Source organism: Methylobacterium sp. 391_Methyba4 (genome assembly GCF_029691625.1).
GTDB classification, from domain to species: domain Bacteria; phylum Pseudomonadota; class Alphaproteobacteria; order Rhizobiales; family Beijerinckiaceae; genus Methylobacterium; species Methylobacterium fujisawaense.
The window spans coordinates 1-54,399 of the sequence record NZ_CP121475.1 but is presented as its reverse complement, the minus strand read 5'-3'; the positions used below and the strand labels follow the sequence as shown (position 1 = coordinate 54,399).

Below are 54,399 nucleotides of genomic sequence, written 5' to 3'. Positions count from 1 at the left end.
CTTCGCCAGCTCGCGCTCGACCTCGGCCGGCAGATCAGTGACGACCAATCGATTGAAGGTCGCTGCCGTCTGACCGCTGACAAGCTCGTAAGGGATGAACATGCCGGTCTTCTCGACCCGGATGTGCCCGCGCCAGCGCTTGCCGTCCGTGTTGACGTAGACCTGCCTGTTCAGCTTCGCGACCATCACCCGGCGCCCGCGCGGGCCGGAGCGTCGGAACCCGCCCTCGACGAAATCGGCCTTGCCTCGGATCGTCGCCGCAACGCCGCCGGGCACCTCGTGCGCCCCGAAGAAGCGGAACGAGATCTGACCGCCTCGCGTGACGATCATGGCGTGCAGGTTCTGCGGAGAGGCACGATAGGGGCGCACCGCCTTATCGATGATCCGCCGCGTCAAGCCGGTCTGCTTCACGAGCGCCGGCACAACGGCGCTGCGGGTCTTGGTCAGCATCCGGTTGAGGACGTTGGCCTGAGCATTGGGCAGCCGCTTCCCGAAGGCGGTGAGCGGCTCCATCCCCTGCTTCAGGCCCGGGGTCTGGGCGGTGATGTTCAGCGACATGCCGCCCTCCCTCAGGTCCAGTCGCTCAGGTCTTCCTTGGCGCCGGGCTCGGAGATGCCGAGGTCCGCCGTCATGCCGCCGCGGCCGCGCACCTTGAGCGCGGTGGCCCGGACCTGCTGGCGACCGCTGCCGGTCACCGCGAGGCTGATCTGGCCGTGAAAGCCCATGCCCTCCATCCGGTCGACGGCCTGGTTCATCCGCTCGGCCGCCGCGCGCATGTCGCCACGCCCGCCGCCGCCACCGAGGCCGCCCGCGGGCGGGTCCGGGATCTCCAGCCCGCTGCGGGTGATCGAGCGGATCGACCCGTCCGGCATCTTCATGGTGCCGTCGCCGAGATCGAGCCCTTCCTTGCCATCGAGGCCCTTCACGAGGCGGGGCTCGCCATCCCCCGCGCCCTTGTAGGCGCCGAGCCGACGCGCATTGCCCAATTCGCCCCGGTGGACCTTGAAACCTTCCCATGCGCCGAAGCCCTGCCGGCGCCGGATTACATCGGCCAGCTTCCGCTGGTTCTCGGGGGAGAACTTGTCGTCCCATCCGAGCCCGGCCTCGCCCATGAAGGTCTTCATGGTCTGGCCGACGATCTGGAAAGCCCCGAGCGCCGAGGAGGAGCCGTGCCGCGCGCGCACCGACCGGCCGAACTTGTAGGCCTCCGCCAGAGACATGTCGGTGAGCGGCTTGTTCGGCAGCCCGTAGCGACCGTTCCCCAGAACGACGTTGTAGGGATCCTTGCCGGCGGTGCCCTCGGCCCGCATCACGGCCTCGAACCAGCTGTCACCAGCTCCAGTGCCGGGGCCGAAAGCGCCGCGCGGAACCGTCCGGCCGACGCCTGAGCCGCCGCCAAGGGAAAGCCCTCCTCCGCCGCCTCCGCCCGAGCCGATTCCAGTGCCTACGCCAGCACCGAAGCCGCCACCCGGACTGAAGCTCGCGCGCTGAATCAGACCGCCGCCACCGCCTCCGCCCATGCCCGCGCCAGGGGCGAAGTTGATCGGGACGAAGATGCCCTCGCGGAACTGCTCGTTCAGCTTCTGGAGCAGCGACCGCCCTTGCTCAATCACCTCGCCGGCCTTCGCCTTGATCCCGTCCGCAACCCCGGTTCCGACCTTCTCGCCGGCCTCCTTGCCGGCGGCCTCCGGGTTGACCGGGCCCGACAACCCGAAGCCACCGATGCCGGTGCCCTGGATCGTGAGCGGCATAGCGCCGGGCGCCAGCGTCATGCTCGGCGCCTTGCGTGCTACCCAGGAGGGCGCATCACTAGAACCGGAGAGGCCCGGCAGCTCGTCGCCCGGGTTCATCTGGACGCCGGGATCCGGCTTGCCGCCGGCGGCGACGGCCTTCGAGGCATCGCCGTACTCCGAAAGGACGTAGCCGATGCCGGCGGCCGCCCCTCCGACGACGCCGGCCCCCGCGATCAGAGGCAGGAGTTTGCCGCCCTTCTTGGCCACCTCTGGCAGCGCGCCAGCGGCGCCCTTCGCGCCCTGAAGCACTGCGGCTTCGGTCAGCGCTGCAGCGGCCGCGTTGAGCGCTACCGCTGAGCCGTTCAGAGCCGCGGCCCCGCCGCCGAACCCGAGCAACTTTCCCCCGATCTTCGCCGCCCCGTATACGCCGCCGCCGACCGCCGCCGCACCACCGACGAGCGAGATGACTTGCTGCGAGGTCCGCGACAGGTTTGAGAACATGTCGGTGCCGCTGGAGAGGCCTTCGGCCGCGAACTTGATGAGGCCGGAGTTGGCCTCACCGATGTTGAGGACCAACGTTTCCCAAGAACCTTTCAGGTTATCGATCGTGCCGCCGAGCCCTTCCGACATGTACTTGGCTGCATTTGCAGCGAAGTTCGGGTCGTGCGCCTGAAGATTCTTCAGCTCCTCGCGATCCTTAGAAAATTGCTCATACTGGCTGGAGAGGACCGAAGCCTTGCCACCGTGCTTGTCGGTGAAGAAAGCGTTGCGCAGCGCCTGCGTCATCTTCGGGCTGGAGAGAATGGTGTCGAGCAGACCTTCTGCGTTCACGCTTTCAACAGACAGCTTGTGGAAATCGCCCAGCATCTTTGCGATGTTCCTGGCGTCCTGCGCACTGGTCTTGCCCTTTTTATTCTTGGCGAAACCTTCCTGAACGACTTCCGAGACCTTTTTGGTGAACTCGGTGCGATCCCCGATAACGTCGCCGTCTTCCAGCAAGTCCTCAAGGCGTGCCCGCTGGCTGGCCGAAAAGCCCTTGCCGAAACGATTCTTGGAGAAGGCCTCCAAGTTGTTCACGCTGAGCCCGTCGGGCATCTTGGTGAAATCGTTGTAGTTGATCCCTGCCGCACGCAGCGCATCAAGACCGCCACGAGTCGGCGCGACCAGCTTCGAGGCGGCAGCGCGGATGAACACGCCTGTTTCCGAACCGCCCAGGCCGGAACGCTTACCCGCGGCGCCAAGAGCCGCCAGCGTGGTATCAGACAGCCCGGCCGAAGTACCGGTGGGCACGCCGTAGGTGATGTAGTCCTGGACGTCGTTGTCCTTCATGCCGCCGAGCTTGGCCATCTTGACCAACAGGTTCGAAGCCCGCTTCGCCTCGAAAACGGCCTTCTCCTCCGTCGAAATGTCCTTCTGGCTGGTCTGCAGGAAGGCACGGATGCCCTGCGCTGACGCCTCCATGGGCGCGCGCATCATCACCGCGTAGTTCTTCACGTTCTCGACGATCGCCGCCGCGACCGCAGCCTTCGCATCCCCCTTCATGGGCAGGCCCTGCAGGGTCGCGGTCTGCGCCTCGACGATGTCCTCGTTGGTGAACTTCGTCTCCTGACCGATGCGTAGCGCCTGCGGCAGCAACTTCGTGCGCTGCGCCTGCTCGCTGACACCGCCGGCGACGACCTGGTAGCGCTTGGCGTAGTCGAAGGAGGCGGCCTGATCGACCGCCTCGATCCCGATCTGCCGGCCCTTGTGCGCGGCGATCACGCCCGCTCCGCCGACGACCGTGCCGATAGCGTCCCTCCGAGCGGCTGTGCGCTGGGCCCGGGCTGAAGCGGCTCGAGCGCCCGCCTCCTCTGCGGCCATCTGCGCACGAAGCGCGCGAGTCGCCAGATCGGTCTGCCGAGCGAGACCGGCTTGGTGCCTCTCCAGGCTCGACAGGTCTACGCCCAGGCGCGAGGCCGCACTCTCGGCCGAACGGAGTGTGGAAGTCTGCGACGCGAAAGCGGCGTTGAGCTGCTTCACGTCCTTCTCGGCCGCGCGATATGCCGTGCCCAGACGTTTGACCTCGGCGCTCAGCGCCGCGGCCTGCTGGACACTGTCGGCGGTCTTGGCGACCTTCTGTGCCGCGGCGAAATCCGTCACGGCCTTGCGGGCAGTGTCGTACTCCTTGGCAAGGCGGGTGGTCTCCCGCTCGACCGCAGCCAAGTTCTTGACCGTCGCCTCGAGGGGGCCTCGGGCGGACATGACCGCTGTCGCCGCACGCATCTGGCGCTCGACGCTGGTGTAGGCCTTCCCGAGGCGCTCGACCTTGTCGGAGAACGCCGAGGCCTTCTCGGCCTCCTTCATCGCCTTGACGACCTTGGCGATCTCGGAGGAGGCCCGGTCTTCGCCGCTGATGACCAGCTTGGCTTCGATCGTCTTCGATGCCACCGCCTACCTCCTACGCGCGGCCTGCTGAGCAGCCTTCGCCTTCCTCTCGGCGTCCTCGACGGCGCTCCGCCACCACCAGACCAGCCGGGAGAGCGCCATCTCGTCTACGCGGTCGGCGTCGAATCCTGCGTCGAAGACGAGTTCTCGGGCGAGGTGCTCGATGCCGCGGTCGCCGCGGCGGGCTGGAAAAAATCGACGATGGCCTCCCGAACCTTCCGTGTGTCAGCGACGCCGAGCTGGTCCAAGATGAGCGGGTCGCCCGCCTTGCCATCCTCGACGAGGAGGCGCTCGGCGTACTTCGCGATGATCTGGGTGTCGTCCAGACGGCGGCTGTAATCGTTGCCGGCCGGCACCCAGATGTAGGGGTCGCCGAGTTCCATCAGATCACGGAACTTGGGCTCGCGAAACTCAAGCTGCCGATAGGGCCGATGCCCCAAGATCGGCTTTTCGAGGGTGACGACCTTGTTGGACATCGTGGCTCCTGGCTCGGCATGCCATAAGTTGTGGCAGGCAGGCGGAACTCGCCGTGCCGCAACCGGTGATCAGTTCGAGGATCTGGGATGAGGCGTCGCATGAAGCTGACGAAGGCCGCGGCAATCTCGCTTGCGCTGTTAGCGCCAAGCGTCGCGGTCGCGCAGCCGCTGATGGAGAACATCGCCGCGCTGGCCGTCGCCTCGCGGTGGTGCAAAGACTACACCGTCGACGTCGAGAGTGGACTGAAACTGGCGCTGTCCGAGGGGATGAACCCTCTCAAGTCGCCCTACAAGCAGGCCTTCGAGGAAGCGAAGGAGAAGCTCGAAGGGGTCTTGGCCAAGGTCGGCGTCAACCGGTTCTGCTCTGTGACCTACGAGCGCTACAAGCCGGGCGGGCCGGTGCCCGGCTTCATGGTCAAGAACTGAGGCCCGCGCTCTCAGACCGCCCGGTACTGATCGGACGCCACCGACATGCCGGTGACCTCGCCGGTGTCGGTGTCGATCGACGGCTTGCCGACCCAGGACCCCGCCGTGAAGTAGTGGGTCCGGCCGGCATCGTCCTCGATGAAAGTCACGTCGACGTCGGCCAGCAGCATGTTGGCGGTCCAGGTGATCGCCTGGGACTTGCTGCCGCGGTCGAAGCTGAGCGCGATCATCGGGAGCTGCGGCTCGACCGTCCGGTAGGCGGTCCCATCGCGGTTCGGGTCCGCCTTCGGAGTCGCCTCGGCCGGATCGATCGTCGCCTTGCCGCGGCCGGAGAACCGCTGGCCATTGATCCGCACGCTGTATCGTCCGCCCTTGGTGTCCATGGCCGGCCTTCCTCAAGATGGTGAGATGTCAGGGAGCGGCCGGGCCGCGGTGGTGTGGGGCGAGGCCGTAGCCTCAGATCCCCTGGTCGGACTGGTCGAGGTAGCTGGTCTGGTTGACCGCGTTGATGCGCAGCTGCGCCGCCGCCGTGATCGGCAGGAAGTAGTTCACCCGGTCGTTGGCGTAGTCGGCGAAGATCCGGATGTTCGCCACGAACAGGTCGAGCTGCCGGATGAGGCCGGCCCGGTGCAGATCGGTCGCGGCGTGGACCGAGGTCTGCTCCAGGTCAATCGGCGTGACGACGCCCTGCAGGTTGGCCGGGTTGTCCTCCATGAGCGCTGACCGGGGGTAGGTGCCCTGGATCTTGGTCCGGAAGTACCGCGCGCAGTAGGCCGCGATCGCGATGTCCTCGATGTCGAGCCACGTGCGGTCGGACAGGCCCGAGGCGTTCACCCGGTAGGTCGTCACGACGCGGTCGCAGGCGATCTGGCCGTCGGCGGTCACGGTGAAGCCCGAGATGCCGTTGCGGTAGAGGCTGTCGCGATCCGCCATGCCGAACTGGGCGTTCGGGTCCTTCGGCGGGCGCAGGCCGCGCAGGACGCGGGTCTGCATCGGCCGGGCGATCTCGATGGCGTTGGCCAGCGGGCGGCCGAGATTCTTCAGGAACGCGATCTCGCCGCCGAGCGAGGCCGAAATGCACCAGGAGGCCTGCGGCCACTGGTAGACGCCCGCCACCGTCACGTGGCGGTCGTTCCGGGTCTGGCCGAAGGCCGTCAGCGCCGAGAGATTGCCCTCCTTGTGGGTGGTGTAGTGCCCGAGCAAGCCGACGAGCGGGGCCGAGCGGCCGGAGCCGCTGTCCGACAGGAAGTCGCGCACGACGTTCAGCTGCGCGGTCGACGAGTACGGCCCGCAGATCCAGTCGGCGTTCTGGGACCCGAGCTTGGCAAGCGTCGCGGCCATGTCGACGTCGCCCGTGCCGCCCGCCATCGGGGTGATCGTCACCGTGATGCCGGGCACCTCGAGCTCGTCACCATCGAGGCCCTCCTCGATGCGCCAGCCATTCGTCTCGGTGCCGGCATGCCGCGCCGTCAGCGTGACCTCGGTCGAGGCGGACGAGCCGCCGGTCTTCACCGTCGCCGTGACCGGGGCCAGCATGCGGGTGTTGAACTTGGTGTAGCCCTGGGCAAACCGGGCGACAAAGGCGGCGGCCACCACGTCGGCGGTGTCGCCGATCGCCACGTTCACATCGTAGCGCTCGCCGCCGAGGTAGCGAGTGATCGTTCCGGCCGAGGTCGCGGCACCGGCGAAGACGAGCGCGCCGGCGGCCGCCGTCGGGCTCGCACCGAGCGCCGAGGTGGCGTCCACGAACAGCATCTCGCCGAGCTGGTTCTGCTGCCGCGCGTACAGGATCTGCTCGGCGCCCATGGAGCCGAGGCCGCACAGGGCGTTCGGGTTCTGAGCGCCGACGTTGATCGGCGCGCCGCGCAGGGCCGCCGGCGACGCCGGCAGCGCCCGGCCGATGATGACCTGGCGCGAGGTGCCGGAGTAGTTCGGCGGACCGGCGTTGAACTCGACCATGAAGGCCGGCACCAGCACATCGGCCGGCGTGTTCTCGAAGGCGACAGGACCTTGCATCGGCGGGGTCTCCAGCGTGTAGGGGCGCCGCAGGGCGGTCCCGAGAGGGGATTACGGGTTGGTGGTGCGGCCGCTCGGCGCGCCGCTCGTGGCGGCCTTCGGCGCCTCGGCCTGGGGATTGGCGCCGGCGCCCGCGTCGGCCGCGGCCTTCGGTTTCTCGACCTTGGTGTCAGCCGAGTCCCCATCGGGGACGTCCTTGGCTTTGATGTCGCCGCGGGCCTCCAGGCGGGCCCAGTGCGCGGACCACTCGACCACGCGCCCCTCGGGCGGCAGGTCGGTCTTGCGGGCCGGGTCCGGGATGGAGGCGGCCTTGTCGGCGGGCTTCACATGCTTGCGCATCAGTGCACCTGCGAGAGAGGGATGGAGACTTCGGTCGGCAGCGTGCCGGGCTCCGGGTCGGGCACGACGACGGGCTGGGACGGCGGGACGAGCGCGGGCGTGATCGCCCTGTCGAGGTCCTGCGCGATCTTCAGGCAGGTCCGGTATCCGGTGGAGCCCTCGGCCATCGCCTCGGCCACGGTGCGGAGCGGATCGGGCAGCGACCCGAATGGGCCCGAGGGGACCGCGTAGGTCTCGACCTCCTCGCCCTGGAGCTCGACGCGGAAGGTCATCATGTGGATGGCCAGCCGCTCGCCGCCGTCGTCCGGGGAGAAGCGCTGCGAATCCCGCCGGGACACGCGGCGGATGACGTTCTCGAACAGGATCTTGCCAGCCGGCGTCCGCTGCCTCGCCAGTGGGTGCGGCCGGCCCAGCGTCACGATCCACTCGGCGCACTGCTCCAGTAGGTCGAGCGCGGCTTCCAACTCGCTGTCCGTGCCGGGCTGGAAGTAGAAGTCGCCGCCGTTCTCGTCCTCGACGAACTGCGCCATGCCGATGTCGAGCACGAGGTTGCAGCTGTCGTTGAACGGGCCGCCGCCGTTCTGCGAGTTCCACGGCTCGCCGTTCAGGTCTTCGGTCGCCACCGTGATGACCGGGACCGGCTCCTTGTCGTCGAAGTTGCCGATGCGGGAATCGTAGATCCGGCCCTGGCACTGGCCGTCGATCACGGGATGCGAGTTCAGCGCCTCGATCACAGCGAGGCGCAGGGCAGTGCGTGCAAGGCTCATCGCGTGATCGGGATCAGCGGGACCTGAAGTCCGGCGCGGCCGCGGGCGAGCGGCACGCCCAGACGGAAGCGCTCGCCGGTCGCGCGCCGGGTGATCCGGTCGTTCTGCGCGAGATGCGGCGAGCCGTCTGCCCCTGGCGTGAGGCGGATGTGCGGGCCGTCCGCGGAGATCTTCCGGGTGGTGTTGTCGGCCATGGCGCGGCCCTTCGCGTACTGGGTCGAGCCGACGTCGCGGTAGGTCGCCCGGAAGGTGACGGCCGGGCGGGTCGCGTCCGGCACGGGCCGGGCGTTCACGTCGGGCCGGCCGTTCACCATGGGGACGGTGAGCGGCTCGAGGTCGAAGTCCTCCCCGAAGACCACGTCGAGACGCTGGAGAGCGTCCCTCCACTGGTCGTCGAAGACGGACATCGGATCAGCGCGGCGCCCGCAGGGCCGCGATGACGTCGTCCTTGGTCTTGGCCTTGGACACGTCCACGCCGCGCTCGGCCGCCAGGGCGTCGAGCTCGGCGCGGGTCATCGCGTCGAGGTCGGGCTCCGGCTGCTCCACGGGCTCGCTCATGGGCAGGGCGCGCGGGTCGCCCTGCACCGCGTGGCCCGAGGCGAGCGCCACCTTGCCGTGCTCGTCGGACAGGTCCCCGAGCCAGCCGCGCGGTGCCGTGACCTTCTCGCCCCGGTCGTTCCTGAACTCGAAGGCCTTGATGATGCGCACGTACATGCCGGCCTCCGTCAGGTGCGGGTGAGCTTCACGATCACGTCCGGGCGCAGACAGATCGGGAGCACGTTCGACTCGGTGTGGATCTCCTGGCCCTTGCCGTGCGGCAGGAGGTCGGTGGAGACGAACACCTTGGTGGAGGGGGCGATGTTCGCCTCCTGGATGCTGTCCGGCGGCGCGACGTAGCGCTTGAACAGCGGCGTCCCGAGCGGGAGCGCGATCGCCTCGTCGGCGCCCACCGCCTCACGCGTCACGAAGGTGCCGTCCGCCTGGCGGTAGCGGAAGTCCTCGTCGATGCGCTCGATGGTGATGCCGGCGAACACGAAGCTGTCCGCCACGTCGTCGCGTCCGGGGTTCGGGGTCGGGCCCGGGTAGGCCTTCAGCGCATCCTTGACGCTGGCGTGACCGACGTAGAGGTCGAAGAAGTCCGACCCGGCCAGCACCCGAACACCCGACGCCGGCTGGCCACGCAGGGCCTTCCGGATGATCGACTTCAGCGCGCGGTTCTTGGCCGCCACGTCCGTCCCGGCGTTGTCGAGGTCGAAGTCGACGACGCTCTGGGTGATGTCGAAGGTGGAGAACAGGTCGCACAGCACACGACCGGTCGCGTCGACCACGAGCCCGTTCAGGGCGCCCCAGTCGAGGTGATGGTGCGTGGCGTCGTGCTTGGCGCGGATGGCCTCCAGCTTGCCGTTGTAGACGTTGGCCAGCGTCTGCAGAACGTAGCCGCCGCCGTAGACCAGCAGGTTCTGGAGGTCCGACGGCGTGATCGCGTCGTCGAGCGGGAAGTGCGGGATCCGGACCAGCGTCTCCTGCCGATCGGTGCCCATGTTCTTGTTGCCCGGGCCGCCGCGCTCACGGGCCGGGATGATGGTGATCTCGCCCTCTTCGATGGCGATCTTGGCGTAGGTCGTGTTGATCGGCGTGTCGGTGAAGATCCCGAGCTGCGCCGGGCGCCCCGTGACGTAGGGCGGGATGTTGATGCTCTCCGTCAGCCGGTCGTCGGCGAACTCGGGAGCGTCGAGAAGATCGAGCGGCGTGGCCATTGGTCAGACCCCCATGCGGGCGACGACGCCCTTGGCTTTGAGCGCGGCCAGGGCAGCCGCCTGCTGGGTTGCGTTGATGCCGGCGGGCCACTCCAGGGCCTGGAGAACCACCTCGGCGTGGCGAGCGAGGATGACGACGCGCTGGTCGGCGCTCGTCGCGTCGACGTTCTCCAGCAGCACGCTGTCGGCGTTCTGGGAGCCGTCGGACGCGGCCGGCGCCAGCGGCACCAGCTTGTCGGACGCGGTGATCCGGCCGAGCACGCGGCCCGGACGCAGGACGCCGGAGCCGGTGGCGAGGATGGCCTCGTCACGGCTGATGCGACCCCGACCCTCGTTCTTCACGACGTCGGAATCGGTCTTGTAGGAGAGGGTCTTCAGGGCCATCGATCTGTCCTCCTCAGGCCTTGACGCCGTGGCGCCGCTTCATGTCGGCGACCAGATCGACGGGTTTCGGGGAGCCCCGGCCGGCGTCGGCGGGAGCGGGGACGTGCGACGAGATCGCGGTCTGCTCCTCCGCCGCCACGAGCTTGTCGAAGAGCGCCGCGCGCGCCTGCTCGACGGTCTTGCCCTCGGCGAGCATGGTCGCGTCGAGATCGGCGGGCAGCGTCGGATCCTTGCGGCGGGCCAGGGCCACCAGGTTGCGGACCTCGCCGGCTGCGCCGATCCGCTCCTTGGCCTGGGCGACGGTCACGCCCTCGGCGAGCAGGGTCGCGGCCATGGCCGGGACGCCACCATCGACGCAGAGCTTCGCGATCTCGGAGGCGTCCGAGCGCGACACGGTCGTGGCGCTGGTGGTCGGGCCGTCGACGACGGCCGCGAGGGCGGCAGTGGGGTTGGGCGGCGTGGCGGCCTGGTGTGCCGCCGGTTCGTTGGCCATGGGGGTCTCCACGTGGCGCTGGGAAACGGCCGGCGTGGCCGCGGTGGGACGCGCGCGGTTCGTCCACGCACGCCGGTCCGACAGAGCGACGAGGCGCTCCGGCGGGTGTTCGAAGAGGCGGTAGTCGAAGGCTGTCGGCTGCGGGTCAGCGCCCTGGGCAGGCGTGCGCGCCAAGACCCGGTCGGCGTAGCCGCCGGCGACGGCCTCCTCGGGAGTCATCCAGATCTCGGCCCGCATGTCGCTGCGGACAGCATCCACGGGCTTGCCGGTTTTCTCGGCGTAGATCCCGGCCATGGCGGTCGCGAGCGCCGTGAGGGCGGTGATCTGCTTCTCGTGATCGTCGACGGTGCCGAACGTGAATCCCGAGGGGTCGTGAACCATCATCAGGGCGCCGGGCGACATCACGACATCATCGCCCGCCATCGCGATGACGGAGGCCGCCGACGCGGCGATGCCTTCGACGATGATCGTCTTCCGGCCCTGGTGCGCGGCCACCGCCGCGTGGATCGCGGCGCCCTCGGTCGCGATGCCACCGCCGCTGTTCAGCCGGATCGTCACATCCTGACCGCGACCGACCTGCGCGAGCGCCAGGATGACGTCGGACGAAGTGAAGCACTCATCCCAATAGAGATCGCCGACCGTGCCCGAGAGCACGATCTCGTTCCCGCTGACCAGCACGGTCATGACGGCTCCTGTCGAGGCTAGGACTGCTCGGGGACCGAGGTGGCCGGCTCGGGCGCCGGATCGTCGGTGGGCGCGTCGAGCTTCGTCGCCCGCCGGCCGTCGCTGGTGTAGGAGAGACCGAGGCCATCGGCCCGGTCGTTGTCGGCCTTGTTCTCTGCGTCGATGGCCTCGGCGTCGTATCCGCCCTCGGCCACCTTCTGCGTCCGAGACGAGAAGCCCGCCTGGACCTCCATGGCTTTGCCCTGCACATCCTGCACGGGGTGGATGTACGGCCACGCCTGCGGGATCCACTTGACCGCCGCCGCCTGGGAGCGGGTCATTCCCGCCGGCAGCTTCAGCGAGCCGGCCAGGAGCGCCAGATCAAACCAGCGATTCCACACAGGCCGGCAGAACTGGAACACCACCAAGTGGTGCTGCCAGCCCTCGACAGCCCGGCGGAAGTCATTGAGGGCCGCTCGCAGGGTCCGGTCGTTGAGCTGGCTGTAGTCGCCGCTCAGGAGTTCGTAGAGCAGGCCCAGGGCGGCCGCGACTTGGCGCTTGGCCTCGCGGACGAAGATCTCGAAATTCGGCCCGACATCAGGGGGGTCGGAGAACTTGATGTCCTCGCCGTCGGCCAGGACCTGAAGGGTGGCGGGCTCGAATTCGACCGTGCCGACGCCGTCCTCGCCTGGTGGATCGGCGCCAAGGGGGCCGCTGCCCGGCAGGTCGCTCTGATCCTCCAGCTTCTTGATGATGAAGCCGACGAGCCGAGCGGCATTCTTCTTCCGCATCAACTCGGCGTCGAAGTAGCCGTCGAAGTCGTAGAGGGTCCGCAGCGCGCGGGCGAGCCACGGCTCTCCACGGTCCTGGCTGGGGCGCTGCGCCCGATACAGGTGGCAGATGTCCGCGGCCGGCACGAGCACCGGCTCGAACGCCTGGGTGCTGATGATGCCGTCGCCGGGGTGCTCTCGGAACAGCCAGAAACCGACCCGGGCGCCGATCGCGTCGTACTGGATTCCCTGCCGGATGCGCTGCGGGGCATCCGTCTTCAGATGCGGGCAGTGCTCGCCCTCGAGGACCTGCAGCTGCAACGGCACCGGCAGACCATCGGAGAGCAGCCGGGTACGCAGGCGCGTGAAGGTCTCGCCGCCTTCGACCATGCCACGCACGGCGAGCGCCTGCAGGCCGTAGAAGTCGTGTGCGCCGACGCTGTCTGCCTGATCGGTCCACTCCAGCCACAGCGCCTGGACGGCGGCCCGGAAGGCGGCGTCCTCCTGCTTGACCTGCTTGGCCCGGGCTTTTGACAGGCCGGCGGTGGGGCGGGCCGCCGTACTGCGCGGCACGATCCCGGTGCCGACGATGTTCGACGTCAGCTTGTCGATCGCCGCGCCGGCGTAGGGTGTCTTACGCGCCTGATCCCGGCTCTTCCGCCGCAGCTCGTCCAGCGAGTAGACGATCGCGGCGTTCGGTCCCCAGCCGCCGGTGCGCCATGTGCGCGATCGCCGGCCGAGACCGCCGGCCACGTCGTAGGGCGCCGACTCCGGCGCGGCGAACGCGCCAGGGGTCAGATCCAGCGCGACCGGCTCGACGTACTGCGCGGTGCCCTTCACGCGGAAGCGGGCACCGTAGGCGGAACGCTGAGCTACCACCCGCTGCGCCCGGTCATGACGACCTGCCGGGTCCGCGGCCGCAGGATCGGGCCAAGGGTGCCTTCGAGGTCGCGGATGCGAAGCGCCAGATCGGCGCGCGCCTGGCGCATCTCGGCGTAGGTCCGATACGTGATCCGACCGGAATCGGCGTCCTCGACCGTCAGCACGCCGCTGGCCATCGCGTCGTCGAGACCGACCAGCTGCGCGCGGAGCTTGGCCAGCCGAAGGCTCACATCGTCGGCCATGCTGACCTCATCGGCGGTTCACGACGCGACTGCGCCGGGCGGAGCGTCGGTGCTGCTCGCGTGCAGCGAGCGTGTTGACAGCGATCACCGGCGCGGGCACCGGCACTTCCTGTTCGGGCGACGGCTTCCGCTCGATCCCGAGCATGGCCTCGAGATCCCGCCAGTGCGCCTCGCGCCAGCGGTCCCAGCCCCGCATCGCGGCGAGCGCGCGGGCGTAGTTCGCGCAGTCCAGCCACTCGTTCCGGCGGCCGCCGATCGGCACCCACTCGCGCCGGGTGCGGCCGCGGTTTGTGCTAACCACGAGTTCCTCGGCCGTCAGCTGCTTCACGCCGTCCTCGGTGACGTCGCGCGGCAGGTGGACGAACCCGGCGGGGAACGCCTCGCCACCGGGCGGGCGCTGCAGCGCGAGGCAGCCCATCAGCTCCTGCTTGGCGAACGAGACGCCGACCCGGACCGTCTTCAGCCCGCGCCGGAGCTTCTTGCCCGCGGCGTTCGCATCCTTCGCACCGACGCCAAGGAAGGCGCCGGCATAGCTGTCCGCGCCGTCGATGGCGTGGACGTTGCCGCGGCCGGACTGGGACCGGACGAAGGCGTAGACCTCGGCCGTGAAGGCGCCGGAGTCGATACCCCAGTCCCGCACGGCCATCGGGGTGCCCGTCTCGTGCTCCCAGGTCTCGTCGAACATGGCCGCGAGGTCGTTCCAGACCTGCGCGCGCCCGGTGTCGCCCGGCAGCACCCGGTGCTCGACCAGCCACCGCTCGCGGTTGCGGCCGAAACCCCAGACGCTGACCTCGATCCGATCCTTCTGGACGTCGGCGCCGGCGAACAGGATCAGCGCGCCGCGCGAGACCGTCCCACTCAGGTAGCTATCGCGCCGCGCGTAGACGTCCTGCCATTCCGGCGTGTCCGCGCCTTCCTTCCAGGTGCGGGCCAGCTGGGTGTTGAAGAACGTCCGCAAGGCTTCCGGCCCTCGGCGCAGCGCCCGCGCGAACTTGGCCACCGTCTTCGTGATCGTCTGCTTCGGCGCGTACAGCTTTGAGGCCACGCCTCCAGCATGCTCGTTCGAGACCGCCTCGGCGCCGCAGTGCGCGCACAGGGCGCGCCGCACACCGTGCGCCTCGGGCGCCCAGCGCTCCGGGGTCTGGTGCTCGCCGCAGCAGGTGAAAGGGCGCGTCTGCCGCCACTCGACCTTGCGCAGCGCGATGAGGCGATGCGCCTCGCTCCAGGGCTCCTCGCACCTGACGCACTCGTACCGAGCGGTCTCGGGCAGGATCCGGTCCTGCGCGTCCTTGTCGAACTTGACCCGATCCCACTCCAGCGACTGCCATGTGCCGCAGCCCGGGTGTGGGCAGCAGACGTAGGCGCGGCGCTGGTCGCTCTCGTCGTAGGCCGCCTCGATCGCGCTGCGGCCGGCGATGGTCGGCGAGCAGGTCTGCACGGTCAGGGCGTTGGCCTCGAACTCGGCCTGGCGCTCCACCGCCAGATCGATCGGCGGGCCTTCGCCACCGGCCGAGGCCGGGAACTTGTCGATCTCGTCGCACATCAGCAGCCGGATCGGCCGCATGGCGAGGTTGGTCGGGCTATTCGCGCCGACGAGCGTGATATGCCCGCCGGGGAACTGCTTGTGCGTCAGCGTCGCGCTGGCGTCCGTCGCCTTGGCCTCACCGAACAGCTCGCGCAGCTTCTTGCTGTCCCGGATCATCGGGGCGAGCCGATCCTTCGAGAAGGTCTCGGCCGCGTCGTCCTTCGGCAGCACCACAAGGATCGGGCTCGGGTCGAGGTGCACGAACCGGCCGATGATGTTCTCGATCACCGTGGTCTTGAGCAGCTGGGTGCACGCCATCAGCGTCAGGGTGCGCACGCCCGGCTCGGTCGCCCAGAGCATCGGACCGCGGGCGACCTCGACGCGCGAGACCACGAACCGCCCGCCGTTCGACGATTCCTTGCTCAGCCTCCGGAAGCGCTCCGCCCAGTCCACCACGTCGAGGTTCGGCGGCGGGGTCATCCCGCGCCGCCACGACCTTGCGAGGCTGGAGGTGTCAGCCGAACTCGACGTCGGGCTCACCAAGTTCGGCGAGATGCTTTCGGACATAGGCAGTCAGGATCGGCGTCAGCATCCGGGCATCGATCCCCAGCTCGTCGGCCATCTCGATGGCGACGCGAGCCGGCCACGTCATCCAGGCGTCCCGAAGATCACGGGCCGTGTCGAAGAACAGCGCCTCGGCAGCGGCACGGTCGACGAGGCGCTTGTCGTTCTTCAGGACCTCCTGCCGGCGGAAGAGGCCGAGGAAGTTCTCCTTGCGCCGCACCGCCTCGCTGAGCGGCAAGTCCTGAGCATCGGGGTCGTAGGCCGGTGGCTCGTCGTCCAACTCGGCGGGGCGCAGCAGTGGCGCCGGCGGTGGCGCCGGCGGTGGCGGCGCGGCGGGCGCTGGCTTCGGCGCTGGGCGCTCTCGCGGGTCGGGTTCTTCCTTCGGCACGGCCCGGACCGGACGGTGCGTGGTGCCGCCCCGGTAGTTCGCCGGGCGCTGATCGAGGTTCCACTCGGTCGCCTCGACGTCGACGAGGCCCGCTGCGGTCAGGGCGAGCAGGCCCGAGGCCTTCCACACCGTGACGGTCTTCTTCGAGACGCCACGCATCCGGGCGAACTCGGCCTGGGTGACGGCCTTCTGAGCCTCCGCCATGGGGCGTTACCTCGTTACCCCTGGTAACGGTTACCGGGTTTTCGACCCTTGGAACTAGGAAGGGGCCGCGCCTCTACAGCCCGTGTCGCCGCCGAAACGGCAGGGTCCCTCAACCGTGCAGGGATGTCACAGTGTTGCTCTGCCGCCACTATTTCGGCCGGGGGCTCATCCTCCTGCCCAGGCGCCGGGCCATTGCCTCGACGTCCTCGATCGTGGTGCGGATCACCATGCGGGTCGCAGGTGCGATGGCACCGGGCTGTCCCCGCAGAGTGGAGCGGACGGCGTTACCGATGGCTGTGCGGCGCTCTGAGCAGCGGCAGGGCATCAGTGCAGGACCTCTGCCTTCACAGCAGCTAGCGCCGCCTCTGCCGTCTCACCGAACGCAAACCACACCGTGTGATGCAGCGGCTCGTACAGGATGTGGGCAGCCTCGAAGGGCTCGGTCGCTCGCTTGGCCTCGGCCATGAAGCCTCGGGTCTTGGAGCGGGTCACCCGATAGGCGAAGGGCTCGGGCATTCGGGCACAAGCCTCCATCGCAGAGAATCGGGGGTCTCCCGTTCTCCGACCGGGGCTCAACCACTTGCCCGAGGGCCAGGTCGAACGCGGGTCAGTCGACGTCGGCCGTCAGGCCGCGTCCAATTGCGTCCGGTCCAGCCGCATCGACGACTGGCGACCGAAGATCGAGACGTCCACCTCGACACGCCCCTTCGGGAGGAGCTTGCGGACGGTGGCGGTGAAGCTGGCGAAGGGGCCTTCGCAGACGCGCGCCTGATCGCCGACCTTGAGGCCGACGGACTCGCTGGCGTTGGCGCGGCCGAGCATGACGGCGAATGCGCCCACCTGCTCGGCCGCTACCTCGACGGGGCGGTGCACGACACCGGGGATGTTACCTGCGGCGCTGGCGTCGAAGGCCGGCGCGGACACCACCTCGGACACGCCGGGGTAGGCGAGGACCTGCCCGAGCTGCGAGCGCTCGGGCAGCCCAACGAAGATGGTGCGCGGCAGGATGGGGGTGGAGCGGATGGCGCGGCGGTTGCGCCGAATGACGATCTCGGAGTGGCGAAGGCGGACGGTGGCGATGCCCAGCTTGCCCATCGTCTCGCACGTACGATCGCCCCAGCGGGGCCGCGTGCGGGCGATGTGCCATGTCCGGCCCTCGCTGAAGAGCGGGTCCAGCGTCAGCTTCTCGGACGCGGCATCACGGGCGGCCTTCGCGCGCCGCTTCTCCCGCTCCCGCTGCTTCCGACCCGGACGTGCCATCTACGCGTTCGTCATCCATTCCGAGAAAACTCGGGTAATCACCCGATAACACCGTGATGCGATTATCGCAACACATCGCTCACGCCCAGTCGGGGCGGACGGCCTGGCACAGGGCGACGAGCCGGTTCTCGATGTCCCGCTGGTACGCCGCCTCGCGCTCGACGAGGACGCAGCGCATCCCCTCGAGGTAGGCGGCCGTGCCGGTGGTGCCCGAGCCCGCGAAAGGGTCGAGCACGAGGCCGCCCGGCGGCGTCACGAGGCGCACCAGCCAGCGCATCAGGCTGACCGGCTTGACCGTGGGGTGCTCGGAGCCGGCGCGGTCCCAGGCGCTGGCCTTGGCCGCGTAGAAGAACCGGCTCTCGCGGCCCGGGAACGCGGCCAGGACCTCGTCGGAGCCGTCGTGCAGGACGTTGGCGGGCCAGCGGGTCGCGGCTCGGGCACCCGTTCGGTTCGAGCCGTTAAGTCCATCGCCGAATGTGTTTTTCGAATTTTCGTTCCGTTTGCGAAACATCGGCACGCCGTCGGGCGCCGCGATCTGACACGCCTCGACCGAGAGCCCACCCGTCCCCCAGGTCAGAACGTTTCCGGCCACGGTGCCCTCGACAGCCTTGCGGGCCAGCACGATCGGCTCCCAAGCGGGCTTGAGCGCGGTGCCGAGCCCCTCGCCTACCCGGTGCGATTTCGGGAAGCCGGTCCCGTACAGCCACCCGAGCTGGTCGCGGATCTCGAAGCCCGCGTCCTCGATCGCAACCGCGAGGCGGTGGTAGGTCCGGGTGCCGGCGAAGGCGACGACGTGGCCGCCCGGCTTCAGCACCCGCAGCACGTCCGCCCAAAACGCGGCGGCAAAGGCGGTCTCGCCGGTATCCCAGGTCTGACCCATGAACCCGCGGGCGGCCCGGGCATAGGCGCCGTCGGTACCGAACCCGGCCGGCGCCGCGCCCGCCTTGCCGAAACGCTTGGCGATCGACACCAGCGCATAAGGAGGATCCGTGCAGACAGAATCGATCGAGCAGTCTGGCAGCGAGCGCAGCACCTCGCGGCAGTCGCCCGGCTCCAGCCGGACTCGGTCGGCCACGTAGCCATGGAAGGCGAGCTCCCGGGTCTGTCGGTTGCTCACTGGCGGTCCTCGGCGTGAACCACCGTCATGCTTCCGAGCTCACCCCGCTCGTGGCAGAGGCGAATTTCGGCGGAGCGCCGGCGGATCGTCTGCCCGCATTCCTCGGCGAACTGCCGCGCTCGGCTCGGAACCGCAGTGACGTTGGAGGTGCCCGCCATCAGCGCGACGACGCTCAGACAAGCGTCGACCACGTCTCCGCTCAGGATAGCCGCGGAGCGTCCATCCTCGCTGCGAGAGACGTCCACGATCGCCTGAAGCAACGCGGCTTGGACGCGATCCCGATAGTCTGCGTTTTTAATTTCGAGCATCGACATGAGAGCTTTTCTCCGTATCGACCCGGCGCTCCCGGCGCCGGGATTACGATAGTAATAGGGAACTGAGCGCACCGAGCGCCTTCAATGGAATCAACGACTTAAACGGACCAAGCGCACCAAGCGCGAACCAAGCGCGCGCACCGAGCGCAGCCAATGATTTCAACGACTTAGCGGGACCGAGCGCGCTTGACCCCGAACCGAGCGCAACCAAGCGCAGAACCGAGCGCACCCTCATGTGTTGTGATTTTCGAAACACTCGGCCGCTGATTTTTGCGCGGCGGCGTCCCCGAAAAGGATAGCGTCGAGATCCTTCCGGTTCTTGCGGACGGTGCCGAGCCTGACGGCGCCGCGTTCCAGGAGACGGTGCATCGCCGCCTCCAGGGCGCTCTCGGACACGTCATTCGCCTCGGACATTAGACGCATGACCCGCGGCGCGAAGGTGGACGCTCGGTCCTTCGCGCTGACGTAGCGCTCCTGTTCGATTAGGGTGCGCAGGGCGTCCATGAAGGCGGCCTCGGCAGCCAGGGCGGGGTCGACCGGTCGCCCCTCCTTGTCGAGCTTCAGGTGCAAGGCGCCCGCCCGCCATTCCAGCAGGATCTCGGCCCCGAGCTTCCCGTAGTTCGCCTTGGTGGTCCGCAGGATGCGGCCGTTTCCGGACTGATCCTTCTCCGGCCGAGTGAGGTACAGGCGGGACCGCACGGCGTTCGCCCAACCGGTCGACCCGGAGCGGCCGGAGCCCTCGGCCATGCCCGAGACCGACGGGTGCGCGATCAGCACGACTGTCGTGTCGAACTCGACGCAGAGCCGATTCGCCACCCGGTTCACGAACCCGGTGACCTGCACGCGGTCGAGCTCGCTACCGCCGAACATGTTGGCGACGGGGTCCAACAAGACGACCGCGGGTCGTATCTCGGCGATGGCGCGTCGGAGCTTCTCGAAGAACGCCGTGGCCTTGCCCGCGGGGTGCTCGCGAGTGAAATCCATCAGGACGCACCCGCCCGCCGCCAGATCGTCGGCCGACCACCACGATGTGCCTTCGAGCTTCTCCAGGGGCGCGCCGATATCGCGCTGCCGGCGCCACAGCTCGTCGGTGTCGTCCTCAGAGAAGACGCCGAGTACCCGCCCTTGAACCACTTTACGGCCGAGCCAGTCGGCGCCCTGATCCACGCAGGTTAGGAGCTGCTGCCCGAGGAGGCTCTTACCCACGCCGCCATCGCCGGTCAGGATCGTCGTCTTCCGGCGGGGGATCAGCCCGTCGACCAGCCACTCCCGGGGCGGCGGATCTCGGCCGGCGAACGCGATGGGGCGCGTGAAGCTCAGGGGCTCCGGTTGCTCGGTCGGGATCTCGGCCTCTTCCTCCGTGACCGGCTCGAAGTCGACCGTCGGGTTCCTGACGCCTGGCGGCTCGCGCCCGTAGGAGTAGGCGTTCGCCACCTTCACGGCGAGCGACTCCCACTCCCAGGGCGGCGCGCAACGCGGGTTCCAGTGCTCGGCCATCATCTCCAGGCAGGACAGCTCGGACAGGCCGAAGTCCTTGACGTCACATGCCACCCGATAGGTCGTGAGATCCCCGCCCGCGCCTTCGATCGCGAGTGGTGCCTTATCCAACAGCCAGTCCCGGGCCCGATCCAGGGCCGGCTGCATGTCGAGCAGGCAGACGACGTTCCCGTCGGTGCGCGTGCGCGGCGCCGGCTTCCCGGCGGCCTCCACCAGCCACGCGGGCGCCGCCCGCAGCGTGCCCCCCTGCGCCGTGTAGGCCTTGCCGTCCACGATGCTGCCGGGCGCCACGACGTAGCCGCCCTCCCCTCGCGTATCGAGCCCTGGCGCCACCCGGGAGGCGGTCGAGGCCGCCGGCGCGTCGACCAGGAAGTAGCGGTGCTCGCCGCCGGTGGTCGTGCCGACCGTCATCGTGACGAGCTCGTCGTCGCCGTAGACGAGCTGCAGCTCCGCGAGGCTCTCGCGGCCGCGCGCGCCCTTCTTCACGTCTACGTCCAGCACCAAGAGGTGGCCGCTCTCGCCGAAGCGATGGGTGGCGATCCCGATATTGTACTCGTGGTGTCGCTCGGCCCCGAGGATCGGATCCTGCTCGACCCACCACGCTCGGATCACGGCCGGGTCGCGGGTCGCCCGCAGCAGATTGTCCTTGATCGCCGGCGTCTTGCCGCCCGCGATAATGGGGAAGACGAAAAACCCCCGCGCGGCGAGCGCGAGGGCCTGATCGAGGAACGAGTGTTCCGACATGGGGGCTGCGCTCATTTCATGAACTCGGGCAGGTCGGTTTCAGGGCAGGACGTCGAGGGCGGCCTGGATGAAGGCGACGGCCGCTTTCGCGTTGATCGCGTTGCCGCAGGCGCGCAGTCGTCCCACGCGGTTGGCAATCCCATGAGCCAGCGGGAATGTGCCGGGTTCAACAGGCCGCCACCGACCATCGCTGCAGCCGAGCCACTGCGCTCCGCGCCAGAAGCCGCGTAGAGCGCCTGCCGCGCCAATGGTTGCCCCTTCGACCCGTACAGCTCCTCGCTCGTCAGGCGGGACCGATCCGATCTCCAGTCGCGGGCGGATGGCGTCGCCCAGTAGGCTAGCACCGCCATCTGGGAGAGCGGCACTCCCGTGTCCCACGGGCGTGGGGGCTTGTCCCCTCGACGATGATCCTCCGCCGTCGGGGTGGGCCACGAACCAAGTCCGGTGCCGCCCGTGCGGGGCGCCGACGCCCGCAGCAGGGAATACGATCGGCCCGAAGGCGTAGCCGTCTGCTTCCAGGTCAGTCTGAACAAGATCGACCCACATCCGGCCGTCCTTGCCATCAACCTGCTCGCCAAGGACGACCTCAGGGCCGCACTCGCGGATGAGGTGGTGCCATGCGGGCCAGAGGTGCCGCTCATCAGCGAACCCGCGGCCGCGGCCTGCCTTGCTGAAAGGTTGGCACGGGCAGGACCCGGTCCAGACGGGCCGGTCGGCGGGCCAGCCGGCGAGTTCGAGGGCGTGGTCCCAGACGCCGATTCCCGCGAAGAAGTGGCACCGCAGGTACCCGTCGAGATCCCGGGGGTGGACGTCCCGGATGTCGCGCTCGTCCACATCTCCGTCGGTGAGCCATCCGAAGGTGATGAGGTTGCGGATCCACTGCGCAGCATAGGGGTCGATCTCGTTGTAGTAGGCACGGCGAGGCAGGGCTCCGGCGATCATTTCCGATACCTCTTCCCGCGCCAGCCCTCGGCGGTGATGGGGAAGCCCTTGGCCCAGGCGGGCGCCTCGGCGACGAGGGCGTTGAACTCGTCGAGGTCGCCGACGCCCTCGGGCACCTCGCTCACCACCTCGTCGTGCACGTGCATGATGATGGGATAGCCGCGCGCCTCCAGGCGCACGATGGCGCCGGCGAGCAGGTCGCGGCACACGGCCTGGGTGATGTTCTCGACCAGCGAGCCGCCGTAGGTCGGGCCCTCGGTCCACGCCTTCGTGAGCCCGTCCACGTACTTGTAGTGGAGGGCCGGCTGCGGCTCGCCGTTCTGCTTCCACCCGCGGGCCAGCCATCGACCGAGATCCCGGTCCGGGACGCGGCGCTGCTCCGTGACCGGCTCGCCGCCGTCCGGGGCCGGCGTCGTCCGCTTGATCCAGACGTACGGCACCAGCTTCGGGTACGGGTAGGACAGCGCGCGGCCGCTCGGCAGCCGGCAGAACAGGAAGGAGCCGCGCACGAGGTACTTCACCTCGCGGCCCGGCGGACCGGCGGTGAAGACCTGGCCCTTGTTGGTGACGGCGCTGATCGCCGCCTCCTCGGCCGCGTACCAGTACGAGACGATCGCCGGGTTGGCGGCGCGCCACGCGCTGACGATCTCCTTCACCTTGGCGTCCGGGACCTTGACGCCGTAGCCCCGGGCCATGGCTTGGAAGGCGCCGACGCTGCCCTGGTAGCCGCAATTACTGGCTATCAAGGCCCCTTCGGTCGTCAGAATCGTGAAGCGCCGTCTCGGCCCCGCATTCAAGATGTCGAAGACGGGCTTCGAGCTCGTCGATTCGGAGCTGCATGGCCCGGACGCTTCGTCTGTTGGCGCAGTTGACGCTCCGGGTGACGAACCGGAGGTTCCCCGGCTCGTAGCCGCGGTCGTTGTCTCGGCGGTCGAGTTCGAGCGTAGGATCGTCCCACCCGGGGAGGGTGACGAGATACGCGAGGAACGCTGCTCGGTCCGTTCGCCAGGGCTCGTGGACGAGGATCCCTCGGCCCCCATAGTCGGGGTACTGCACGTCGTTCGGGTTGCTGCAGCGGTTGTAGATGGCCGAGATGCGGTTGCAGAGCCGGCGCCGGGTTGCGTCGTCGGGCACGAGGCCGGCGTACCCGAACCACTGCTTGACGGTTCGCTTTTGCTGCTGGCGGGAACAGGCGTCGCAGCGGGTTGTCCTGCCAGCGCGCAGGTTGCTGACGTTGACCGTGTACGGGCCCAGGCCGCACGAGCAGCGAACATGGACGCCTCGGAGGCCGCCGAGAGGCCCCCGCTCGAGCGCAACGACCTCAAGCTCTCCGAACCGATCGCCCGGGCTTGGCTCAGCAAGGTGTCCTGCGAGGCGACCTCGCTCGTCTCGGCCCAGCCGTCGTTCGCGAGGAATCGGTGATCGGGCGTCGCCCAGACCCCGTCCAGCATCACGGTGGGGCGCGATCCCCGGTCTATAAGGCCGTCGTGGCGTACCCATTCGACACCGTCCCAGAGCTGGTCGTCGTTGCGGATATCCTGGAGAGCGACGGCTCCCCGAGGGGTCAGAACCAGGGTGTCGCCGGCGATGCAGGCGAGGACGACGACCTTGCCGATCTGGCGCTCGTCCGGATCCTTCTTCTTCGAGATCGGCCGGCCGTACACGTCGCTGGCGGCGTGGCAGTAGATGTCGGCGCCGGTACGGAACACGTCCAGGACGCGCTCTTCGCCAGCGAGCCACGCGATGCCGCGCGCCTCGATCGCCGAGAAGTCCGCCACCAGCAGGTCGTGCCCGGGCGCGGACACGATGCAGCCGCGCAGGCAGTTGCTGATCACGTCGAGCGGGGGCCCATACAGCAGGTCGATGGTGTCGACGAGGCCGCTCACGACCGGACCTCGCCGAAGCCCGGCGCGCGGAGTACGGCAGCGAGGCGGCGGCAGATATCGGCGCGGGCGGGGCCCGCGTCGGCGGCCGCATCCTCCAGCGCCGCGGCGACAGAGCCGGGATCCTCGCTCGGCACCGCGAAGGAGACGTCCGCTTCGAACTCGGCGGCCTGCGCGTCCCAGATCTCGGCGAGACGCCGATGATGCTCGGCCTGCCGCCGCGCCTGTGCGGCCTGAGCGCGGCGAGAGCGCAGCCAGTCGGCGGATCCGCGAATCGAGAGCGCGGTCATGCTGCCATCCTTTCCGGGGTGCGGGTGAAGTTCTCGACCTTCGCGACGAAGGAGCGGGCCTCCGCGGGGTCGTTGCCGTTGCGGCCCTGCTTCCGGGCCGAGAAGGACCAGGCCATGCTGTCGGCCGAGAAGAGCAGCCGGCGAATGCCCGCGTGGCGGAGGCTCGTGAGCTTCACGCCGAAGCCGTGGAGGCGCAGGTCCGGACGCACGGCGTGGATCGCCGACAGCACCGAGAGGATCTGCTCGGGTTGGCTGTTGCGCTTGCAGACGGATCCGACGCCGACCCACATGCCCGGCTTCAGACGGTCTCCGTAGGCCCGGCGATGCAGGAGATAGTCGCGAGCCGCGAAGCCCTGCAGGACCGGCAGGATGTGGAACGGCAGACCGCAGGCATGCAGCGCGTCATAGCGCTCGATCGTCAGGCGCTGATGGTCCGCGATCGTCAGCCCGGTCTTCGCGAGCATGAAGGGCTCGCACATGTAGTCCTGCGCCACCGCGGCGGTGATGCGGACCACGCCAGCCTCGTGCAGCCGCCGCAGCTCGCTGGCGTACTCCTCGACGCTGTGCCGGTAGCGACCGTGCTTCTCCAGTTCAGTGAACGCGGCGCCGTCGATCACGACGTCAGCGCACGGGACCGGTTTCTTCCGGCCCCGAAGGCGGTTGATGGAGATGAAGGCGCGCTCGAATCCGCGGGCGTCGCCCGGCTGATGCAGGCCACAGTAGAACCGCAGGGCTGTGCTTTCGCGCGAGCCGATCACGGCCGGCCCTCTGCGCGCAGCACATCCGCGAGGCTGGCGCCGCCCGCGTGCCGGCCCGGCGCGCCGCTGACCTCGAGCAGGTGGTCCCGGCACCACGAGGTCGGCTTGCCGCCCTTCCAGGCGACCGGCTCGCCGCAGAACCGGTGCGCGTCGCGCGCGGCGCCGTGCGACGTGCAGGCGAATCGGCACTGGCCCTCGCGCAGCTCGGCGATCCGGTAGGTGCCGGGCTCCGGCGTCGGCGCCGGCGCGGCCTTCACGGCGGCGCGCTCGGCCGCCTGGGCGGCCAAGGCAGCGGTCGCCGCCCGGCGCTGGCGCTCGTAGAGAAGCGCAGCGCCGGACTTCTTGGCGGGGCGTGTCGCGGAGCGGCCCATCAGACGGCCTCGGGCGCCGGCAGGCCGAGCATGGCGTTCAGCTCGGCAATCTGCGGCGCCGGCAGGCCGGGAGCGCCCGTCTTGCTGGCGAGGCCACGAAAGAACGGCTCGCCCTCGGGCCAGAGATCGCGGAGCGCCTTCAGCGTGGTCACGCTGTAGAGCAGGGCCTTGAGGGACTGCTGTGCCTTCTCCCGCTCGGCCTTCAGCCCATCGCGCGCCTGCAGGAAGGCCTGGACCTCCGCGATCAGCGACTCGTCCGCGACGTTGCCGAGGCGCTCACGGTGCGCGTGCTGCGCAGGGACGCGGAGAGCGTCGCCGATCACGTCCAGGCGAATGTTCAAGCCACCGACGTTGAAGCGAAGCACCCGGTCCTCCGGGAGCCAGCCGGACGGGATCGAAGCGGCCGCCTTGCGTACCGAGGCCGAGAACACCGTGGCGTAGCAGCGGCGCGCGAGCCGATCCTCCTCGACCCTCAGCGCCTGCTGCCGATCGGCGAAGCTCGCCTCGACCGCGGCCTTCACGACGTTGTCGCGATCCTGGTTGGTCAGTCGGACGGACGGGATCTTGTCGGTCTTGGTCATCGTGTGCAGAGCTCCAGCCACCACGTTGCGATAATCACATCACCGTCGCCAACATTCAGCACGTCCCCGTCGATGCAGACGCACCGGGGAATCCAGGTCTGAAGGCCGTTGGCGTCGTTCTCGAACAGGACCGACTTGTCGGTTACTCTAACGACCTCACCCGAAAGGGTCTGAAACACTTTCTTCGACATGCGCTCCGCCTTTGCTGAGCAGGTCCAAGACGGCGTCGATGTCGTCCTGATCCATGGATGGCCGCGGGAAATTCTGCGGCTGGATGCGCCGCCCGGCCCACCGGCCGGTGTTGGCGCCGTGGAACTGGAGGATCCCGCGCACGCGCCCGTCGGCGCTCGCCGCGGCCCGCATCGCTTTCAGCTTCGCGGTGCTGCTCTTGGCGGCGTCCCGGCGCAGCTCGAGCGCGCGGCGCACGTCCGCGGGCAGGTCCGCCCGCGCCAGCAGGTCGACGATGTCGGCCTTGGCGACGCCCTCGGTCTTCACGCCGCGCATCGCGATCCAATCGCCGAGCTCCATCACCTTCGAGCAGCCGGACACCCAGCCGCCCGTGGTGATCGCCATCTGCTGGTCGAGGCGCTGCTTCGTGGCCTCCACGATGGCGATGGCATTCTCGATCGCCGGCAGGTCGACGCGGATCCCGCGGTCGTTGATGCGCTGATCGAGGTTCCAGAGCTCCTGCTCGGACAGCGACAGCGGCAGCAGGCGGGACTGGAGCGCGCGCTCGGCCTCCACGTCCTGGGCGCAGTAGGCGTAGAGCCGCGCGAGCTTCTCGGGTTCCTCCCACCACACCGGCCGGCCGTCGGCGTCGATGCGGCGCGGGCGCGCGAGCTGCATCATCACCTGCCGGCCCTTCATGTCCTTGCCGACCTCCAGGCCGACCGCGGCGGCCGCGTTCTCCAGGCTGCCGGGCAGGCCGAGCGCGTAGGCCATGGTCATCGTGCAGCGGGTCTGCTCGACCGGCAGCCGCGGCCAGCCGTAGCGAGGCGCCATCAGCCGATTCCAGATCGCGAGCTCGAACGCCGCGTTGTGGGCGACGAAGGTGGCGCCGGCCTGGATGTGCCGGAACAGGAACTTGCGGACCTCGGCCGAGCCGCAGTCGTCCCGGGTCAGCACCGTCACCGGTTCGGCGTCGACCGCGTAGGCCAGACAGAGCACATCGGTGCTCGCGTCCTCCGAATAGACGTGGACGCCGGCCTTGCGCAGGTCGCAGGCGCTCCTCGATTCGAAGTCGACATGCAAAGTCGTCACGCCTGCCGCTCCGGCTGGACGCGGTTCGCCTTCTCCCAGGCGACGACGTCGGCGAGCCGGTACCGGACCAGCTTGCCGAGCTTCACGAACGGCACGCCGCGGCGGCGATGCCGATGCAGGCGCAGGCTCTGCTGCGTGGTCCGCCAGCGGCTGGCGAGCTCTCGGGTGGTCAGGTAGGTGGTCACGGCATCTCGCTCATGGCATCGTGATGCGATATTCGCACCACGTGAAACGCACGTCAACGCGCGGCAACGCCGCGTCAGGTGCGGACCCATCGGACCGGCGTGGCGCTCGCGAGCCGCACGTCCTCGATCGCCGGCCCGAACAGCGGGGTGATCGTGTACTGGCCCTCGTCGAACCCGCGGGCGAGGAAGCCGGTCATCACCCGGCCGTCGTCCAGGCTGACGACGCTCAGGCGGCCGATCGCGTCGGCCTGCACGTCGCGCGCGGGGTAGTAGAACAGGACCCAGCCGTGGTGCGGCTGCCCGGGGCTGTTCACCCGGATGGCGGTCGCGCCCTCGTGCATGTCCTGCGGCGCGGCCACGGTCTTCGCCGCGTCGCTGGTGCGCAGCGCGCCGCCGGCTGCCACCATCCCACGGACCGGAATGGATCGCTCGCCCGCGGACACCGCGACGCCGGCGCGGCTCAGCACCTCGCCGACCGGCACGCCCAGGAGCTGCGCCAGCGTGCCGGCCTCGCTGACCGACATCTTGCGCTTGCCGTTCAGCATCAGGCTCAGGGCGGCGTGGTCCATCGGAATCATCTTGGCCAAGCCCCTCTGCGAGAAGCCCTTGTCCTTGATCAGGCCCTGAAACCAGGTGGTGTCGACGGTCGTGCTCATGGCCGGGATATTTCGAAATTCGAAACATGCTGTCAAGGGCCATTGCGCTTATCGCGCCCTATTGACTCGAATGATGAGATAATCGAAACATAGGGGCACACGAGGAGCGCCGATGCCCACGCCTGCGGAGAAGATCATCGCCAAGTTCGACGGGGTGCCCAACCTCGCGCGAGCCATCGGCAAGACGCCGGCCGCCATCTACCGGTGGACCTACCCGCGGGAGCGCGGCGGGACCGGCGGCTACATCCCGACCGCTCAGATCGCCAAGATCAAGGACGTCGCCGACCTGCTCGGCATCCAGCTCACCGCCGAGGACTGGGAGGCGTGAACGCGTCGGCGTGCCCTGAGCGGTGCGATTTTCGCACCATGATGCCGCCGGTGGTCACGCTGGTGCTCGCCGGCGCCCCGAAAGGCAAAGGCCGGCCGCGCTTCTCGAAGGCGACCGGTCACGCCTTCACCCCGGAGGCGACGCGCTCCTACGAGGGCGCGCTCAAGTACGCGGCCCAGGAGACGATGGGCTCGCGGCTGCCGCTGACGGGGCCGCTGGAGGTCGTCGTCGAGGCCCGGATGCCGGTGCCGGCGTCCTGGTCGAAGTCGAAGCGCGCCGCCGCGCTCGCGGGCCGGATCCGCCCGACCGGCAAGCCCGACGTCGACAATATCTTCAAGATGCTGGACGCGCTGAACTTCGTCGTTTGGCAGGACGACAGCCAAATTGTCGAGGGCGTCGCCAGCAAAACCTATCACGAGCAGCCCTCCTTGACGATCAAGGTCTGGCAGCGCGCTGATTTTATGGAGTGAGGAGGAGGAGCGAAATGGAGCGGATTGACGAGTTCGATACTCGGGAAAAGGACGCTGACCGCCGCGGCGACTGGATGCAGACCTTCACCGGTCGGCGCTTCTGGCCGCTCGATCCGCGGCCCGAGGACGTCTGCATTGAGGACATCGCCCATTCCCTGGCGCTTCAGTGCCGGTACGGCGGCCACTGCGTGCGCTTCTACTCCGTGGCCGAGCACAGCGTGCTTCTGGCGCACAAGGCGCGGCCCGAGCACGCACTGTGGCTCCTGCTGCACGACGCGAGCGAGGCCTACGTCTCCGACATGGTGCGCCCGCTGAAGCGGTTCATGCCGCAGTTCCGGGAAGCCGAAGATCGGGTGGCCTGGGCGATCTACCGGCGGTTCGGGCTCAACCCGGCCGACGAGCCCCGCGAGGTCAAGGAGCTCGACAACCGCATCCTGATCGACGAGCGCGCCCAGTTGATGCGCCCGACGGGCCAGCAGTGGCACTACGGCGGCGAAACCGAGCCGCTCGGGGTCACGCTCGCCTACTGGGACCCCCGCACCGCTGAGGAGCACTTCCTCGCGTTCTTCACGGGCCTGACCGGCTACGAGGCCCGGCCGTGAGCCCCGATCAGGTCGCCGGCTTCTGCATGCTCGCCGGCATCATGACCGCATGCAGCCCGCTCCTGGTGGTCGAGATCGTCCGCCAGCGTCGCATCGCCGCCGAGATCCGGCGGCTCACCGGAGGGCTCGCCCGTGGCTGATTTCACGGAGAAGACAATCGCGAAGGCTCTGCGCGACGCCTACGGGCAGGGGCGGCGGCACGGAGCGGATCGCCCGATTGAGCGGACAGAAGCCATTGCTAAGGTCCGAGACGCATGGATCCGGCAGTACATGGCGCGGCTGCCCGCGGTCACCCCGATCACGACCGCCCCCACCCCGACAGATCGGGTCGGGGAGGATGTCGGGCGGGGCTTCACCTTCGAGCAGCCGCAGCGCGGTCGCATGTTCGATGTGCTGCGTCGGCTCGGGCAGGCGGCGATCAATCTGCAGAAGATCACTGACCACGAGATGGCGCATATGGCCCAGAGCCGGTGCTTGGACGATATCGAAGCGCTCGTGGCCGAAGCTCTCGCCGCGAAAGAGTCGGTCGGATGGCCGTGGGACGAAGTTGGGACTCGCCTCCGCAATTGCAGCATCCAATCAATCGCTGGCGGCGAGCCAGAGCGCTACCTGATCAAGATCGGCTGCCCCGACATCCAAACGATGCAGGCCGTGCGCGATGGCATGGTGCAGCTTCGTGAGGCGAACCCCGCCGCCCTCGCATCCGCCCCCGCACCTTCTGATCCAGCCGGAGCGGGCGGGGATCTGGGGGAACTGGAAAGGCTGAGCAAGGCGGCCACGCAGGGTGAGTGGTCCCAAGACGATGGCTCGGATGGCGGCCCCAGCCTGCCGGAAGAGCACAGGATTTATGGCGACACCAATGGCGGGTACTTGGTCGCCAGAATTCCGAACTTTAGCGGCTACCCAGAGAATAAGGCCAACGCCGCCTATATCGCGGCCTTGGTCAACGCTCACCGGTCCGGCCAGATCGTCGCCTCGACACCGGGACAAAAGGGAGCGGGAGAGGAGAAGACGGTCGAGGAGGAGAGTCCCTGCCACTGGGGCGGCGGCAACGACATCATCTGGTGCAGCACGTGCGGCGCAGAATACGCCTACGCCAAGGGCGAGGAGCGGCCCGCGTGTCCCCGCGCCCCTCAACCGGGAGCAGCACGATGAGTGGCTACGTCCTCGCCGCCATGGCCGGTGCCGTAGGCGGTGCCACCTTCGGCATCCTCCTGATGTCCTGCTTCATCGCGGCTCGCCGTTCCTGATGCAGCTCAAGCCGTGGCAGGAGACGGGCGCCCGCTGGCTCGCCGCCCGCGGGCGCGCGCTCCTGGCGGACGGCATGCGGGTCGGAAAGACACCGCAGACCATCGCCGCGGCCGACTACGCCGGGGCCGAATCCATCCTGATCGTCTGCCCCGGGATCGCCCGGGAGAACTGGGCGCGCGAGTTCGACCGGTTCAGCATCCTGGGCCGGCCGATGGCCGTGGTGATGGACGCGCGCGACCGCATCGAGCCGCGCGGCGTCACGATTCTGTCGATGGATGGGGCGCGCAACGGCGACCTCTACGCCCGCGTCATGGCGCATCGGTGGGACGTCCTGGCGATCGACGAGGCGCAGTATCTCAAGAGCCCAGGCTCGCAGCGCACCCGGCAAGTGCTCAGCGCCCAGGGTTTCGCGGCGCGGGCCCGCCGGATCTGGTTTCTGACCGGCACGCCTATGCTCAACCACCCGGGCGAGCTCTGGATCATCCTGCGGACCTGCGGGCGGTTCGCGGGCTCCTACGAGGATTTCCTGAACCGCTTCACCACGTGGTTCATGGGCGACTACGGGCCAGTCGTGCGCGCGGTGCGCGACGCGGACGGCCTGCGGGCGCTGCTCGAGCCGATCATGCTCCGGCGGATGTGGCACGAGGTCAGCCCGGACACGCCCTCCCCCGTCTGGGGGGAGGTGCGGCTCGACCCGGCCGAGATCGGCGCCGACGCCCGGGCGACGCTCGCCGCCATGGAGGCCGACGGCGCCCTCGGCGGCCGGCTGCGGCGGATCGTGGAGCGCATCGCCGCCGGCGAGAAGATCGACCTGTCGAAGCAGGCCGGCGGCCTGACGCAGCTCCGGTCAGCCACCGCGGTCGCCAAGGCCGGGCCGGTGGCGGCCTGGGCCGCAGGCGCGCTCGACACCGGGATGATCGAGAAGCTCGTCGTCTTCGGCCACCACACCGCGATGGTGGAGCAGACCGCGGCGCGGCTGCGCGAGTTCGGCGCGGCCACCATCCACGGCGGCACGCCGATGCGGCAGCGGCAGCAGAACATCGACGAGTTCGCCGCCGACCCGTGCCGGCGGGTGCTCGTCTGCCAGGACCAGGTCGCGCGGACGGCGATCGATCTCACGGCCGCGAGCCACCTGCTGTTCGGCGAGCTGGACTGGGTGCCCGACAACAACGCCCAGGCCGCGATGCGCGTGCAGGGCCCACGGCAGACGGCGCCGGTGCACCTGCACGCCGCCTTCCTGCCGGGCTCGTCCGACGAGGGCTTGGCCCGCGTCCTCGCCCGCAAGAGCCGCATGGCCGCAGAAATCTTCGGATAGGGTGTTGTGATTATCGAAACAGTGTGCCACCTTTGGGCGTGGAATCGACGGAGCGAGCGGAAATCAGCACGTCGGACCGCTATGGATGTTTCGATTATCTCATCAGGAGCGCACGGAATGATCAAGGTGGAGATGACGTTCGCGACCGCCGAGGAGGCCGCCGACGCGATGTGCCGGCTGGCCGGTGACGCGCCCGCGGAGACCGGGGACGGCTCGACGGCCCAGCCGCGCAAGCGCCGGCGCACGAAGGCGGAGATGGACGCAGCCCGGGCCGCCGAGGCGGCCGGCGGCGATGCGACCGAGGGCGCCGCGGAACAGGCGCAGGCCCAGGCCGAGCCCGCCGGCGCCGCGGACGACGACTTCCTGGGGCCGGACCCGGCCGCGAAGCAGGCGGTCAGCGAGACGCCCGAGAACCGCAAGCCGCCGCTCACCAAGGAGGAGGCCGAGGCCATGTTCAAGACCGAGGTCCGGCCGGCGCTGGGTGCGGTCATGACGGCCAAGGGGCAGGACGCCGCCCGGAAGCTCCTCGAGGACTTCGGCTTCAAGAAGCTCACCGACATGCCGAGCGAGCGCTACGCCGAGTTCATCGCCGTCTGCAAGCAGGCCGCCTGACCATGGCCCGCATCTACGCGGCGTCGTCCTGGCGCAACCCCCTGCAGCCCGACATCGTCGGGCGCCTCCGGGACGTGGGCCACGAGGTCTACGACTTCCGGAATCCGCCGAACGGGATCCCGGGCTTCGCTTGGGAGGAGGTCGACCCGGACTGGCAAGCCTGGTCGGCCGCCCGCTACCGCGAACTGCTCACCACCCATCCGATCGCGGCCCGCGGGTTCCTGAACGACCTGAGGGGCATGCAGTGGGCCGACACGTGCCTGCTGATCCTGCCGTGCGGGCGCAGCGCCCATCTCGAGGCCGGCTGGTTCTGCGGTCAGGGCAAGCGCTGCATCATCCTCACCCGCGACGGCGAGGAGCCGGAGCTCATGGCACTGCTCGCCACCGACATCTGCGTGTCGATGACCGAGGTCGAACAGGCCTTGGCCGGCCATGGGTGAGCACGCCCGCCTGTCGCCGTCCGGGTCGACGATCTGGATGAACTGCCCCGGCCAGCCGCAGCTCGCGGCCGGCATGGAGCGCCGCGGCTCGGTGCACGCCGAGCGCGGGACGGCGGCGCACACGGTGCTGGAGTGGTGCCTGAAGCACAACCGGGAAGCCGGCTACTACGCCGGCCGCTCGGTCTACGTGCCCGGGCGCAAGGAGGGCGCGCTCACCCTCGACGAGGACGATCTCGCCGCGGTGCAGACCGCGGTGGACTGGATCCGCGACGAGATCGCGCCGGGCGACGAGGTCGCGACCGAAGAGCGGCTCCGCTACTCGGACGACTTGTGGGGCACCACGGACGTCCGGCGGTACCGGCCCAGCACCCGCGAGCTGCTGATCGTCGACTACAAGCACGGCAGCGGGGTGGCGGTCGACGCGATCGGCAACCCGCAGGGCATGATCTACGCCCTGATGGCCGCCAAGAACCTCGGCAACCGCGGCGTCTCCGCCGTGCGCTTCGTGATCATCCAGCCCCGCTGTTTCCACCCAGCCGGGCCGATCCGCGAGTTCACGGTCGACGGCATCGACATGCTGGACTGGGAGGACCGAATCGTCGCGGCGGTCGAGGCCACCCAGAAGTATGCCAGCCGAGCCGACGTCCTGTTACCGGTCACCGCCGGCGGCGAAGATCCGCTGCGGCCCGGCAGCCACTGCCGCTGGTGCCCGGCGGCGGGGACGTGCCCGGCGATCAAGCGGGAGGCCGAGGCAGAGGTGCAGCGCACCTTCGCGCCGACCACCTACGACCCGGACGAGCTGGCGGCGACGCTGGCGAAGCTGGATCGTATCGAGGCTTGGGCGAAGGCGGTGCGCGAGTTCGCCTACAGCGAGGCCGAACGCGGCGCCCGGATCCCGGGATACAAGCTCGCGCCGAAGCGACCGGTCCGCCGCTGGAAGGATGCCGGGCAGGTCGAGAGCGCGCTGGCGCTCTACGGCCTCGACACCGACGACCTGTACGAGCGCGCGTTCCGCTCGCCCGCGCAGGTGGAAACGCTGCTCGAGCCGGCCATGACGGGCGGCACGATGAAGGCGCGCCTCGCGGCCGCCAAGGCGATGCTGGCGGACATGATCGAGTCCGTGAGCAACGGGCACACCCTGGTGCCCGAGAACGACCCGCGCCCGCCGCTGCGCGGCGACGCGGCCGACGACTTCACCGCAGCTAGCTGAGCGCAAGGAGCGACTGGACCATGGCTGAGACCGTTGATGCGATTATCACACCAAAGTTCCGGGCCGCGTTCGTCTGGGTGTTCAAGCCCAAGGCGGACAAGCGCAACCCGGACAAGAAGCCGAAGTACTCGGTGCTGATGCTGTTCCCGAAGGGCAGCGACCTGTCGGCGCTGAAGGCGGCGGCGAAGGCCGCGGCCGTGCAGAAGTGGGGGTCCGACGCGGACACCAAGCTGAAGCACCCGAAGTTCAAGTCGCCGTTCAAGGATCAGGCGACGCTCGTGGACGGCGAGGGCAAGCCCTACGCCGGCACCATGGAGGGCGGCGTCGCCGTCGAGGCGTGGTCCTACACCGCGCCGGGCCTCGCGGGTCCGAAGCTCGACCCGTCGACCGGCAAGGTCGAGATCCTGACGGCCGAGCAGGACTTCTACTCCGGCGCCTGGGCGCGGGCGAAGATCCGGCCGTACGCCTGGGTCAACGAGCTGGGCGGCGTCGGCATCAGCTTCGACCTGGTGAACCTGCAGAAGCTCGCGGACGACGAGAAGCTCGGGGGCGGCCGCAGCCGCGCCGAGGACGACTTCCAGCCGGTCGAGGCGCCCGCCGAGGGCGGCGACGGCGGGGCCGGCGACTTCTTCGACTGAGCCCGCACCGGCCCGGCGCGCGCCGGGCCGGTCTACCGACCCCGAGCAGCAGGAACAGGACGATGGCCAAGAAGAACGAGCCCGGCGTCGGGCACAACTCCGAGAACGCCGATGGCGTCGCCGCCGATGAGCTGAAACAAATCGTTGAGCGGGTCGAGCGACTGGAGGAGGAGAAGGCCGGCATCGCCGGCGATATCAAGGAGGTCTACGCCGAGGCGCGCGGCCGCGGGTTCGACGTGAAGACGATCCGCAAGATCGTGGCGCTGCGGAAGCAGGACCACGCGGAGCGCCAGGAGCAGGCGGCGATCCTGGAGCTGTACTGCAAGGCCTTGGGCTTGGATTTTATGCTCTGATTTTAGATTATGGTTTTCGGCTGGCTCTCTCGATATCGGAGAACTTTTCGAAGTCGTCGGTTGAGATCGTAATCACAACCTTGGCGCCCGTCTTCGTTTCGATACTTCTCACGACCCGCTCAATGGCGTCGCCGGCGTGTAAAACGCTGCCGGCGCCTTCGTCGTTTAGCGTGGACTCTAAGCGAGCGACAATCTCGGCATTGAGGGATCGACCCGACGCCCGAGCCGCCTCGGTCAGTTTGTCGCGGAGCGTGGGCAACATCCTCAGCCCGAAGGGCGGGATGGTCGACACACGATCCTCAGGCCGCTTCCGCTCGCTCATGACGGCACCCTGTAGTCAGAATCACCGTTGACGACAACGCTACACCGTGTTGTGATATCACCGTGTAGCCATCAAGCCGACGCTACGCCGAAGCAGTGTCAGCAAATCGGAATGTGTTGAGGAGAGACAAATGCGTCCGAGCGACGTAGCCGAGAAAGTACTGCTCAGGCTTCCTGAAGGTATGAAGGCCGAATTGGCTGCACGTGCACGGGCTAACCGGCGCTCCATGAACAGCGAGATCATCGTTTACCTGGAGCGCATGCTTACGGAGCGCCCGCGCGCCATCCACGGAGCGCAAGGAGCACAAACGTGACCAGCAAAGTTGTCGATTTCCATAGCCGGCTCGACGCCGCTATCTCGGTGCCCGCTTCTCTCACTTTCGAGGGCCAGCATCTTCGCGTCGTGTGGCGGGACGGGGAGCCCTGGTTCGTGGCGGCGGACGTGGCGGTCATGCTCGAACATCGCGATGCCGAGAAGCTTACGCGGTCTCTAGACGACGACGAGAAGGGTACCCACTCAGTGGGTACCCTTGGCGGGCAGCAAGGGATGTCCATCGTTTCCGAGCCCGGCCTGTATCACGCCATCCTGCAGCGACGGGCTTCGAAGGTGATCTCGCCCGAGGTCAAGGAGCGCATCCAGCGGTTCCAGCGCTGGGTTTTCCATGACGTGCTGCCCTCGCTCCGGCGGACCGGCCGGTACGCGATGCCGAAATCCCGCAAGCCGAAGGCCGCCCCAGCACGCGAGCACATGCTCCATGCGATCGACCGTGGGTGGTGGAACGCACAGCTCGCCCGCACCGGGCTCAGCCAGCGGAAGCTCGCGCGCGAGCTCGGCGTGGATCACGCTGCGCTCAGTCTGGCGCTGAACGGCAAGCGCCACCTCCGCTTCCAGGAGGCGCTCGCCCTGGCGGATATCCTGGGGATCACTGTGGATGACCTGCGCGAGCAGATGCATCTGCCGCAGCCGCGTCTCATCGCTCAGGCGGACGCCGAGGATCTCAAAATCCTATTGCGAGCAGTGACTTCCATCGCTGATTCGATGGCGATGCTGATGCCGGTGCTAGTGGCGCGGCTCCGCCCGAACTGACAAGTTCTGTTCTCGTTCTGTTCCAGCGCGCTCGTTCCGCGCTATAGTAAGATTCGAACACGACGGCGGGCCCAAGGCCTCAGAAACCGAACCCGCCGCCGTGCCGCAACCTCGGTCCATGAGGCCCGAGGTCCATCCACGCCACCCGCGGGGGAGACCGTGAACGACTCGAATTATAAGGCTTCGCAGCGCAGTTGCGAAGAGGTGACGCAGCGCCGTACTGCCGCGCTTCAAGACCAACCAGAAGTTTTCGCCCTGGTTGTGGTCGGCAACGAGTTGATGCCGCGCGTTCGCGACGGCCAGACCGTTATCGTCGAGCGCGAGCTGCCCCGCACCGGGGATCTGGCCTTCGTGCAGCTGCATGCAGAAGATATCCAGTGCCTTCGCCAGATCGGCATATTCGATCCCGAATGGCTCAATCGTCGTTCGCGTGAAATCGAGCATCTCGTAGAGCTTGCGATCTTGTCTCCGAAGCGGAGCGAGTTCCTGCCCCTAAGCGAGATTGCAGTACTTAGACGCGTACTCGCGCTGTAGTCCTCAAGACAACGGGCGCGGCCTTCGGGCCGGCCCGACTTGTCCAGATGATTCGATTATCGCGTCACGTATCAGCCATCCCTACAGGGGAACGCCCCGATGAACCAGTATCTGTTCCTGCATGTCCGGGGCTTCGCGGCTCCCTTCGCCGCTGACGAGCGCTGCCGCGGCAGCATCACCGACGCCACCGGTCGGATGATCCCGATTATGGTGCTGCCCTCCGTCTGCAACGACGGCTCGCGGCTCACGCTGGCACGGGCCATCGCTGAGAACCTGAACATGGAGGCGGCCGCGCACGCGTCGGGCCGGCATACCGCCGATGCCGCGTAGCGTTCGCATCCCGGACCGAAACCAGATCACGGATGACACGCCGCTGCACCTCGAGACCGCGGCCGCCCTCGCCTTCCCGGACGGTTGCGTGTCGGGCCTCGCCTTGCGGAATGCGGCGGCCCGTGGCGAGTTGGAGCACATGCGGATCGGCGGGCGAGTCCTGACGACCCTCGCCTGGATCAAGGAGTTCATGGAGCAATGTCGGCAGAAGCCAAAGGGCCGCGCCTCTGGTGGCGCCGTGGCATCAAGGGCCCCGACGGCAAGCGCCGAGATGGCTACTGGATCATCAAGGACGACGGAGGAGTCCGGGTCAGCACTGGCGTCCGCTCGGCTCGCGCTGGAAAAGCTCCGGAAGCCGCCCAGGACGCCCTCGCCCGCTACATCATCGAGAAGCGCGAGGTCCCGCGCGAGCGCCACCGTTCTGCGGATGCCGTCAAGATCGCCGACGTGATCGCGATCTACGCGACCGACTGCGCGCCGAATCAGGCCCGGCCGCACGAGGTGCGCGGGCGCCTCGACGCGCTGCTGTCGTTCTGGGGCGAGAAGACGCTGTCCGAGGTGACGGGCCGCTCCTGCCGGGAATACGCGACCTTCCGCGCGAAGCCGGTCGCCCGGCGCGAGCTGGAGGACCTGCGCTCGGCCATCATCCACCATCGGCGCGAGGGGCTTTGCCGCGAGGTGGTCGAGGTGGTGCTGCCGGAGCGCGGCGCCGCGCGCGAGCGCTGGCTGACCCGCGCCGAGGCCGCCCGGCTGATCCGGTCCGCGTACCGGTACACGGAGACGAAGGGGCCCCGCCGCGGCCAGCACACGCGGCGCCACGTCGCCCGATTCATCCTGGTGGCGCTCTACACCGGGACGCGGGCCGGCGCGGTCTGCGGCGCGGCGCTCGGCAAGATCTCGGGCGGCTCCGGCTGGATCGACCTCGACCGGGGAATCTTCTTCCGCCGCGGCGCCAGCCAGCGCGAGACGAAGAAGCGCCAGCCGCCGGCCGAGCTGCCGGTGCGCCTGCTCGCGCATCTGCGCCGCTGGCACGCGCAGGGGTCCACCCACGTCGTCGAGTGGAACGGCAAGCCAGTCGGGACCGGGATTGAGAAGGCGTTCCGGCGCGCCGCTGAATCGGCCGGCCTGCACGATGTAACCCCGCACACGCTCCGCCACACCGCCGCGACCTGGCTGGTGGCCAACGGCGTGCCGCTTGAGAAGGCGGCCGACTTCCTCGGCATGACGGTCGAGACCCTGGATCGGGTCTATCGGCACGCGACGCCGGGCTTCCAGAAGGAGGCCGCGGACGCGATCACGCGCAAGCCATCCGGTACACGATCCGGTACACGGATCGCGCGCCCGGCGGGCGGCTGATCCTGTAAGTCGTTGCAGAAGCGGGAGAAGTAATGGTCGGAGTGGCAGGATTTGAACCTGCGACCCCCACGTCCCGAACGTGGTGCGCTACCAGACTGCGCTACACTCCGAAGGCCGTCCCGCGTCTCCGCCAAGGCCGGCGAGCGGGTGTATAGCCGCGCCTTTCCCCCACCGCAAGCGCGGTGTTGCGCCTTTTCAGCCGAGATGTTCGGGCCAATCGTCGGAGAGCCGGTGGCTCGTGATCGCCACCGCGGCCGAGCGCACCGCAACCGTGGCGAGATGGTCCGCGCCGCAATCGAGATCCGCGAGACTCCACGGGCCGTCCAGTGTCCAGGATCCGTCGCCGACCGCCCGGAGGAGACGCGGGGCTTCAGGCGGAACGGTGACGCTGAACCGGTCGAGGGGCAGCGACAGGCCGCTGCCGAGCGCCTTCACCACGGCTTCCTTGCGGGTCCACAGACCGAAGAAGGCACGCTCGACCGTGCTCCGGGATGCTCGGGACAGGGCTGACACCTCGTCGGCGGCGAAATGCGCCCGCGCGATCCGCAGCGCGTCCACGATCGGCCGGACGGCCTCGACATCGACACCGATGGGCATGTCGCGCGCGATGCCGATCACCGCCCGCGCTCCGGAATGCGACAGGTTGAACTGCCAGGCGCCTCGCGCCGCACTCGCGAGCTCCGGCTTGCCGCCGGGGCCGGCCGTGATCTCCACTTCGGCCGGCGGGAGACCGAGCACGTCGGCGAGCACCGTTCGGAGCGCCGCATGGCTGGCGACGAAGCGCGCCCGATCCGCCGGCCGCAGGAACCGGTCCGCGCGCAGGCGCTCCGCGCCGTCGAGTACGGCGTCGCAGCGATGGAGCCGGTCCGGAGAAAGCCCGAGATCGACGATCCAGACCCGAGCCGCGCTCACGCGACGCCTCGCAGGGGCGGAGAGCTGGCGCTAGCGTCGGCAGGGCGAAACGGCACGGGCGGGGATCCGGTGAGGGCGGTATGAGCAGCATCGGAAACAAGCCCGCCTCCCGCAAGGAGCGGCGTGCGCGATGACCCCGATTGCCGCGGGTTTCGGCAGCGCCCCCTCGGATAAGCCGAGCCTGCACCGGCGAAGGGTCCGCTACGGGGTGTTCTTCGCCACCTATCTCTACCAGGGCCTCATCGCGGGCTTCTCGCTCACCGCCCTCGCCAACCATCTGGCGGCGCAGGGCGTTTCGTCGGCCGAGGTCGGCGTTCACTTCGCCCTGGCGGGACTGCCCTGGACGTTGCAACCCCTGCTCTGGGGACCCTGGGTGGACCGGGCCGGCGACACGCGGATGGGCCGGCGTCGGCCCTTCGCGGTCGCAGCGCTCGTCGGATGCCTCGCGAGTCTCGCGCTCCTCCTCGTCGTCGGAAGCAACGCCATCGGTGCCTTGGGACTGGTCTTCCTCGTTCACAGCGTGTTCGCGTCGCTGCTCGACACCGCCTGCGACCGGATGATCATGGACCATGTCCCGGCGCACGAGCTCGGCCGGGTCAGCGCCTGCACGCGCGCGGGCTTCGTGGCGGGAACCAGCCTCAGCGCCGGGCTCTTCGGCTGGATGCTGGCGACCTGGGGATTCGCCGCGAGCAGCCGCTGGCTGCTCGTCGCCGCGATCCTCGCGAGCCTGCCGATGCTGCTGATCCGCGAGGCGCCGACCGACGCGTTCCTGTCCCTCGAGCGCCGCGGACCGGCACCGCGCCGCGTCCCGATCCGGCGCTTCCTGCGCCGGACCGTCGTCGCGCTCCAGCGGCCGCGTGCCCTGCGTCTGCTCGCCTTGTGCTTCGGCCTGGACGCCGCCCTGGGTCTGTTCGAGCTGCCCTTCTCGATCGATCTGCTCCAGCGTCAGGGCTGGGATGCCGCCGGCCTGTCGCGCCTTCAGGCGATCCTGACCCTGGCGAGCGGCACGGCCGGCGCCGTCGCGGTGGGTCTCTGGTCGGATCGGGCGGGGGCAGCAGCGCCCTTGCGCGTGCTGCTCCTGGGAAGCGCCGTCACCTTCGCGCTCGCCGGCAGCCTGATCGGCGCCGGCCTCATCGGGGCGGCGGGACCGGTGATCCTGGCGCTCACCAGCGTGCTGCCCGGCCTGCTGATCGTCGCCCTGATGCCGGCCCTGCTCGAGTCGAGCCGGGGCCGACCGGGCGCGGCCACGCAGTTCGAAGTCTACATGGCCGCCATGAATCTGGGCTCGGTCGCCGGCACCGCCGTCGCGGGCTGGCTGGCGCCCCTGCTGCCGCTGCACGGGGTCGCCGTCCTCGTCGCCGCAACATTCCTGGCGGCGTTCCGGATGGCGGGAGACGGCGGCCTGCTCAAGTCCCATGCTTGAGGGAACAGGGGACTGCGCGCCACAGCCGACTCCCCGTTGGCCGCCGATGCGTTAGAACCCCGCCATGGCCGTTACGAAATCCGATCCGCTCGATCTCGACCTCACCGCCGAGGATGCGCGCGCCGAGTACGCGCGGCTGTCGGACGCGCTCCTGGAGGCCGACCGGCTGTACTACCAGGAGGACGCGCCCGAGATCTCGGACGCCGAGTACGACCGGCTGCGCCGCCGCCTCGAGGAGATCGAGGCGCGCTTTCCGGATCTCGCCGGCACCGGCGCGGCCAGCACGTCGGTCGGCGCAAAGCCCTCGGAAAAGTTCGCCAAGGTGCGGCACGCCGTACCCATGCTCTCGCTGGGAAATGCCTTCGACGATGGGGAGGTGGCCGAGTTCGTCGCGCGCGTGCGCCGCTTCCTGGGCTGGCCCGACGAGACACCCCTCGCCTTCACGGCCGAGCCCAAGATCGACGGCCTGTCCCTGTCGCTGCGCTACGTGAACGGGCGGCTCGACACCGCGGCCACCCGCGGCGACGGCGAGGTCGGGGAGAATGTCACGGCCAATGCCCGCACGGTGCAGGACATCCCGGCGGTGCTCGCGGGGTCCGGCTGGCCGGAGATCTGCGAGGTGCGCGGGGAGGTCTACCTGTCCCACGCCGATTTCGCCGCCATCAACGCCCGGCAGGAAGCGGCCGGCAAGCCGCTCTTCGCCAATCCGCGCAACGCCGCGGCCGGGAGCCTGCGCCAGCTCGATCCCGCGATCACCGCGTCCCGTCCGCTCCGGTTCTTCGCCTATGCCTGGGGCGAGCTGTCGGCGCCCATCGCGGAGACGCAATCCGGCAGCCTCCAGCGCTTCGCGGACTGGGGCTTGCCGGTGAATCCCCGCACCGAGACCTTCACGGACACGGAGGCGATGCTCGCCCATTACCGCCGCATCGAGGCGGACCGGGCCGGGCTCGGCTACGACATCGACGGCGTCGTCTACAAGGTCGACGACCTCGGCTTGCAGAAGCGTCTCGGCTTCGTCTCGCGCTCGCCGCGCTGGGCCCTCGCCCACAAATTCGCCGCGCAGGAAGCCACGACGGTAATGGAGGACATCGTCATCAATGTCGGCCGCACCGGCTCCCTGAACCCGCTGGCGAAGCTGCGCCCCGTGACGGTCGGCGGCGTCGTCGTCTCCAACGCCACCCTCCACAACGAGGGCTATGTGAGGGGCGTCGGGGCGGACGGCGAATTTATCCGTGAGCCTATCGCGGAGGGAATCGGCGCCGACGGTCAGCCGATCCTCGTGCCCCGCGACATCCGCGTCGGCGACACCGTGACGGTGGTGCGGGCCGGGGACGTGATCCCCAAGGTCATGGATGTCGACCTCACCAAGCGTCCGGCCGGGTCGCAGCCCTATGCGTTTCCCGAGACCTGTCCGGCCTGCGGCAGCCGCGCCGTCCGCGCCATCAATCCGCGCACCGGCCGCCCCGACGCGGTGCGCCGCTGCACCGGCGGCCTGATCTGCCCGGCGCAGGGCGTCGAGCGCATGAAGCACTTCGTGTCGCGCAACGGCTTCGACATCGAGGGGTTCGGCGAGACCTATATCGAGGTCCTGTTCGAGGCCGGGCTCGTGCGCCAGCCCGCCGACCTGTTCCGCCTCGATTTCGAGGAACTCAAGGCCGCCATCGTGGCGCGACGGGAGGCGCTCTCGGCCGAGCGGCGCGCGGACTCGGCAACGGCCGAGCCACCCAAGAAAGCCGCCAAGAAGAAGGGCGAGGACGACGACAAGGCGATCAAGAACCTGCTCGCCGCCGTCGAGGCACGACGGGCCGTGCCGATGAATCGCCTGCTCTTCGCCCTCGGCATTCCGCAGATCGGCGAGGCGACCGCCAAGGCGCTGGCCAAGCGTTTCACCGACATGCCGACGCTCATCGCGGCGATCCAGGAGGCCTCGGCGGCGCAGCCCGGACCGGATTGGGTCGAACTCACCGCCGTCCCGCGCGTCGGAGGCACCACCCGCGACCGGCTGCTCGATCTTGGCTTCCCGGAGGACGACGCCGCGCCGGCCAAGGAGCGGGCGCGCCTGAGCGCGGTCCAGCGCGAGAACCTCCTTGCCCATTACGGCGACGTCGACGCGGTGCGTGCGGCGATCGCGCGCGCGGCGGCGCAGCGTCCCGGGGATGCCTACCGGGTCTTCGCCGATGACGGGGAGATCGGCCCGGTAGCGACCGATGCCCTGCTCCTGTTCTTCTCCGAGCCGCACAACGCCGATGCCGTCGCGGCTCTGCTCGACGCGGTCGCGGTCGAGCCGATGGAGCGGCCCGCCTCGGCCTCCGCCTTCGCGGGGAAGACCGTGGTCTTCACCGGCAGCCTGGAGAAGATGACCCGCAACGAGGCCAAGGCGGTGGCCGAGCGCCTCGGCGCCAAGGTGTCCGGCTCGGTCTCGGCCAAGACCGACCTCGTCGTGGCCGGCCCGGGAGCCGGCTCGAAGCTGAAGGACGCCCAGAAGCACGGCGTCCAGGTCGTGTCGGAGGACGATTGGCTGGCGATGGTGGCGCAGGGTTGAAGCCCGGATCCGGGCGGCCTAGACCTCGCGCGGAACACCCCGAGAACTCCCACCCGGCATGGTTGACCCTGGATGACGGTCCTGGCCCTCGACTTCGAGACGGCCAACGAGCGGCGTGACAGCGCCTGCGCGGTGGGGCTCGCCTGGATCGCGCAGGGTCGGGTCGTCCGCCGGGAGAGCCATCTGATCCGGCCCCCCGAGATGCGCTTCGCGCCGGGCAACATCCGGGTTCACGGGATCCTGCCGGCCGACGTCGCCGACAAGCCGGATTTCGCCACCGTGATGGCGCCCTATCTCGGCGATCTCGGGCGCGGGCTGATCCTGGCGCACAATGCGAGCTTCGATATCGGCGTCCTGCGGGCCGGCCTGACGCGGGCGGGCCTGGCGGTTCCCGATCTCGCGTATCTCTGCACGGTCCAGGTGGCGCGCCGGGTCTTCCCGGCGCCGGAGGGATGCGGGCTCGGCAAGGTGGCGCGGCGCCTCGGTATCCGCTTCGAGCATCACGATGCCGGCGAGGACGCCTATGCCTGCGCGGAGATCGCCCTGGCCGCGATGCGCGAGCGGGCGGTCGCGGACGTGCATGCCCTCGCGGCCGCGCTCGGCCTGCCGGTCACGCGGGCGGTCGGCGGCCCGGCAGGACCGCGTCGCAGCCCGGGGACGATCAGCGGCCGGGCCCTGGCGGCGTTCCCCAACGAGCCGGCGGCTTTGCGATTCGCCATGCGGGGCTCGACCGGCAACCGCTACCACGTCAGCCTGGAGGAGCGGCCGGGCGGCCCGGAGCTGCGCTGCACCTGCACCGCCGGCCGCTACGGCATGCGCTGCCGCCACGTGAAAGCGCTGGAGGTCGGCGACGTCACCGACCTGCTCTCGGACAATGCCGGCGACGTCGTCCTCCTCGCCCGGATGCTCGGCGCGAAGACGCGGGTCGCGGGCGCGGCCTGAGTCCGCTCAAGCCGCGTCGAGGCAGGTGCGGAAGGCCGCCACGGCGCGGTCGATATCGACCGCCGCGATGTGGCGGTGCGTGACGAGCCGAAGCCGCTGCCCGCCGAGGGGACGCGTGCGAATCCCGAGCGCGTCGAGATCCGTGATCCAGCGCGCGCTATCCCGCCCGGTCCGGCCGAGATCGACCTGCACGATGTTGGTCTGCGGCATGGTCGCCGAGAGGCGCGGCCGCAGGGCGTTCAGCCCCTCGCTCAGCTGTCGGGCTCGGTCGTGATCCTCGGCGAGGCGCGCCCCCATGACGGTGATCGCCTCGAGGCCGGCCGCGGCCATGATCCCCACCTGCCGCTGCGTCCCGCCGATCATCTTCCGCAGGCGCCGCGCCGCCGCGATGACCGGCCCGTCGCCCGCCAGCACGGCGCCCACCGGGGCGCTCAGGCCCTTGGACAGGCACAGCGACACCGTGTCGACATGCACGGCGAGATCCGCCGGCGCGACGCCGAGATGCGTCGCCGCATTGAACAGGCGCGCCCCATCGAGATGGACCGGGATGCCGCGCGCCCGGGCGAGATCCGCCACCGCCGCCATATGGGCCGGCGGCAGCACGGTGCCCCCGGCGGCGTTGTGGGAGGTCTCCAGCGCGATCATGGCCGTCCGGAGCGGGCTGGCATTCGGGCTGAGGGCGTCCTCCAGCCGGTCGAGGTCCATGGCGCCGTCCGTGCCGGCGACCCCGTACAGGAAGGCACCGGTCAGGGTCGCGGCGCCGCGCTCGGTGTTGAGCATGTGGGCCTGGGCTTCGAGCAGGATCTGCTCGCTGCGCTGGACCTGGGCGAGGATCGCCAGCAGATTGCCCATCGTGCAGCTCGGCACGAACAGGCCGGCCGCCTTGCCGAGCATGGCGGCGGCGGTCTCCTCCAGCGCGCGGGCGGTCGGGTCGGCATCGAGCCCGTCATCGCCCAGCGGTGCCGTCCGCATCCGCGCGTACATCGCCTCGGTCGGCCGCGTGACGGTGTCGCTTCGCAGGTCGACGACGGACGGTGCGTCCGCCGTATGGGTCAGATCGTCTCGCATCTCGGACTCGCCGGCCACCCTATCGGTACGCGGCCTCGTCGCCGGAATCGGTCGGGTGAGCCAGGGCCCGCTTGAGCACGTCGCTCATCGGCAACTCCAGGTTTATACCCTTCGGCGGGATCGGCTGCTCGAAATACCTGCCGTAGAGGCGGGCAACGGTGCCGTCCTGAATCAGCTCGATCACCGCCTTGTCGACCGCTGCCTTGAAGGCTGGGTCGTCCTTCGGCTCCAGGATCCCGTAGGGCGCGAATTCCAGGCCCTTGGTGCCGATCTTGTAATCCGCCGGCCGCTTGGCGCCGGCCACCGTGGCGTGGGCCAGGGCGTCGTCGTTGATGGCGCCCGCCGCGCGGCCGGTCTCGAGGAGCAGGAACACCTCCGCGGTGTCCTTGGCCGGCATCACCTGGATGTCGAGCTTGTCGCGGACGTTGATCCGGGTGGCGACGCGCTGGGTCTCGCCGCCGGCCTGCGCCGAGATGGCCTTGCCGCGGAACGAGGCGATGTCGTCCACATCCACCGGCGTATCCTTCTTGGCCACCAGCACCACCTGCGCGACGAAGGTGGTCGGCGCGAAGGAGACCAGCTTGTGCCGCTCGGGCAGGTTGCTGGCGGTGCCGCATTCCAGGTCGATCGTGCCGTTGTTGATGAGCGGGATCCGGGTCGCCGACATCACCGGCACGTGGCGCACCTCGAGCTTCGGCAGGCCGAGGGCGGCCTTGAGCTTCTGCGCGACGTGCTCGCATATCTCCAGCGAATAGCCCACCGGCTTGGCGTTCTGGTCGAGGAAGCCGAAGGGCGGCGACGCGTCCGGGAAGCCGAGGCTGATCTGTCCGGTCGTGCGGATCTTGTCGAGGCGCCCCTCCGCGGCCGACGGCGCGGCGAGCCCGGCCCAGCACAGAGTGGCCAACAGAAGCGGCAGCGTCCTCGACACGATCCGAACCCCCTCGCTATGTCTGAACCGGTTCAGCGCCGGGCCGTCCGCCAGGGAGTCGGCTCGAAGCTTTGCCGTGCGATCCTAGGAGCGGCCGCGCGCGGGCGTCCAATGCCGATTCACCTGCCGAGCATACGGATCTGATATGGCCGAGCGGCGCATGACCTTCCGGCACATCGAGGCCTTCCGGGCCGTTGTGGCCACCGGGTCCATGACCGAGGCGAGCCGCCGGCTCCACACCTCGCAGCCGCAGGTGAGCCGGCTGATCGCCCAGCTGGAGGCGATCACCGGCCTGCCCCTGTTCGATCGGAGCGGGAGCCGGGTCGTGCCGTCCCTCGACGGCACGCGGTTCCACGCGGAGGTCGAGCGCGCCTTCGTGGGGCTGACCAGCCTCGAATCCGCGGCCGCACGGATCCGCGCCTTCGGGGCGGAGCGGTTGCGGGTGGCCGCGATGCCGCGGCTGGCGGGCGGGCTCCTGGCGCGGGCGGTCGTGCGCTTCCGCGCCGCGCATCCGGACGTGATCGTGGCGATCCATTCCGGCGACGACGAGACCGTGAACCACTGGCTCGCCACCGGCTTCTGCGACGCCGCGCTGACGATGCTGTACGGCGACGGCCCGGACGCGCATCGCGAACATGTCGAGACGCGTGCCTGCGTCGCCGTCCTGCCGCAGGACCATCCCCTTGCCGCGCAGGCTCTTCTAACCCCTGCGGATTTTTTCGGCGTACCCTTCGTCGCCTCCTCGCTCGGGAGCGCCCTGCGCAACCGGACCGAGGCGATCTTCGCAGCGGCCGGGATTACCCTGACCATCACCGCCGAGGCCGGCCTCGGTGCATCGATCTGCACCCTCGTCTCGGCCGGGCTCGGGGTCAGCGTGATGAACCCGCTGGCCGCCTACGAGGAGGCGAAGATCTCGCCGATCGCGATCCGTCCCTTCGCCCCCGCCCTCCCGGTGCATTTCGCCCTGCTGTTCCCGCCCGACCATGCCCGTGGACGGCTGATGCGGGCTTTCGGCGCCTGCGCGCGGGCGGTGCTGCTTGAGGAACTCGCTCAGCTGCCGGACGCCGCGATCGGGCGTCCGGCACCTCCGTCTTAGGCGGCGCGCTTCTCGGCGCCCGCGTAGAAGGTGCCGCCGCGCGCGGCCATCGCTGTCAGGTTATCGGGTGCCCGGAACCGGGGGCCGTGCTTGGCCTCGAGCGTCCGCGCGAGGTCGACAAAGGCCGCCGCACCCATGAAGTCGATGTACGACAAGGCCCCTCCGGTGAACGGCGCGAAGCCGAACCCGAGGATCGAGCCGACATCGGCCTCGCGCGGGTCGGTGACCACGCCCTCGCCGACGGTGCGTGCGGCCTCCAGCGCCTGCACCACCAGAAGCCGCTGCTTCAGCTCGGTGAAGTCGACGGCGTCCGGGTCGAGGCGGTTCGGCTGCAGGTCCTTCAGGCCGGGCCAGAGACGCTTGGGCGCGCCTTCGGGGTAGTCGTAGAAGCCCTTGCGGTTCTTGCGACCGAGCCGGCCCTGCTTCTCGACCATCTCGGACAGGATCGCCTTCTGCGCCGGGTCCACGGCGCCCTGCCCCACCTGCGCCTCGGTGGCCTTGGCGATCTTGAGCACGAGGTCGAGGGCGACCTCGTCGTTGAGCGACAGCGGCCCGACCGGCATGCCCGCCTGCCGGCCGGCGCTCTCGATCATGGCCGGCGGAACGCCCTCGGCGAGCATCTTGTGCCCTTCGAGGATGTAGGCGCCGACGCAGCGGTTGGCGAAGAAGCCGCGGGCATCGTTCACGACGATCGGGGTCTTCTTGATCAGGCGCACGTAATCGAGGGCCGCGGCGAGCGCCGCATCCCCGGTCGCCTCGCCCTTGATGATCTCGACGAGCATCATCTTCTCCACGGGGGAGAAGAAGTGGATGCCGACGAATTGCGCCGGCCGCTGCGAGGTCCTGGCCAGCCCGGTGATCGGCAGGGTCGAGGTGTTGGAGGCGAAGATCGCGTCGGGGCGGATCACCGCCTCGACCTTCTGGATCACCTCGGCCTTCACCTGCGGATCCTCGAACACCGCCTCGATCACGAGGTCGCAATCGGCGAGCGCGCCGTAATCGGCCGTAGCCTGGATGCGGCCGAGAAGCGCGTCGCGATCGGCGGTCTTGGCGCGGCCCTTGTTGATCTGGCCGGTGATGAGGGTGTGGGCGTAGGCCTTGCCCTTCTCGGCGGCCTCGACCGACTGGTCGACGAGCACCACCTCGAGGCCCGCCTGCGCGGTGACGTAGGCCACGCCCGCGCCCATGAAGCCGGCTCCGATCACGCCGACCCGGCGCAGGTTGGCGGCCGGCACGTCCTTCGGTCGCCGCGCGCCCTTGTTCAGCTCGCCCATGGAGATGAACAGCGTGCGGATCATCGCCGCCGCCTCGGTGGAGCGCAGGATGTGGGCGAAGTATCGGCTCTCGACCCGCAGGGCGAGGTCCATCGGCAGCTGCAGACCCTCGTAGACGGAGGCCAGGATCGCCTTGGCGGCCGGGTAATTGTCGTGGGTCTCGCGGCGGTAGATGGCGTTGGCCGGCGGCCAGATCATCATGCCGGCGGGGGAGTAGACCTTTCCGGACGGGGCCTTGAACTTCGGCACATCCCAGGGCGCCACCGCCGAGCCGCCCTCACGGATCCAGGCCTTGGCGCGCTCGACGATCTCGGCCTGGGGCGCCACCGCGTGGATCAGCCCCATGCCCTTGGCCATGGGCGCGCGGATCTGCTCGCCCTTGAACAGCATCTGGAGGGCGTCGCCGGTCTGCATCAGGCGGGCGACGCGCTGCGTGCCGCCGCCGCCCGGGAACAGGCCGACCTTGATCTCCGGCAGGCCGACCCGGGTCTTCCCGTCGTCGGAGGCGATCCGGTGGTGGCAGGACAAAGCCAGCTCGAAGGCGCCGCCCAGGCACAGGCCCTGGATCGCCGCCGCGAAGGGCTTCCCGCAGGTCTCCAGCCGCCGGAACAGCAGCGACAGGCGCCGGGACGCCTCGAAGAAGTGGCGCATCGCCACCTCTTCGCCCTGCTCGGCCTTGAGCTGCTCGTAGGCCCGACCGAGTCCCTGGAGCATGGTGAGGTCGGCACCGCCGGAAAAATTGTCCTTGCCGGTGGCGATGACGCAGCCCTTCAGGGCCGGATCGGAGGCAACCCGCTCGATGATCTGCTCGAGCTGGTCCATCACCCCCTCGGTGATCACGTTCATCGAGCGGCCGGGCATATCCCAGGTCGCCAGGGCGATGCCGTCGGCATCGGTCTCGAAGCGGAAATCGGTCAGCGTCACGGTGCCGTCCTCCCTGGGTTGCGCCAATGATCCACCGGCGAGCTTGCATTAAGGTTGTGTTGAGCGCCGACGCTCATGGTGGCGGCGTCGGCGAGAAGAACCGAAAGCTGCACATGACGAAGGACTCCGGCTGCCGCGCCTGTCGCGCCGGCACCACGCTCGACTTCGATTTCACGATGGCGTTCCAGCCGATCCTCGATCTCGCAGACGACTCCGTCTGGGCCTACGAGGCGCTGGTGCGCGGCCCGAACGGGGAATCCGCCTATACGATCCTCGACCAGGTGACCGACGAAACGCGATACCAGTTCGATCAGGCCGCCCGCGTCAAGGCGATCGAGCTCGCCGGGGCGCTGTTTCCCCGCGACAGCACCACGCGTCTCTCGATCAACTTCATGCCGAACGCGGTCTATGAGCCGAATGCCTGCATCCGCGCCTCGCTGGAGGCCGCGCGACGCATCGATTTCGCCCATCAACGCATCATGTTCGAGTTCACCGAGCAGGAACGCTTCCGGGACATCGGGCACGTGAAGGACATCGTCGCCGCCTATCGGAAGCAGGGATTTCTGACGGCCCTCGACGATTTCGGCGCCGGCTTCGCGGGGCTGAGCCTGCTCGCCAACTTCCGTCCCGATCTGATCAAGATCGACATGGACGTTCTGCGCGGCCTCGACGGCGACGCCGGACGGTACGCCATCGTGTCGGGTGTGGTCGGCATCGCCCGCGCCCTCGGCGTGACGGTGCTCGCCGAGGGCGTCGAGACCGCTGCCGAACTCTCCGCCCTGCGCAGTATCGGGATCACGCTCGTGCAAGGCTACCACTTCGCCAAGCCCCTTCTGAAAGCGCTCCCCCCGGTCGCGGGCTTCGCGCCCGTGACAGCCGCGCGCGCCGCCTGAGATCGGCCTCACGCGCGCGGCCTCCCATCGGCTATTTCGGAGCCGGAGCGGGCGCCGCGGCCGGCGGCACGGGCGGCATCGGCGCCGCGCCGGGCTTGGGTGTGTTGTCGGTCGCCGCGGCCACCGCCAGCATATTCAGCAGCTTGGTGACGGAGTTCTGCGAGATCGCGGTCACCGAGGAGTTCGGATCGGCGTTCATTGTCTGGAACTTGAGGTATGTCGGGTCCGAGTAGATCTCATCGAGATGCTTCAGTTCGGTGAGGCTGAATTTCTCGGCGTAGTCCTTCGACAGCCCCTCGACCATGAGGGCGCGCTGCTTGTCGAACTCGGTCAGGAGTTCCTTGCGCACGGCCTCGGCGCGCGCCTCCGGCATTGCCGCCACGGTCTTCTCGAGGGCGACGTTGAACCCGGTCTGAAGGTTCTTGATCAGGGTCTTGTTGACGAGGGTGGTGGCCGCGGCCACGCGGTCCGCCGCATCATCGGCGCGCGCAGCGACCGGCAGGCTCAGGGTGACGCCCAGACAGAGCGTCGCAAACAGGCGGTTCAAGGGCTTGTCTCCCGTTGTTTTATCGTCCGGCCCAGAGACGGGCCGAGCGTCGACCGCGCCTCTAGCAGCGTTACCGGACTTTGGGGAGCGGCGGCACGCCGCTCCCGTGCACGCGATGGCTCACACCCGCTCGATGATGGTGGCGGTTCCCATGCCGGCGCCGATGCACAGGGTGATCAGCGCCCGCTCCTTGCCGGTCCGCTCCAGCTCGTCGAGGGCCGTGCCGAGGATCATCGCTCCGGTGGCGCCCAGAGGGTGGCCGAGGGCGATGGCGCCGCCGTTCACGTTGACGGCCTCCGGATCGAGGTCGAAGGCTTGGCAGAAGCGCAGGACCACCGCCGCGAAAGCCTCGTTGACCTCGAACAGGTCGATATCCGACAGGCTCAGGCCAGTCTTCGCCAGGATCTTGCGGGTGACGTCCACCGGCCCGGTGAGCATCAGGGCCGGGTCCGAGCCGATATTGGCGAAGGCCCGGATCCGGCCGCGCGGGCGCAGGCCCGCGGCCTCGCCGGCCGCCCGGGAGCCGATCAGCACGGCGGCCGCACCGTCGACGATGCCGGAGGAGTTGCCGGCATGATGGACGTGATCCACGCTCTCCACGTCCGGATGCGCGTCCGTCGCCACGGCGTCGAAGCCGCCCATCTGGCCCATCTGCACGAACGATGCCTTCAGGGCGGCCAGCGACTGCATGTCGGTGCCCGGGCGCATGTGTTCGTCGCGGTCGAGCAGGGTGATGCCGTTCACGTCGCGGACCGGAACGACGGACCGGTCGAACAGGCCGTCTTCCCAGGACTTCGCCGCGCGCGCCTGCGAGCGGACCGCGTAGGCGTCGCACGCGTCGCGGGTGAAGCCGTACTTGGTCGCGATCAGGTCGGCCGAGATTCCCTGCGGCATGAAATAGGACTTGATGGCGATCGCCGGATCCACCGGCCAGGCGCCGCCCGAGGCGCCGATGCCGATGCGGCTCATCGATTCCACGCCGCCGCCCACCGCCATCTCGTGCTGACCGCTCATGACCTGTGCGGCGGCGAAGTTCACCGCGTCGAGGCCCGAGGCGCAGAAACGGTTGATCTGCACACCCGGAACATGCGCGCCGTAATCGGCCACCAGGGCCGCGGCCCGGGCGATGTCGCCGCCCGCCTCCCCGACCGGATCGACGCAGCCCAGGATCACGTCGTCGACGAGGGCCATGTCGAGCCCGTTGCGGACCTTGAGGGCGCGCAGCGCCGTCTCGGCCAGCCGGAGCGCGGTCACTTCGTGGAGGGCGCCGTCCGCCTTGCCGCGACCGCGCGGCGTGCGAACGTGGTCGTAGATGAAGGCGTCCGTCATCAGCACTCCCCGGGGCGTTGATTGTCGCCGGTCGACGACGCGGCCTTACAGGGCCGTCTCCATTCGCGCCAGTCTGCCACGGGGCGCGCGCCCCCGGCCAGTCCTGGAGGGAGGGACCGGCAGAGGGCGCGTGGCATCGGGGTCTGATGGGGCGCTGCTGGTCCGGACGCCTTCCCGATCAGGCCACGGGGGACGGTCCCGCGGCCGATCCGGAGCGAATCTGCTCGGTCGAGAGCAGGTTCGTCCGGGACGTCATGCAGGTTCGACTAGTCCTGAAGCATCCGCTTCAGGAGCTCGACTTCATCGCCGAGCACCGCGTCTTCGCCGATCTGCTTCTCGATCTTGCGCACGGCGTGCAGCACCGTGGTGTGGTCGCGGCCACCGAAGCGGCGGCCGATCTCCGGCAGGGAGCGCAGGGTCAGGACCTTCGACAGATACATGGCGATTTGACGCGGCTTCACCACCGCGGCGGTGCGCCGTTCCGACAGGATGTCGGACCGTGAGACGTTGTAGCGCGAGGCGACCAGCTTCTGGATGTCCTCGATCTTGATGCGCTTCGGCTCGCGATTCTTCACGAGGTCGCGGATCGCGCTCTCGGCGGTCTCCATCGTCACGGCGGTGCCCGTGAGCGTCGCGTGGGCCAGCAGGCGGTTCACCGCACCTTCGAGGTCGCGGCCGTTGGCGGTGATTGCCCGCGCCACGTAGGTTGCCACCTGGGGCGAGACGTCGAAGCCCGGATGTGCGGCCCGGACCGCGGAAAGCCGCGCCGACAGGATCGAGACCCGCAGGGCTTCGTCGAGGGCGGTGATCTCGACGACGAGGCCGCCGCCCAGGCGCGAGCGCACGCGCTCGTCCAGAGCCTCAAGCTCGGTCGGCGGCCGGTCGGACGCGACCACGACCTGGCGGCCGGCATCGATGAGCGCGTTGATCGTGTGGCCGAACTCGGCCTGGATCGACTTGCCCTGGATGAACTGGACGTCGTCGAGGATCAGAAGGTCGATGCCCCGCAGGCGCTCCTTGTAGGCGAGCGCCGACTGGGTCTTCAGGGCATTGACGAAGCCGTACATGAACCGGTCGGCGGTCAGGTAGATCACCCGGCGGCCGGCCTCGCGGGCGGCGTGGCCGATGCCGTGCAGCAAGTGGGTCTTGCCCAGCCCGACGCCGGCATGAAGATAGAGCGGATTGTAGAGGGCGCCCTCCCCCTGGTGGTTGGCGACCCGCTCGGCGGCGGCATGCGCCAGGGCATTGGAGCGCCCGATGACGAAGCTCGCGAAGGTCAGCCGCGCGTCGAGGGGCGTGCCGCTGAGGTCGCCTCCGGCGTCGGCATTGCGCGCCTCGGCTGCGGGCGCAACGGCGGCGATCGGGATCGGCGCGCTCGTGGCGTGAAGGCGGGCGAGCGGACCGCTGGCCGGGCCCGGCTTGGCGACGCCGGCGGCGACAGGACGGGCCGGGGCCCCGGTGCCGCGGACGCCGACCTCGATCCGCGCGATCTCCTCGACCTCGGCCTTGAACGTGTTCAGGACGCGGTCGAGGTAATGCGACTCGATCCAGCTCTTGAGGAAGCGGGTCGGGACGGTCAGCCGGGCCGTTCCGCCGGCGACGGCCTCCAGCTCGAGGCGGGCGAACCAGCTCGCGAACACATCCTCGCCGAGTTCGGCCCGCAGCCGACGCTTCACCCGGGCCCAGGCAGACCCGTAATCCACAGTGCCGCCGCCGCTGCGGCCCCCGTCGTCGTCACTCGCCACCGTTCCGTCGACACGCAT

General features: G+C 69.3%; 59 protein-coding genes and 1 tRNA gene (1 of these 60 only partly in view). 21 read left to right on the top strand and 39 right to left on the bottom strand.

Going from position 1 to position 54,399, the window contains the following annotated elements; genetic code table 11:
- The 3 genes from P9K36_RS00300 to P9K36_RS00290 all read right to left on the bottom strand — a co-directional run.
- On the bottom strand, nt 1-558 hold the 5' portion of the coding sequence (locus tag P9K36_RS00300) for a hypothetical protein (protein WP_278306443.1). The gene continues 24 nt to the left of window position 1, outside the view; 558 of the gene's 582 nt are visible here — the first part of the coding sequence; it begins with the start codon at nt 556-558; the stop codon falls past the left edge of the window.
- An 11-nt stretch (nt 559-569) separates the two neighbouring features.
- Complete coding sequence (locus P9K36_RS00295; RefSeq protein WP_278306442.1) at nt 570-4,160, bottom strand: phage tail tape measure protein; 3,591 nt, start codon at nt 4,158-4,160, stop codon at nt 570-572.
- Nucleotides 4,161-4,264: 104 nt separating this feature from the next.
- Nucleotides 4,265-4,633: a hypothetical protein gene (locus P9K36_RS00290; RefSeq protein ID WP_278306441.1), complete on the bottom strand. Its 369-nt coding sequence runs from the start codon at nt 4,631-4,633 to the stop codon at nt 4,265-4,267.
- A gap of 99 nt (nt 4,634-4,732) precedes the next feature.
- Here P9K36_RS00290 and P9K36_RS00285 point away from each other — a divergent pair, with 99 nt between their 5' ends.
- Nucleotides 4,733-5,059, top strand: a complete 327-nt coding sequence (locus P9K36_RS00285) for a hypothetical protein (protein WP_278306440.1) — start codon at nt 4,733-4,735, stop codon at nt 5,057-5,059.
- A gap of 11 nt (nt 5,060-5,070) precedes the next feature.
- Here P9K36_RS00285 and P9K36_RS00280 read toward each other — a convergent pair whose 3' ends face one another.
- The 27 genes from P9K36_RS00280 to P9K36_RS00150 form a co-directional block, all read right to left on the bottom strand.
- Nucleotides 5,071-5,442: a phage tail tube protein gene (locus P9K36_RS00280; RefSeq protein WP_278306439.1), complete on the bottom strand. Its 372-nt coding sequence runs from the start codon at nt 5,440-5,442 to the stop codon at nt 5,071-5,073.
- A 73-nt stretch (nt 5,443-5,515) separates the two neighbouring features.
- Nucleotides 5,516-7,075: a hypothetical protein gene (locus P9K36_RS00275; protein WP_278306438.1), complete on the bottom strand. Its 1,560-nt coding sequence runs from the start codon at nt 7,073-7,075 to the stop codon at nt 5,516-5,518.
- Nucleotides 7,076-7,126: 51 nt separating this feature from the next.
- Nucleotides 7,127-7,414, bottom strand: coding sequence for a DUF2635 domain-containing protein (locus tag P9K36_RS00270; protein ID WP_278306437.1), 288 nt, complete (start codon nt 7,412-7,414; stop codon nt 7,127-7,129).
- Nucleotides 7,414-8,181, bottom strand: coding sequence for a hypothetical protein (locus P9K36_RS00265; protein ID WP_278306436.1), 768 nt, complete (start codon nt 8,179-8,181; stop codon nt 7,414-7,416). The genes P9K36_RS00270 and P9K36_RS00265 overlap by 1 nt, the downstream gene beginning before the upstream one ends.
- Nucleotides 8,178-8,588 (bottom strand): hypothetical protein, encoded by a 411-nt coding sequence (locus tag P9K36_RS00260; RefSeq protein WP_278306435.1) that lies wholly within the window; start codon nt 8,586-8,588, stop codon nt 8,178-8,180. The genes P9K36_RS00265 and P9K36_RS00260 overlap by 4 nt, the downstream gene beginning before the upstream one ends.
- Nucleotides 8,589-8,592: 4 nt before the next feature.
- Nucleotides 8,593-8,895 (bottom strand): hypothetical protein, encoded by a 303-nt coding sequence (locus tag P9K36_RS00255; protein ID WP_278306434.1) that lies wholly within the window; start codon nt 8,893-8,895, stop codon nt 8,593-8,595.
- An 11-nt stretch (nt 8,896-8,906) separates the two neighbouring features.
- The gene (locus tag P9K36_RS00250) at nt 8,907-9,938 is read right to left on the bottom strand and encodes a major capsid protein (RefSeq protein ID WP_278306433.1); all 1,032 of its coding nucleotides are present in this window, start codon (nt 9,936-9,938) and stop codon (nt 8,907-8,909) included.
- Nucleotides 9,939-9,941: 3 nt separating this feature from the next.
- Nucleotides 9,942-10,322, bottom strand: coding sequence for a head decoration protein (locus P9K36_RS00245; protein ID WP_278306432.1), 381 nt, complete (start codon nt 10,320-10,322; stop codon nt 9,942-9,944).
- A 13-nt stretch (nt 10,323-10,335) separates the two neighbouring features.
- Nucleotides 10,336-11,499 carry a head maturation protease, ClpP-related gene (locus P9K36_RS00240; protein WP_278306431.1) on the bottom strand — a complete coding sequence of 388 codons (1,164 nt, stop codon included), beginning with the start codon at nt 11,497-11,499 and terminating at the stop codon, nt 10,336-10,338.
- Nucleotides 11,500-11,516: 17 nt separating this feature from the next.
- The gene (locus P9K36_RS00235) at nt 11,517-13,127 is read right to left on the bottom strand and encodes a phage portal protein (protein WP_278306430.1); all 1,611 of its coding nucleotides are present in this window, start codon (nt 13,125-13,127) and stop codon (nt 11,517-11,519) included.
- Entirely contained in the window at nt 13,121-13,372 is a 252-nt protein-coding gene (locus P9K36_RS00230) for a hypothetical protein (protein WP_278306429.1), read from the bottom strand. The genes P9K36_RS00235 and P9K36_RS00230 overlap by 7 nt, the downstream gene beginning before the upstream one ends.
- A 7-nt stretch (nt 13,373-13,379) precedes the next feature.
- Nucleotides 13,380-15,377, bottom strand: coding sequence for a terminase gpA endonuclease subunit (locus P9K36_RS00225; protein ID WP_278306428.1), 1,998 nt, complete (start codon nt 15,375-15,377; stop codon nt 13,380-13,382).
- Nucleotides 15,378-15,411: 34 nt separating this feature from the next.
- A complete protein-coding gene (locus P9K36_RS00220; protein WP_278306427.1) occupies nt 15,412-16,053 on the bottom strand; it encodes a hypothetical protein in 642 nt (213 codons plus the stop codon).
- A gap of 324 nt (nt 16,054-16,377) precedes the next feature.
- Entirely contained in the window at nt 16,378-16,569 is a 192-nt protein-coding gene (locus P9K36_RS00215; protein WP_278306426.1) for a hypothetical protein, read from the bottom strand.
- A gap of 108 nt (nt 16,570-16,677) precedes the next feature.
- Nucleotides 16,678-17,148: a KOW motif-containing protein gene (locus tag P9K36_RS00210; protein ID WP_278306425.1), complete on the bottom strand. Its 471-nt coding sequence runs from the start codon at nt 17,146-17,148 to the stop codon at nt 16,678-16,680.
- 244 nt (nt 17,149-17,392) lie between these two features.
- Nucleotides 17,393-18,430, bottom strand: a complete 1,038-nt coding sequence (locus P9K36_RS00205) for a DNA methyltransferase (RefSeq protein WP_278306424.1) — start codon at nt 18,428-18,430, stop codon at nt 17,393-17,395.
- On the bottom strand, nt 18,427-18,744 hold the full coding sequence (locus tag P9K36_RS00200; protein WP_278306423.1) for a hypothetical protein: 318 nt from the start codon (nt 18,742-18,744) through the stop codon (nt 18,427-18,429). The genes P9K36_RS00205 and P9K36_RS00200 overlap by 4 nt, the downstream gene beginning before the upstream one ends.
- Nucleotides 18,745-18,975: 231 nt before the next feature.
- Entirely contained in the window at nt 18,976-21,000 is a 2,025-nt protein-coding gene (locus tag P9K36_RS00195; RefSeq protein WP_278306422.1) for a bifunctional DNA primase/polymerase, read from the bottom strand.
- 24 nt (nt 21,001-21,024) lie between these two features.
- The gene (locus P9K36_RS00190; protein ID WP_278306421.1) at nt 21,025-21,927 is read right to left on the bottom strand and encodes a DNA cytosine methyltransferase; all 903 of its coding nucleotides are present in this window, start codon (nt 21,925-21,927) and stop codon (nt 21,025-21,027) included.
- Entirely contained in the window at nt 21,924-23,813 is a 1,890-nt protein-coding gene (locus P9K36_RS00185; RefSeq protein ID WP_278306420.1) for a DNA polymerase, read from the bottom strand. The genes P9K36_RS00190 and P9K36_RS00185 overlap by 4 nt, the downstream gene beginning before the upstream one ends.
- Complete coding sequence (locus P9K36_RS00180; protein WP_278306419.1) at nt 23,810-24,100, bottom strand: hypothetical protein; 291 nt, start codon at nt 24,098-24,100, stop codon at nt 23,810-23,812. Before P9K36_RS00180 ends, P9K36_RS00185 begins: the two co-directional genes overlap by 4 nt.
- Complete coding sequence (locus P9K36_RS00175; RefSeq protein WP_278306418.1) at nt 24,097-24,858, bottom strand: hypothetical protein; 762 nt, start codon at nt 24,856-24,858, stop codon at nt 24,097-24,099. The genes P9K36_RS00180 and P9K36_RS00175 overlap by 4 nt, the downstream gene beginning before the upstream one ends.
- The gene (locus P9K36_RS00170) at nt 24,855-25,229 is read right to left on the bottom strand and encodes a hypothetical protein (protein WP_278306417.1); all 375 of its coding nucleotides are present in this window, start codon (nt 25,227-25,229) and stop codon (nt 24,855-24,857) included. Before P9K36_RS00170 ends, P9K36_RS00175 begins: the two co-directional genes overlap by 4 nt.
- Nucleotides 25,229-25,810, bottom strand: coding sequence for an Nmad5 family putative nucleotide modification protein (locus P9K36_RS00165; protein ID WP_278306416.1), 582 nt, complete (start codon nt 25,808-25,810; stop codon nt 25,229-25,231). The genes P9K36_RS00170 and P9K36_RS00165 overlap by 1 nt, the downstream gene beginning before the upstream one ends.
- Nucleotides 25,811-25,966: 156 nt before the next feature.
- The gene (locus P9K36_RS00160) at nt 25,967-27,070 is read right to left on the bottom strand and encodes a hypothetical protein (protein ID WP_278306415.1); all 1,104 of its coding nucleotides are present in this window, start codon (nt 27,068-27,070) and stop codon (nt 25,967-25,969) included.
- On the bottom strand, nt 27,067-27,255 hold the full coding sequence (locus tag P9K36_RS00155; RefSeq protein ID WP_278306414.1) for a DNA-binding protein: 189 nt from the start codon (nt 27,253-27,255) through the stop codon (nt 27,067-27,069). Before P9K36_RS00155 ends, P9K36_RS00160 begins: the two co-directional genes overlap by 4 nt.
- A gap of 74 nt (nt 27,256-27,329) precedes the next feature.
- On the bottom strand, nt 27,330-27,911 hold the full coding sequence (locus P9K36_RS00150) for a helix-turn-helix transcriptional regulator (RefSeq protein ID WP_278306413.1): 582 nt from the start codon (nt 27,909-27,911) through the stop codon (nt 27,330-27,332).
- A 112-nt stretch (nt 27,912-28,023) separates the two neighbouring features.
- On the opposite strand from P9K36_RS00150, the gene P9K36_RS00145 reads away from it, so the two are divergent.
- The 11 genes from P9K36_RS00145 (at nt 28,024) to P9K36_RS00095 (ending at nt 35,130) form a co-directional block, all read left to right on the top strand.
- The gene (locus P9K36_RS00145; RefSeq protein ID WP_278306412.1) at nt 28,024-28,239 is read left to right on the top strand and encodes a hypothetical protein; all 216 of its coding nucleotides are present in this window, start codon (nt 28,024-28,026) and stop codon (nt 28,237-28,239) included.
- Nucleotides 28,236-28,709 (top strand): RusA family crossover junction endodeoxyribonuclease, encoded by a 474-nt coding sequence (locus tag P9K36_RS00140; protein ID WP_278306411.1) that lies wholly within the window; start codon nt 28,236-28,238, stop codon nt 28,707-28,709. The genes P9K36_RS00145 and P9K36_RS00140 overlap by 4 nt, the downstream gene beginning before the upstream one ends.
- 14 nt (nt 28,710-28,723) lie before the next feature.
- On the top strand, nt 28,724-29,311 hold the full coding sequence (locus tag P9K36_RS00135; protein ID WP_278306410.1) for a phosphohydrolase: 588 nt from the start codon (nt 28,724-28,726) through the stop codon (nt 29,309-29,311).
- Nucleotides 29,308-29,451, top strand: a complete 144-nt coding sequence (locus P9K36_RS00130) for a hypothetical protein (RefSeq protein WP_278306409.1) — start codon at nt 29,308-29,310, stop codon at nt 29,449-29,451. The genes P9K36_RS00135 and P9K36_RS00130 overlap by 4 nt, the downstream gene beginning before the upstream one ends.
- Nucleotides 29,444-30,466, top strand: a complete 1,023-nt coding sequence (locus tag P9K36_RS00125; RefSeq protein ID WP_278306408.1) for a hypothetical protein — start codon at nt 29,444-29,446, stop codon at nt 30,464-30,466. The genes P9K36_RS00130 and P9K36_RS00125 overlap by 8 nt, the downstream gene beginning before the upstream one ends.
- 94 nt (nt 30,467-30,560) lie before the next feature.
- Entirely contained in the window at nt 30,561-31,877 is a 1,317-nt protein-coding gene (locus P9K36_RS00120; RefSeq protein WP_278306407.1) for a DEAD/DEAH box helicase, read from the top strand.
- A 117-nt stretch (nt 31,878-31,994) separates the two neighbouring features.
- Nucleotides 31,995-32,489 carry a hypothetical protein gene (locus P9K36_RS00115; RefSeq protein ID WP_278306406.1) on the top strand — a complete coding sequence of 165 codons (495 nt, stop codon included), beginning with the start codon at nt 31,995-31,997 and terminating at the stop codon, nt 32,487-32,489.
- A gap of 2 nt (nt 32,490-32,491) precedes the next feature.
- A complete protein-coding gene (locus tag P9K36_RS00110) occupies nt 32,492-32,929 on the top strand; it encodes a hypothetical protein (protein ID WP_278306405.1) in 438 nt (145 codons plus the stop codon).
- Nucleotides 32,922-34,139 (top strand): DUF2800 domain-containing protein, encoded by a 1,218-nt coding sequence (locus tag P9K36_RS00105; RefSeq protein ID WP_278306404.1) that lies wholly within the window; start codon nt 32,922-32,924, stop codon nt 34,137-34,139. Before P9K36_RS00110 ends, P9K36_RS00105 begins: the two co-directional genes overlap by 8 nt.
- Nucleotides 34,140-34,159: 20 nt before the next feature.
- Entirely contained in the window at nt 34,160-34,777 is a 618-nt protein-coding gene (locus P9K36_RS00100) for an ssDNA-binding protein (RefSeq protein WP_278306403.1), read from the top strand.
- Between the two features lie 62 nt (nt 34,778-34,839).
- Nucleotides 34,840-35,130 (top strand): DUF2312 domain-containing protein, encoded by a 291-nt coding sequence (locus P9K36_RS00095; RefSeq protein WP_278306402.1) that lies wholly within the window; start codon nt 34,840-34,842, stop codon nt 35,128-35,130.
- A 7-nt stretch (nt 35,131-35,137) separates the two neighbouring features.
- Here the strand turns inward: P9K36_RS00095 and P9K36_RS00090 are convergent, their stop codons facing one another.
- Nucleotides 35,138-35,452, bottom strand: coding sequence for an Arc family DNA-binding protein (locus P9K36_RS00090; RefSeq protein ID WP_278306401.1), 315 nt, complete (start codon nt 35,450-35,452; stop codon nt 35,138-35,140).
- 309 nt (nt 35,453-35,761) lie between these two features.
- Here P9K36_RS00090 and P9K36_RS00085 point away from each other — a divergent pair, with 309 nt between their 5' ends.
- From P9K36_RS00085 to P9K36_RS00070, 4 genes are all read left to right on the top strand, one after another.
- Nucleotides 35,762-36,538: a BRO family protein gene (locus tag P9K36_RS00085; protein ID WP_278306400.1), complete on the top strand. Its 777-nt coding sequence runs from the start codon at nt 35,762-35,764 to the stop codon at nt 36,536-36,538.
- 159 nt (nt 36,539-36,697) lie between these two features.
- Nucleotides 36,698-37,072, top strand: a complete 375-nt coding sequence (locus P9K36_RS00080) for a hypothetical protein (RefSeq protein ID WP_278306399.1) — start codon at nt 36,698-36,700, stop codon at nt 37,070-37,072.
- A gap of 99 nt (nt 37,073-37,171) precedes the next feature.
- The gene (locus P9K36_RS00075) at nt 37,172-37,402 is read left to right on the top strand and encodes a hypothetical protein (protein ID WP_278306398.1); all 231 of its coding nucleotides are present in this window, start codon (nt 37,172-37,174) and stop codon (nt 37,400-37,402) included.
- Between the two features lie 198 nt (nt 37,403-37,600).
- Nucleotides 37,601-38,758: a site-specific integrase gene (locus tag P9K36_RS00070; protein WP_278306397.1), complete on the top strand. Its 1,158-nt coding sequence runs from the start codon at nt 37,601-37,603 to the stop codon at nt 38,756-38,758.
- 33 nt (nt 38,759-38,791) lie between these two features.
- Here the strand turns inward: P9K36_RS00070 and P9K36_RS00065 are convergent.
- Together P9K36_RS00065 and P9K36_RS00060 are read right to left on the bottom strand one after the other, a co-directional pair.
- Nucleotides 38,792-38,868, bottom strand: a tRNA-Pro gene (locus P9K36_RS00065).
- Between the two features lie 85 nt (nt 38,869-38,953).
- A complete protein-coding gene (locus P9K36_RS00060; protein ID WP_043348533.1) occupies nt 38,954-39,670 on the bottom strand; it encodes a 4'-phosphopantetheinyl transferase superfamily protein in 717 nt (238 codons plus the stop codon).
- Between the two features lie 130 nt (nt 39,671-39,800).
- Between P9K36_RS00060 and P9K36_RS00055 the strand changes: the two genes are divergently transcribed.
- The 3 genes from P9K36_RS00055 (at nt 39,801) to P9K36_RS00045 (ending at nt 44,577) form a co-directional block, all read left to right on the top strand.
- Complete coding sequence (locus P9K36_RS00055; RefSeq protein WP_043348536.1) at nt 39,801-41,093, top strand: MFS transporter; 1,293 nt, start codon at nt 39,801-39,803, stop codon at nt 41,091-41,093.
- Nucleotides 41,094-41,157: 64 nt separating this feature from the next.
- Entirely contained in the window at nt 41,158-43,635 is a 2,478-nt protein-coding gene (gene ligA / locus P9K36_RS00050; protein ID WP_043754848.1) for an NAD-dependent DNA ligase LigA, read from the top strand.
- Between the two features lie 72 nt (nt 43,636-43,707).
- Complete coding sequence (locus P9K36_RS00045; RefSeq protein ID WP_043754845.1) at nt 43,708-44,577, top strand: 3'-5' exonuclease; 870 nt, start codon at nt 43,708-43,710, stop codon at nt 44,575-44,577.
- A gap of 6 nt (nt 44,578-44,583) precedes the next feature.
- On the opposite strand, the gene P9K36_RS00040 is transcribed toward P9K36_RS00045, so the two are convergent.
- Both P9K36_RS00040 and P9K36_RS00035 read right to left on the bottom strand, forming a co-directional pair.
- Nucleotides 44,584-45,645: a GntG family PLP-dependent aldolase gene (locus tag P9K36_RS00040; RefSeq protein ID WP_043760565.1), complete on the bottom strand. Its 1,062-nt coding sequence runs from the start codon at nt 45,643-45,645 to the stop codon at nt 44,584-44,586.
- A gap of 19 nt (nt 45,646-45,664) precedes the next feature.
- Nucleotides 45,665-46,573 carry an amino acid ABC transporter substrate-binding protein gene (locus P9K36_RS00035; protein WP_085987610.1) on the bottom strand — a complete coding sequence of 303 codons (909 nt, stop codon included), beginning with the start codon at nt 46,571-46,573 and terminating at the stop codon, nt 45,665-45,667.
- Between the two features lie 160 nt (nt 46,574-46,733).
- Here P9K36_RS00035 and P9K36_RS00030 point away from each other — a divergent pair, with 160 nt between their 5' ends.
- Nucleotides 46,734-47,669, top strand: a complete 936-nt coding sequence (locus tag P9K36_RS00030) for a LysR substrate-binding domain-containing protein (RefSeq protein WP_236961665.1) — start codon at nt 46,734-46,736, stop codon at nt 47,667-47,669.
- Here P9K36_RS00030 and P9K36_RS00025 read toward each other — a convergent pair.
- Nucleotides 47,666-49,867 carry a 3-hydroxyacyl-CoA dehydrogenase NAD-binding domain-containing protein gene (locus P9K36_RS00025; protein ID WP_179697821.1) on the bottom strand — a complete coding sequence of 734 codons (2,202 nt, stop codon included), beginning with the start codon at nt 49,865-49,867 and terminating at the stop codon, nt 47,666-47,668. The two genes, P9K36_RS00030 and P9K36_RS00025, sit on opposite strands and share 4 nt — an antisense overlap.
- 113 nt (nt 49,868-49,980) lie before the next feature.
- On the opposite strand from P9K36_RS00025, the gene P9K36_RS00020 reads away from it, so the two are divergent.
- Nucleotides 49,981-50,760, top strand: coding sequence for an EAL domain-containing protein (locus P9K36_RS00020; protein ID WP_043346107.1), 780 nt, complete (start codon nt 49,981-49,983; stop codon nt 50,758-50,760).
- Between the two features lie 31 nt (nt 50,761-50,791).
- Here P9K36_RS00020 and P9K36_RS00015 read toward each other — a convergent pair whose 3' ends face one another.
- The 3 genes from P9K36_RS00015 to dnaA form a co-directional block, all read right to left on the bottom strand.
- Nucleotides 50,792-51,307: a hypothetical protein gene (locus P9K36_RS00015; RefSeq protein WP_043346096.1), complete on the bottom strand. Its 516-nt coding sequence runs from the start codon at nt 51,305-51,307 to the stop codon at nt 50,792-50,794.
- A 120-nt stretch (nt 51,308-51,427) separates the two neighbouring features.
- Nucleotides 51,428-52,636 (bottom strand): acetyl-CoA C-acetyltransferase, encoded by a 1,209-nt coding sequence (locus P9K36_RS00010; RefSeq protein WP_043754837.1) that lies wholly within the window; start codon nt 52,634-52,636, stop codon nt 51,428-51,430.
- 266 nt (nt 52,637-52,902) lie between these two features.
- Nucleotides 52,903-54,399: a chromosomal replication initiator protein DnaA gene (gene dnaA, locus P9K36_RS00005; protein ID WP_043346098.1), complete on the bottom strand. Its 1,497-nt coding sequence runs from the start codon at nt 54,397-54,399 to the stop codon at nt 52,903-52,905.

What these genes read in the sequence shown, in the direction of transcription:
- P9K36_RS00290 (WP_278306441.1), bottom strand. Translation starts at nt 4,633, where the DNA reads ATGTCCAACAAGGTCGTCACCCTCGAAAAGCCGATCTTGGGGCATCGG.
- P9K36_RS00285 (WP_278306440.1), top strand. Translation starts at nt 4,733, where the DNA reads ATGAAGCTGACGAAGGCCGCGGCAATCTCGCTTGCGCTGTTAGCGCCA.
- P9K36_RS00280 (WP_278306439.1), bottom strand. Translation starts at nt 5,442, where the DNA reads ATGGACACCAAGGGCGGACGATACAGCGTGCGGATCAATGGCCAGCGG.
- P9K36_RS00275 (WP_278306438.1), bottom strand. Translation starts at nt 7,075, where the DNA reads ATGCAAGGTCCTGTCGCCTTCGAGAACACGCCGGCCGATGTGCTGGTG.
- P9K36_RS00270 (WP_278306437.1), bottom strand. Translation starts at nt 7,414, where the DNA reads ATGCGCAAGCATGTGAAGCCCGCCGACAAGGCCGCCTCCATCCCGGAC.
- P9K36_RS00265 (WP_278306436.1), bottom strand. Translation starts at nt 8,181, where the DNA reads ATGAGCCTTGCACGCACTGCCCTGCGCCTCGCTGTGATCGAGGCGCTG.
- P9K36_RS00260 (WP_278306435.1), bottom strand. Translation starts at nt 8,588, where the DNA reads ATGTCCGTCTTCGACGACCAGTGGAGGGACGCTCTCCAGCGTCTCGAC.
- P9K36_RS00255 (WP_278306434.1), bottom strand. Translation starts at nt 8,895, where the DNA reads ATGTACGTGCGCATCATCAAGGCCTTCGAGTTCAGGAACGACCGGGGC.
- P9K36_RS00250 (WP_278306433.1), bottom strand. Translation starts at nt 9,938, where the DNA reads ATGGCCACGCCGCTCGATCTTCTCGACGCTCCCGAGTTCGCCGACGAC.
- P9K36_RS00245 (WP_278306432.1), bottom strand. Translation starts at nt 10,322, where the DNA reads ATGGCCCTGAAGACCCTCTCCTACAAGACCGATTCCGACGTCGTGAAG.
- P9K36_RS00240 (WP_278306431.1), bottom strand. Translation starts at nt 11,499, where the DNA reads ATGACCGTGCTGGTCAGCGGGAACGAGATCGTGCTCTCGGGCACGGTC.
- P9K36_RS00230 (WP_278306429.1), bottom strand. Translation starts at nt 13,372, where the DNA reads ATGGCCGACGATGTGAGCCTTCGGCTGGCCAAGCTCCGCGCGCAGCTG.
- P9K36_RS00225 (WP_278306428.1), bottom strand. Translation starts at nt 15,377, where the DNA reads ATGACCCCGCCGCCGAACCTCGACGTGGTGGACTGGGCGGAGCGCTTC.
- P9K36_RS00220 (WP_278306427.1), bottom strand. Translation starts at nt 16,053, where the DNA reads ATGGCGGAGGCTCAGAAGGCCGTCACCCAGGCCGAGTTCGCCCGGATG.
- P9K36_RS00215 (WP_278306426.1), bottom strand. Translation starts at nt 16,569, where the DNA reads ATGCCCGAGCCCTTCGCCTATCGGGTGACCCGCTCCAAGACCCGAGGC.
- P9K36_RS00210 (WP_278306425.1), bottom strand. Translation starts at nt 17,148, where the DNA reads ATGGGCAAGCTGGGCATCGCCACCGTCCGCCTTCGCCACTCCGAGATC.
- P9K36_RS00200 (WP_278306423.1), bottom strand. Translation starts at nt 18,744, where the DNA reads ATGTCGATGCTCGAAATTAAAAACGCAGACTATCGGGATCGCGTCCAA.
- P9K36_RS00195 (WP_278306422.1), bottom strand. Translation starts at nt 21,000, where the DNA reads ATGAGCGCAGCCCCCATGTCGGAACACTCGTTCCTCGATCAGGCCCTC.
- P9K36_RS00190 (WP_278306421.1), bottom strand. Translation starts at nt 21,927, where the DNA reads ATGATCGCCGGAGCCCTGCCTCGCCGTGCCTACTACAACGAGATCGAC.
- P9K36_RS00180 (WP_278306419.1), bottom strand. Translation starts at nt 24,100, where the DNA reads ATGACCGCGCTCTCGATTCGCGGATCCGCCGACTGGCTGCGCTCTCGC.
- P9K36_RS00170 (WP_278306417.1), bottom strand. Translation starts at nt 25,229, where the DNA reads ATGGGCCGCTCCGCGACACGCCCCGCCAAGAAGTCCGGCGCTGCGCTT.
- P9K36_RS00165 (WP_278306416.1), bottom strand. Translation starts at nt 25,810, where the DNA reads ATGACCAAGACCGACAAGATCCCGTCCGTCCGACTGACCAACCAGGAT.
- P9K36_RS00150 (WP_278306413.1), bottom strand. Translation starts at nt 27,911, where the DNA reads ATGAGCACGACCGTCGACACCACCTGGTTTCAGGGCCTGATCAAGGAC.
- P9K36_RS00145 (WP_278306412.1), top strand. Translation starts at nt 28,024, where the DNA reads ATGCCCACGCCTGCGGAGAAGATCATCGCCAAGTTCGACGGGGTGCCC.
- P9K36_RS00135 (WP_278306410.1), top strand. Translation starts at nt 28,724, where the DNA reads ATGGAGCGGATTGACGAGTTCGATACTCGGGAAAAGGACGCTGACCGC.
- P9K36_RS00120 (WP_278306407.1), top strand. Translation starts at nt 30,561, where the DNA reads ATGCAGCTCAAGCCGTGGCAGGAGACGGGCGCCCGCTGGCTCGCCGCC.
- P9K36_RS00115 (WP_278306406.1), top strand. Translation starts at nt 31,995, where the DNA reads ATGATCAAGGTGGAGATGACGTTCGCGACCGCCGAGGAGGCCGCCGAC.
- P9K36_RS00110 (WP_278306405.1), top strand. Translation starts at nt 32,492, where the DNA reads ATGGCCCGCATCTACGCGGCGTCGTCCTGGCGCAACCCCCTGCAGCCC.
- P9K36_RS00105 (WP_278306404.1), top strand. Translation starts at nt 32,922, where the DNA reads ATGGGTGAGCACGCCCGCCTGTCGCCGTCCGGGTCGACGATCTGGATG.
- P9K36_RS00100 (WP_278306403.1), top strand. Translation starts at nt 34,160, where the DNA reads ATGGCTGAGACCGTTGATGCGATTATCACACCAAAGTTCCGGGCCGCG.
- P9K36_RS00095 (WP_278306402.1), top strand. Translation starts at nt 34,840, where the DNA reads ATGGCCAAGAAGAACGAGCCCGGCGTCGGGCACAACTCCGAGAACGCC.
- P9K36_RS00090 (WP_278306401.1), bottom strand. Translation starts at nt 35,452, where the DNA reads ATGAGCGAGCGGAAGCGGCCTGAGGATCGTGTGTCGACCATCCCGCCC.
- P9K36_RS00075 (WP_278306398.1), top strand. Translation starts at nt 37,172, where the DNA reads ATGAACCAGTATCTGTTCCTGCATGTCCGGGGCTTCGCGGCTCCCTTC.
- P9K36_RS00070 (WP_278306397.1), top strand. Translation starts at nt 37,601, where the DNA reads ATGTCGGCAGAAGCCAAAGGGCCGCGCCTCTGGTGGCGCCGTGGCATC.
- P9K36_RS00055 (WP_043348536.1), top strand. Translation starts at nt 39,801, where the DNA reads ATGACCCCGATTGCCGCGGGTTTCGGCAGCGCCCCCTCGGATAAGCCG.
- ligA (WP_043754848.1), top strand. Translation starts at nt 41,158, where the DNA reads ATGGCCGTTACGAAATCCGATCCGCTCGATCTCGACCTCACCGCCGAG.
- P9K36_RS00045 (WP_043754845.1), top strand. Translation starts at nt 43,708, where the DNA reads ATGACGGTCCTGGCCCTCGACTTCGAGACGGCCAACGAGCGGCGTGAC.
- P9K36_RS00040 (WP_043760565.1), bottom strand. Translation starts at nt 45,645, where the DNA reads ATGCGAGACGATCTGACCCATACGGCGGACGCACCGTCCGTCGTCGAC.
- P9K36_RS00030 (WP_236961665.1), top strand. Translation starts at nt 46,734, where the DNA reads ATGACCTTCCGGCACATCGAGGCCTTCCGGGCCGTTGTGGCCACCGGG.
- P9K36_RS00020 (WP_043346107.1), top strand. Translation starts at nt 49,981, where the DNA reads ATGACGAAGGACTCCGGCTGCCGCGCCTGTCGCGCCGGCACCACGCTC.
- P9K36_RS00010 (WP_043754837.1), bottom strand. Translation starts at nt 52,636, where the DNA reads ATGACGGACGCCTTCATCTACGACCACGTTCGCACGCCGCGCGGTCGC.
- dnaA (WP_043346098.1), bottom strand. Translation starts at nt 54,399, where the DNA reads ATGCGTGTCGACGGAACGGTGGCGAGTGACGACGACGGGGGCCGCAGC.